Source organism: Enterococcus sp. DIV2453a (genome assembly GCF_050533535.1).
GTDB lineage: Bacteria > Bacillota > Bacilli > Lactobacillales > Enterococcaceae > Enterococcus > Enterococcus faecalis.
Genome location: NZ_CP172899.1, coordinates 2005758 through 2063428 on the forward strand (window position 1 = coordinate 2005758; position 57671 = coordinate 2063428).

A 57671-nucleotide genomic window follows, 5' to 3' on the forward strand; every position below is an offset into this window, starting at 1 on the left:
ATTTACAAAAATAACGTAAAAACCGAACATTCGGTCATTTAACGTTCGTGTTTACAAACACCATTGTTAATTTACACTATTTACCGACACTTGTCAAAGGCGTTTTAACGAAAATTAATCTTTTACCCTTCTTGAACGTTTGGTAAAATGGCCTGCAATAAAATAGCAACAATTGAGGCAGTTGCCACGGGTGAACTAAATAAATATTGTAAAAATTGTGGTAGAGTTTCCAAAAACTCTTTTGGTAACAATGTCAACGCTAACGTCATAATAATTGGAACGGCAATTACATACATCTCTTTTTCATGAATTGTTACATCACTCATAACTTTCATTCCACTTACAGAAATGATGCCACAAACAACCACAAAAACGCCGCCGATAACTGGTGCCGGAATAGCCGAAATCAAGGTGGAAAGTTTTCCAGATAAGCCAAATAAGACAAACCACGCACCTGCAGCCACAAAAACCTTGCGACTAGCAACTCCAGTGATTGAAATAATCCCAGCATTTGTAGAGTAACTAGTTACTGGCGTGCTGCCAATGAATGAAGAAACTAAGCAACCTAAGCCTTCACCAATTACGCCGCGATTAATTTTTTCTTCGGTCAAAGGTTCAGCGACAACATGACTCACAGCAAACCAAGTGCCTGTTGTTTCCGCCATTAAAACCAGATAAATAACTAACATCGTGGCAATGGCTGACCAATCAAATTGGAAAGAAAAGTTAACTAATGGTAACTGAGGCAAACTAAACCAAGCCGCTTCACTAACGGCCGATAAATCAAGTACCCCTAATAATTGTGCCGCGATGCTCCCAAATAATAATGCCAAAATGACAGAAGAAACGCGGAAAATCCGCCCTTTTTTCAAAGCAGAACCTAAGAGCGCAAAGAAGATCAACGTCCCCGCTGCTATAAATGCTAATAAAATATTTTGTCCTAATTCCCCTTTTGCGTGGTAAATATTATCCGATAAAGCGACTGGCATTAACGAAAGACCCACCACAAAAATAATTGTTCCTCCCACAATTGGTGGAACAAATTTAGTGATTAAACGATTAAAGATACCAGTAAATCCTAATATAATAACAACAATTGCCCCCACTAAACTAGCACCTAAAACTGCGCCCCAGCCATTTCCTTGTTGGTTATTGGCAAAATAAATTCCTGCAATTGCCCCGATTGGAATAAATGAAGGGCCTTGCGCAACTGGTAATCTCATACAAAAATGAGATTGAATAATCGTGGCAAGTCCTGCTGCTATGAATGTTGCTTGGATTAAAGAAGACGTTTGTGCTGTGCTAATCCCAATAATTGAAGCAATGATCACAGGTACGACGTACACGTCCATTGCTAAGACATGCTGAATCCCTAACATAGTGGCCTGCCCAAAAGATACTGAATCTTCTGGCCCCACTGTTAAATGAAGATTATTTTGTTTCTTTTCACTCATTTTTTATACTCCTTTAGTTGCTGACATTAAATTTTTATCATGTACTTTTTCACCTTGTACCCAGACTTCTCGAATATTTTCTGGTCGTGCTAAATATAAGATTTTTTGGAAAATATCAAGCAATGATTCCCCTGGATTTTTAGGGATTCGTGCTTGTGACAAGCTTGTATTAATAATTTGAACATCCCAAGCATACCCTTTTTCTAATTTTCCAATTGGCAAACTTAGCGCTTGACCACCACCAGCAGTAGCTAAATAAAACGCTTCATTTACGGTAATCCGTGCTGTTTTAACACCTCGTACTTCTGGTTTTTTTGTAGCATCGACGCCATCTTCTAACATTCTAGAAGAAATAACCGCTTGCTTTAAATTGTCAAAAAGACTTGGTGAAAAACCACCTGAAAGATCACTACCTAAACCAACTTCTACTTGATGTTGATGTACTAATTTTGCAATCGGTGTTACTGCATTGCCAAAATAAGCATTAGAGATTGGGCAGTGCGCCACAGCCGTCCCTGTTTCATGGAATAAATTCATATCTGCTTCTTCTAAAAAGCCTGCATGTGCCATCACTGCTTTTTCTGTTAATAAACCAAAATCATTCAATGCTTGAGCATCATTTTTTCCAAAACGTTCTTGAACAAATTGATGTTCCCAATCACTCTCACTACAATGACTTTGAACATGGACTTGATATTTCGCTGCTAATTCTCCTAATCCTTTAAGTGCTTCTTCTGTACAACTAGGAATGAAACGCGGAGTTACAACGGGATACACGCCTTGTTTTGTTTGCTGCGCTAATGCTTGAATTTCTTGAATAAACCGTTCCGTTTCTTCTAATGCTTGTTGCGTTGTTTGATCACGATAGTATTCAGGATTCTCATTAAGATCATCCATTACAACTTTGCCAATTAAGCCACGCTGCCCTTTTTCCGCACAAATCTCTGCCAAACGACGGCTAGCTTCATAATGAATGGTTGCAAAATAAAGGGCTGTTGTTGTCCCATTAGCTAACAATTGGGTTACCAATTCATCATAGACTTGTTGGGCAAATGCTAAATCTGCAAACTTGGACTCCAAAGGAAACGTGTACGTATTCAGCCATTCATACAATGGAATATCCAAGGCGGTCCCTGATTGTGCCCACTGAGGTGCATGGACATGTAAATCAACAAAGCCAGGTAAAAGATAAGAATCTTGGGGCAATTCTTGAAAACGTTGTGCCTCTTTTTGTTCTGCTAGCACAGTTTCATACGCTTCAGCATCTGGTTCAATTATTTCCTGAATTACTCCGGCCTCATCTATACAAAAAAGTGTCTCTTCATAAACTTTAATCTCTTGCAAATTTTTACTAGAAAAACCTGTTCCTTTTATTACAAAATGAAACATTTAATACTCCTCCTTACTATCACATGAAGATTATACATAAACTTTCGCTTAATAACTATAAAAATGTGATTTTTTTTAAAAAAATCCGTGTTCAAACAAGCAAAAACCGAACATTCTAAGAATAGTTTATTTTTTCTTTGGATAAACAAGAAAACTTTCTATTCTTAAGATTCTTCGGTATACTTGAAGAGAATCGTTAGAACTTTAGGAGGTCCTGAGATGATACAGATCGAACAAATTAGAACAGGTGTTATTCAAGAAAACTGTTATCTTGTTTATAATGAAGAAGCATTATTAATTATTGATCCAGGTGCAGAAGGAGCAAAACTAATTCAAGAAATTACCCGTTTAGGGAAGAAACCAGCCGCTATTTTATTAACACATACTCACTATGATCATATTGGTGCGGTAGAAGAATTGCGCCATCATTATCAAATCCCTGTTTATGTTAGTCCATTAGAACAAGCGTGGCTTTCCAATCCTATTTTGAATCTTTCAGGATTAGGCAGACATGATGATATAGCAAATATTATTGTTCAACCCGCCGAACATGAATTTAAACTAACCGATTATGAAATTGGCGGCATGAAATTTTCCGTAGTCCCAACACCTGGTCATTCAATTGGTAGCGTCAGCTTTGTCTTTGATGATTTTGTTATTGTTGGGGATGCATTGTTTAAAGGTAGTATTGGTCGTACTGATTTACACACTGGTGATATGCAACAATTATTACACAGCATTACGACCTATCTATTCACTTTACCAGAAGAATTTCCTGTTTATCCAGGCCATGGTGATGCCACGACCATTCAACATGAAAAAGCCACAAACCCATTTTTTAATTAGAGATTTATTCACTATTTAAAGAAACTTAGGAGGAGTAGCAATGACTGAAGCAACGACACTTTATATTATTCGTCACGGAAAAACGATGTTTAATACGATTGGCCGTACCCAAGGCTGGTCAGATACCCCCTTAACCAAACAAGGAGAAGAAGGCATTTATCATTTAGGCTTAGGTCTTAGAGACATAGACTTTAAGGAAGCCTATAGTAGTGATAGTGGTCGTGCCATGCAAACCGCTCAGATTATTTTACAAGAACATCAAAACCACCAAAAGATTCCTTACCTAACCGATAAACGGATTCGTGAGTGGTGTTTTGGTTCTTTAGATGGTGGCTATGATGGTGAACTTTGGGGTGTGGTGCCACGCATTTTAGCTTTTAAAAGTTATGAGGACATGATGACCACGAAGATTACCTATCGTGAGCTAGCAAATGCTATTATTGAAGCCGATACGGCTGACTGGGCGGAGCCTTATGAAGTTATCCGTGATCGTGTTTGGTCTGGTTTCGAAGATATCGCTCATCATCGAGAAAAAAATGGTGGCGGCAAAGTCATGGTGGTTTCCCATGGACTAACAATTTCCTTTTTACTTTCCTTAATTGATGCAAGTTTGCCTATGCAGATGGCGCTGGAGAATGGTAGCGTGACGACCTTAACTTACGAAAAAGGAACATTTACCATTCAAGGAATTAATGATATTTCTTATATTGAAAAGGGAAAAAAGATCGCTGAAAAGCGCCGTTGATAGTAAAAAAAGAGAAGGTTATCTGTCATTTTGACAGATAACCTTCTCTTTTTATTTATTCTTTTAAACGTTCTACATTTTTTCTTGAAATTTGAATTTTTTCTAAGGTTTCCTTATAGTTTTTTGCTGCATAAGCAAAAAATAAAACATCGACTACATACAATTGTGCCACCAAGGAAACAGTAGCCGCACTTCTCAATGGCACGTCTTCCCCACTAGAGGTTTGGAGGACGATATCACTTTTTTCACCAATCACTGATTTTTCATCTTGTGTGATACTAATAATAGGAATCCCTTGCTGCTTCGCTAAATCAGCTAAAGTACTTGCTTCTTTATTCGTTCCAGAATTAGAAATAACAATAAAAACACTAGGCTTTTCTGTTGAGCCTAACATGGAAGCAAATAAATGATGATCCAATGTTGTAAATACCGTTCGGCCTAATCGCGTAAATTTTTGATAAATATCTTGAGCAACCAACGAAGAGGCACCCAACCCATAGACAAAAATTACTTCTGTTTTTTCCAACAAATCAACGGATTCATTCACTGCGACATCCTCTAATGTCTGACCGCTTCGCTCAACCACATGAACAAAGCGCGCCTGTAACTTTTGTTTAATGTCAGCTGTTGATTCCCCTTTAGTAACTTCAGTATACATTTGCTGCTTCATTTGGCCAAGATTTGCAGATAATAAAAGTTTCAACTCTGTGAAGCCATTCACATCCATAGAATGACAAAAGCGAATAATTGCCGCTGGACTTGATCCTGCTTGTTTCGCTAGCTCTTGCGCATTCATTGAAATAACTGTTTCTGTATTTTTTAAAATATATTCTGCGATTTTTCGTTCTGATTTTGGTAATTGTTGTAGACGATCTTGGATAGATAAGACAATATTTTGTTGCATAAACACCCCTCCTGATACACCATTTCCTACGCAATTAAATTTTAACAAAGAAAAAGGGAGAAGCCAAGTTCTCCTTTTTTCTATTTATTATTTAGTTGTTTGCATATCTTTAGGAATCCCAAAGAATAACGTTGCTACAAAACCACCTGCGTAAGCAGCCAATAAACCTAATACATATGCAAGCCATTGGTTGTTGGCAATTAATGGAATTAAAGCCACCCCACTTGGTCCAATAGCAATCGCACCAACATTACCGAAGGCACCAATCACCGCACCACCAATACCACCGCCGATACAAGCAGTAATGAATGGACGTCCTAATGGTAAAGTAACTCCGTAGATTAATGGTTCACCAATACCTAAAATCCCAACTGGCAAGGCACCTTTAATCATTTCAACTAATTTTTTATCTGATTTACAACGAATCCATAATGCTAAAGCTGCACCGACTTGTCCCGCACCAGCCATGGCCAGAATTGGTAATAACAAAGTCATCCCTGTTTGATTAATCATTTCAATGTGGATTGGCGTCAAAATTTGATGTAAACCAAACATTACCATTGGCAAGAAGGTTAAACCAAGAGTAAAGCCAGCAACCATGCCACCTTTTTCTAAGACAACATTGATAATACCAACTAAGCCATTAGAAATAGCTCCGGCTACAGGCATGATTAAGAAAATAGTTGCTAAGCCAATCACTAAAAGTGAAATGGTTGGCGTTACGATAATATCAATTGATTCTGGGACAATTTTATGCAATTGTTTTTCTAACAATGATAATAACCATACGGCAAAAATAACACCGATAATTCCGCCTTGTCCTGCAGATAATGTTCCCCCAGTGAAAATATTACTGATTGGAGCATCCGGATTCATTCCTGTTAACATTGTGACTGCCCCAATAACACCACCCAACGCTGGCGTTGCACCAAAAACGCTGGCACTGTTAATCCCAGTGTAAAGAGCTAAATAAGCAAAAATCCCATTTTTAATGATATTTAAGACATCAATATATTGTTGCCATGAAGCTGAAATATCACCAGCAACAACTAAGTTAGACATAACAGCTGCAATCCCGCCAATAATACCAGCCCCAACAAAGGCAGGAATCATCGGAACAAAGATACTAGAAATGGCTTTTAACACTTTTTTAAATGGTGAAGTGTTATTTTGTTTCGCTTTTTGTTGTGCTTTCATTTGAGCGGCTTTTTCTTCTACTAAATCTTTTCCAGATTTGCCTGCTGAAGCATCAGTTGTGGTGCCATGATTAAATGGTTCTCCCAATTTGACACCTGCTTGATCTACCATTTCTTGTGCAACCTTGTTAACAGTCCCTGGACCAACAACTACTTGTAACGTATCATCTTCTACGACGCCCATAACGCCATCAATTTTTTTCAATCCTTCAATATCTACTTTGTCATAATCGCGGATATCCATACGAACACGAGTCATACAATGAATGACTTTGTCCACGTTTTCTTGACCACCAACTTCTTTATAAATCTCATCAGCAATGCGTTTAATTCTTTCTTCTGCCATGTTAAAACACCCTCCTAATTCCTTAATTTAATGTATTCTTGATAAATTGATTCCCGTCAATTAATTTTTGTGTTGCTTCTTCTTTAGTACTATCAGTTAAAATCATTACAATTGCTAACTTCACATTTTCTTCTGCTTCTACAAATTTTAGTTCGGCAACTTCATAACTACAACCCGTTGCTTCCATAATAATCCGTTTGGAACGCTCCACTAATTTTTCATTGGTTGGTTTTACATCAACCATTAAGTTATTGTAGACTTTCCCAATACCAATCATGGAAATAGTTGATAACATATTTAAAATTAATTTTTGAGCTGTCCCAGATTTCAAGCGAGTCGAACCTGTTAAAAATTCAGGTCCTGCATCTACTTCAATCGGCATTTGCGCATATTTACTAATTTCGGCATTTTTATTACATGCCACAGTTGCGGTAGCTGCTCCCACCGTTGTAGCATATTCTAAACCGCCAATTACATAAGGCGTCCGACCACTGGCTGCAATCCCAACAACAATGTCATTTGCTGATAATTTTAGATCAACTAAATCTTGACGACCTAGTTCTTTTGAATCTTCAGCACCTTCTACTGCGACAGTCATTGCTTTTTGACCACCAGCGATGAGGCCTTGAACCATCTCTGGCTCGACGCCAAAAGTTGGTACGCATTCGGCTGCATCTAAGACACCTAACCGACCACTCGTACCAGCGCCCATGTAGATCAAGCGGCCGCCTTGATTGAAGCTTTTGATGATGGCTTCTACCACTGGTTCAATGGCTGCTAATTCTTGACCCACTGCCATTGCAACTTTTTGGTCTTCTTGATTCATTTTTTGTAACGCTTCTTTGACACTCATCTCATCTAAGCCCATTGTATTTTCATTTCTACGTTCAGTTGTTAAGTTTTCTAAATTCATTCTCTATCGTTCCTTCCGTGACTAGCGTAAATTGATTGCCTGCCTTGATTAACGGCAATATCGTTTGATCTTTTTCAATAATTCGTGTAATCGTATTGACTTTTTCATCTTTCGGCAAGTCCACAAGTGTGACTTGAATTTCTCCCATATAGCGACCATATTTTTCATTATCAATCGTTACGGTTCCCACTGGACGTGCTTCAGTCTGCTCTGACTCAATCGTTGCAATTTCATCTTTTCTGAACATTACACTCGTTCTTGATAATTCACTTCGCAAAACATCTCTTGCAGCATCTAAACGATTGGTATGACTCCCAAGTATTCGCTTCAAATAGCGGCTCTTGCTAGGTGCTACTTCTAACAGAAATTGATTGGTTTGGTGATAATACCCAAATTGAGCCATGGTTCGCTCACTAATTGTAGGATCACCAATATAAACAGCATCGACATAAGGATCAGCCATCAAACCAACGGCAGCGGCGAAAGGATTTTGCCCACGATGTTTTTCTAATGTTGGTAAACCAGCAAAAATTGGGCCTCTTGTTTGCCCATCTCCTGGCACAAAAGTAAAAACTTGTAAGCCTAATTCTTTAAGCCAGCGGTTCTTTTCATTAAAAAATGTTGTTCCAATGCCGGTTTCAGGTCTTGGATAATAATTATGCCAAGCTTCTAAGCGAGAAAAGTCCGCTTGATGAGCCTTTAACTCAGCCACTTCTTCCAGTGTAATGGTACTAGCATTCAATCCTATATCAATCTTATGTGAAGCATGAGCCATTTGTTCTATCGTAATGCCGTAGTCCATCCGAAGGCCAGTTACGCCCAACTCGATTAAAGGCTCTAATTCATCGAAAGAAAAACCCGCTCTTTTTAACGCTTCACCTGAAATATCTACCATAATTTTCATTTTTTCTGCCTTAGCAATTGCCCCTAAATCAGTCAAGCGTTGGCGGTAAAGGGAAGTATCATCTTCTGGAATGTGTAAAGAAGTGAAAATACCATCAAATCCAAGCGCTTTCATCTTTTTGATATAAATAATTGTATCGTTTGTAATCTCTTCACCAAGAAAAACTGAAATACCATACATCTTTTTAGCTCCTCTCTAATACGCTTTCATTATAACTTGTTTGAAATAAAATTTCAACTATTTTTCTAAATATTTTTTAATTCCAAAATAAAATTTTATTTCTGTTCAAAAAAAACGAGCGTGGAACAAAAATCACTTTGGATTTTTGCTCCACGCTCAAAAACTGATAAACGGCGGGAACAGAAGCAACACTCCGCGTTGCTCCGATCTCAACAACTTCTAAGTGCTAAAGCTCTAAGAGTTGAAGGTCCTTCGGAAATAAGCCGAAATTGTTGAGAATCACAAAGAACGTAGTGATTCGATGATGAACAATACCTACTTGGTCTCCAAAAATCAAAGATCAATTTTCGGAAATTTCTTCTTATTTCTCGGAGCTAAACGGTTCTGTCCCGACCTCGTCTAATGCATTAATTGGCTGTGGCAGAGCCAACTGGTGTACCAGCTGTAACCACGCCAGTTTTCTCTAACGAAAATTGTGCTACTTTATCCATGTTGGTAATAATGACAACCATTTCAGTTCCTTTACCAGCTGCTTTAATTGCCTCTAAATCAGCAATTGCGACCACCGTATCTGCAGTCACTTGGTCGCCTTCTTTCACTTTAATAGTGAACGGTGCCCCGTTTAACTCTACCGTATCGATACCCATGTGTAATAAAATTTCAAGACCGTTTGTCATTTTTAAACCAATGGCATGTTTTGTTTGGAAAACGCTTAAAACTTCTCCTTCAATAGGTGCATAAATTTCACCATTTTCTGGAACTACTGCATAGCCATCTCCCATCATTTTTTGTGAAAAAACAGGATCATTCACTTCACTAATTGGGATAACGGTTCCATTGGCAACGGCATACATTGTATTATTTTCGACAACTTCATTCTTTTTCTTCAAAAATCCAAACATTTCTCTTCCCCCATTTTTTAAAGTATCACTAGTATAGAAAAAAGTTTCATGAATTACAAGTGGCACCTTTGTATAATTCTAAAATTTATTTTAAAATAAGAATTTGCATTGGCATTTACTTTGTCAGCGGGTATACTTATACTTGATGTATTTTGCATTTATTTCAGAAAGGAATGGTGACATGCTTTTTGCTAACCTATGGAAAGCAATTATTCTTGGTATTATCGAAGGAATTACCGAGTGGCTTCCAATTAGTAGTACCGGACATTTAATTTTAGTGGATGAGTTTATTAAACTCGATCTAAGTAAAGATTTTATGGAAATGTTCAACGTCGTTATCCAATTGGGAGCGATTATGGCGGTTGTTATTTTATACTTCCACAAATTGAATCCTTTCTCACCAAAGAAAAATGGCGAAGAGAAAAAAGATACTTGGATTCTTTGGTCTAAAGTCTTAGTCGCTTGTTTACCAGCGGCAGTTATTGGTCTAAAATTTGATGATTATTTAGATGCACATTTTTATAACTTTTTAACAGTATCGATTATGTTAATTGTTTATGGGATTGCTTTTATTATCATTGAAAAACGAAATAAAAATGTTGCACCGAAGTGTACTAATCTAAAAGACTTCACTTATAAAGCCGCTTTAATCGTTGGTGCTTTCCAAGTACTGGCATTAATTCCAGGAACTTCACGTTCAGGAGCGACCATTTTAGGGGCAATCTTAATTGGGGCCTCACGTTTTGTTGCAACAGAGTTTTCATTTTTCTTAGGAATTCCAGTAATGTTTGGAGCAAGTTTTTTAAAAATCTTTAAATTCTTGGCCAAAGGAAATACGTTTGGGTCAGAAGAAATCATTATTTTATTAACTGGCTCTATTGTTGCCTTCGTTGTTTCCATCATTGCGATTAAATTCTTATTGAATTACTTGAAGAAAAACGATTTTACAGTTTTCGGTTGGTATCGTGTAATTTTAGGTGCGATTTTAATTGGCTACTGGTTATTCTCATAAAAATAAAACCGTTGCTTTCAACAGTGAAAGCAACGGTTTTATTTTTTTAAATCGCCAAACGTTATTCGCTCAATCCCCTGTTCTTCAAACCACTGACGAACACAAGGATCACAAATCGTTGCTAATTCTTTACAGCGTAAAGTGGTATAAGAAGAATTGTCTAACACAAATTGATCCAAATACCCAACATCAAAATGCATCTCAGCAATTGCCGATTCCGGCATCCGTAATAAACCAAAGTCATCTTTTAAAAAATTCTCCACTGATACGCCTTCGTGAATATAAGATAACGCCCCAGACTCTAACAAATGTGTCACCTGGAAATAACCTTGTTGCGGTGGATATTCTTTTTCCCCACTATATTTCAGGGTTGTATGAAGTCCGTACTCTTCTGCTAATTCTAAAAATACTTGATCAACCACTTCATCCCCAATCGAGTGGCAATCAAAATGTTCAGGATAATGTCCAGTTAGTTCCTTAAAGCGCGTCAATTGCGCAATCGTTTCAAGTCGTACTTCTTCATATACGAAGGTTACTTGCTTTTGTTGACGATAATAAGAAGAGCGATGAAAATTGCCTTGTTCATCTACCAGTGAAGGAATCATACATGGGTCTGCACAAGGTTTCCCTAATAAAAAATTCGTATGCTGACCTACAAATAAGCTTGGATAATTTTTTGCTAACGCAACGGCGTGTTCTGCTGTTGGTAAATTGGGCATCAAAAGTGTCGACGTCGTTAAACCATCGACATAACTTTTGATAATGCCATGATTAATCGCTTCTGACATCCCAAAATCATCAGCATCAATAATTACTTTAACCAACAGCTCCCCCTCTTTTCTTTACGTATTTTTGATGACAATTCCGACAATAATATTAACAGCTGATTCACAATCATTAATCGTGCGCTCAAGCTGATCATAAACATCTTTCCACTTGATAACTTTTAATAAATCTTTTTCGTTAGTCATCAAATCTTTCATGGCGCTACTGTATAATTTATCGCCTTGAGATTCAATCGTATTCACTTCATCAATCAATGAAACTAACGTTTTGGAATTCTTAAATTTTGCAAATTCCTTCGTTGCTGATTTAACGCCTTCTGTCGCTTTAACAATATAAGCAGTTAATTCTAGCGCGGGCGCAATCATTTCTTCGACAACTAAATGATCAAGTAAATAAGACAAACTATTAATGCTATCGATAATGTTATCTAAGTGATCCGTAATATCGACAATATCTTCTCGATCAATCGGCGTAATAAAGGAAATATAGAGTTCATTTAAAATTTTGCGAACAATTTCATCATTCTCTTTTTCCAATTGATGAATCACTTCTGATTTTTTTACTAAGTTTTCTAATGAATAATTGTCTACAATTTCTTGCAAAACCTTTGCCGCTTCATAAGCATTTGTTGCTAACTGGTTTAATTCTCCAAAATAATCAAATTGTTTTTTACGTGCCATGTTTTTCTCTCCTTAAAAAATTGCAATAAATAATTTTGACATCACATAAGCGATCAGCCCACATCCTGGGAAAGTTAAAATCCATGCTATCAGCATTTCTTTCACGATACGCCAGTCAACACTTGAGATTCGCTTAGAAGCACCTACTCCCATAATCGCTGTTGTTTTTGTATGAGTAGTTGAAACTGGAATCCCAAAAGCCGATGCTAAAAATAAACAAATAGCCGTGCTTAAATCTGCAGTGAAGCCTTGATAGCGTTCAAGTTTTACCATATCCATCCCGACTGATTTAATGATTCTCATGCCGCCCACAGAAGTTCCAATGCCCATTGTAATGGAACACAGAACCATAACCCATAACGGAATCACAAAACCGCCACCTGTTTTTTCGACTAAATTATTATAAAAAAGCACTAACATGAACACGCCCATAAATTTTTGCCCATCTTGCGCACCATGTAAAAAAGCATTAGCTCCTGCACCAAAGGCTTGTCCAACTGTAAAAAATTTGTTGGCTTTTCTTCTAGGCACAGCCGAGAAAGCTTTCACAACAAGTTTGGCAATCAAATAACCGCCGCCAAAGCCCATAACGGTAGAAACAACTAGACCAACAAGCACTTTGATCCATTCCGAGCCATTGACTGCACCCAAACCACCTAATGCCATTGCCGAACCAGTCAAGCCGGCAATTAACGCATGGCTTTCACTTGTGGGAATACCAAAATACCACGCAGCAACTGCCCAAACCACAATTGAAAAAAGCGAAGCAGCCAAAGCCACCTGTGAAGCGTTTCCATTTGCGTCAAAACTAACAATGTTGCTAATCGTTTCAGCTACTTGGGCATTAAAAAAGGTCATGACTAATGCACCTAAAAAGTTCATCACAACAGCCATCCAAATTGCGACATTCGGTTTTAACACCCGAGTCGAGACAGCGGTTGCAATTGCGTTCGGCGCATCCGTCCAACCGTTAACAAAAATTACACCCATTACCAAAGTAATCGTTACCAATAATGCAATACTCACAAAGACACCACCATTTTTCATTTATCTATTTTATCATAGCATGTTTTAAAAAAAATGTATGCTTTTTTCTTAAGGCTCTGGCAAATTTTCTTATTTTTTTCTTGAAATTGTCTGTTAAGGAAAAAAACTTGTCGTCTTTTATTGCAATGGAACAATGGATTAGGTATAATGATTACTGTTGAATTACATTGGCTGACCAGTGTAAAACCTAAATCATCGGAGGTGAAACAAATGCCAAATATCGAATCTGCAATCAAACGCGTACGTACAAGTGCTAACGCGAATGCGAAAAATTCATCTCAAACAAACGCAATGCGTACAGCAATCAAGAAATTTGAAGAAGCTGTAGCTGCTGGAGCTGATAACGTCGATGCTTTATACAACGAAGCTGTTAAAGCTGTTGATATGGCTGCAACTAAAGGTTTAATCCATAAAAACAAAGCTAACCGCGATAAAATTCGTTTAAGCAAATTAGCTAAATAATGTGAGATAGAAGTTAGCATTCATGTTAGCTTCTTTTTTCATCAAAAAATGTCCAAGTCTGTTTTCACAAAGACTCGGACATTTTTTTATAAAGGTGAATCAATCCACGGTAAATCTGTTGTGAGATGTTGACTAAATAATTTAGTCTCTTCTCGCAAAGCTAAACGTTGTTGTCTTCTCGTTTCATAATTGGAACAAATCAACTTTTCTTCTGCAGTTTCTGGGACGACTGCCGCTAATTGGAAGTCACTTTCGGGATTCATATGAGACGGAATGGCTACAAAAGTTGTAAAACAAGTCGCCGCTAAATAACGCTCTCCAGTTGTTAAATCTTCTCCTACAACTTTAACAAATACTTCCATCGATTTATGATGCACACCAGAAACAAACGTTTCAACACACACTGAGTGATTTTCTTTTAAAGGTTTTAAAAAATTCAAGTTATCTAAAGATGCTGTAACTGCCCCTCTCCGACAATGTCGTGAAACGGAAATGGATGCGGCGTCATCAATTAAAGACATTAATTTCCCACCAAATAGTGCACCAAAGGGATTTAAATCAAAGGGAAATACACGATGTGTTTGAATCACTCGTGATTCTCGACAAAATTTTTCTTTCGTCATTAACGATTCCTCTACTTTCATTTATAAACTTTTCCACGCTTTACTTTAGCTTACTTTACCATTTGATGCAATCCTTACTTTTTAGGAAACATTTAAAAAATAACAAATTTGCAAGTCCCATTTATTCATTTTTAGGAAAGTTGCTGTATAATAATAACGGTTAAAGAACTTTTAAGGAGATGGATACACATGAAAATTGCAATTGCTGGTGCCGGCGCTATGGGCAGCCGTTTAGGAATTATGTTGCATCAAGGCGGAAATGATGTAACTTTAATCGATCAATGGCCCGCGCACATTGAAGCCATTCGTGAACATGGTTTAATCGCTGATTTTAATGGAGAAGAAGTTGTCGCAAAACTACCAATCTTCTCACCAGAAGAAATTGACCATCAAAACGAACAAGTAGATTTAATTATTGCTTTAACCAAAGCACAACAATTAGATGCAATGTTTAAAGCGATCCAACCAATGATTACTGAAAAAACGTATGTACTATGTTTATTAAATGGCTTAGGTCATGAAGATGTACTAGAAAAATATGTGCCAAAAGAAAACATCTTGGTTGGCATTACCATGTGGACAGCTGGTTTAGAAGGACCGGGACGTGTTAAACTTTTAGGTGATGGCGAAATTGAATTAGAAAATATTGATCCTTCTGGTAAAGAATTTGCTTTAGAAGTCGTTGATGTCTTCCAACAAGCTGGTTTAAATCCAAGCTATAGTAGCAATGTTCGCTACTCTATTTGGCGGAAAGCCTGTGTCAATGGCACGCTAAATGGTTTGTGTACAATCCTTGATTGTAATATTGCCGAATTTGGTGCATTACCTGTTAGTGAATCCCTTGTTAAAACATTAATCAGTGAATTTGCAGCAGTCGCAGAAAAAGAAGCCATTCATTTAGATCAAGCAGAAGTCTATACACATATTGCTCAAACTTATGATCCAAACGGTATTGGCTTGCACTATCCGTCTATGTATCAAGATTTAATTAAAAATCATCGTCTCACAGAAATTGATTACATTAATGGTGCCGTTTGGCGCAAAGGACAAAAATACAACGTAGCAACACCTTTCTGTGCCATGTTGACACAGCTTGTTCACGGAAAAGAAGAACTATTAGGAGCTAAATAAAAAGAAAGTGCCAGAGACAATCGTTGTATGACGTTTGCCTCTGGCACTTTCTTATTTTGCTTGTGCAGTCAATTTTAAAATAAATAATTGGAATAGTAATTCTTTATCCATTTGGCCCGTTTTCATGCGGTAATCATTTTCAACTAATTCATCATAAAGTCTTTCTAATCGAGACAATTCAAATCGTCGGACTTGTTGTAACGCTAACTTGACTCGATAAGGATGAACCTTTAATGTATCAGCGATATTCGCTTGTTGATAGCCCATCTTAGCCAAAATTTTGGTTTGCAGAAAAAGGCGAATCTGATTCAATAAGATTGCATTTAACTTAATGGTTTCTTCTCCTTGTAAAAGTAAATCTTCATACAATTGAACAGCTTTTTCACTGTTTCCAGAAAGTACTTCGTTGGTTAAATCAAAAACATTATGTTCCAAAGACTTAGGGACTAATTCTTGAACCGCACCTCGTGTAATTGTCTTCGTTTCAAGGGCATATAAATACAGCTTCTGTAATTCTCCCATAATTTTTGATAAGTTCAAGTCTGTCAATTGAAGTAATAAATCAAAAGCATCGGAGCGAATAGTGTACCCTTCGCTCTCAATCGTTTGAGAAATGTACTGACGAATAGCCTTTTCATCCATTGGATTGACGTCAACTACTGTGGCATTTTTTTTCAATGCTTTGGTAATTTTTTTGCGTTCATCTAATTTTTCATAAGAGGCCATAAAAACAAGAACAGTTGTTGGTGATGGACTTTCCAAATAATTCAATAAAAGATTGACATCATGTTCCACACCGTTTGTTTTTCTTTCGGCAGTTAAAAAGTAAGGATTTTCCACAAAGACAAGGCGATAATCACCAAAAAACGGAATTGTTTCCGCTTCAGCAATCGCAGCACTTAAAGGTGTTTCCTCCATATCAAATGAGAAAAAGTTAAATTGATCATCCTCTTCCGTCAACAATTCTTTCATCAATGTTGTTTTAAATAATTCAGTTAAATAAAGTTCTGTTCCTATTAATAAATACACTGGAGCGATTTTTTGCTCTCGCACTTCTTTCAAAGCTTTTTGTAACTCCATTGGCTCGCTCCTTTTCTCGTTTCTCTTGTTTATCCTATCATGTTACTTCTGGAAATACTAGTCTTGTTCTTTAACAAATTTGGCTTTAGAAAGCCCTTGCCAAGGTAACCATTGATAATAAATCATTCCTTGAAGATCGGTCCGATAATAATTTATTTTTTGCTCCTCCAGCGTCGCTAATGTCTCCTGATGAGGATGTTTAAAACGATTATTCAGTCCAGCTGAAATCAATGCTTCTCGCGGATTAAGCTGTTTGATAAATCTTTTAGTAGACGACGTTTTACTACCATGATGACCGACTTTCAAGATGTCGATTTTCAACTGGGGATAGCGAGCCAACACTTGTTCTTCTCCTTCGGCTTCCAAGTCACCAGTAAATAAAAAATGCCGTCCGCCTAATTGTGTGGAAAACACTATCGAGTCATTATTGCCCCCAATACTGCTCTTATTGGGCGATAAAATTTGAAGAGAAATGGGCCCATTAATTCGCTTGGGCGCTAAAATTGGCCGACAGTCTGTTCCGCTTTTTTGGAGTTGTTTCAAGACTTGGCGAAACGAAAAATTGGCTTCAGCTGCTCCTTTAGGGAAATAAAGAACAGAAATTGGAACCTTCTGCGCAATGGCTAATAAATCGCCAAAATGGTCTTCATGTGCGTGTGTGATGATCACTTCATCTAAACGTTTGACTCCTTGACTTTTGAGAAAAGGAATCACTGAATATTCCGCTCCTGATCGACTATTTTTCCGTTGCCGCCAAGCTTCTTTGTCAAAAGACAACCGACCACCTGTATCGATCAGTGTATTTTTTCTGTGAAAAGGCGCTTGGATAAACAAACTATCCCCTTGGCCTACATCGATCATTGCAACAATGCCAATTGGCGAAAGGTATTTACTATTTATCAAAACAATTAGTAGTCCGATTGAGAAAAAAATTTTTTTAGACTTGTCTGCTAAATAAATCATTGAAAGTCCGATTAGTAATAACAAACTAATTTGTATCCAAGAATTTAAATAGCCGATGGTCAGCTTCGGATTTAAGTGAACTAGCACCCACTCAAATAAGCCATTCATTGTTAAAAATAGTGGTTCGAGCAAGGCTGCTAAATAACGTGCTGGCATAATAATCACTAGAAAAAAGCTCAACGTCAAAAGCGGTAACAAGAACCGTTCAAAAATTGGTAACAAGAGAAATGTTAAGAAACTTCCTAACAAGGGCCATTCATAAAATGATTGGACTAAAATAGGTAAGGAAGCCACAGCCAATAGGAAAGAGCCTAAACAATTTTTAATGAAAGGCGAAGAATAACCAACCAATGTTTGCTCTAAAAACAGCAGAACAAAGGAAAGTAAATAACTAAATTGACCGCCGACTGAAAAAAAGAGAGTTGGCTGAACAATCAAGTGCACTAAGAGAGTTAAACTCCAACAATCGAGGGCCGGAACCTGCCAATTAAACCGTCGATTGAACGTATTGAGGTTTGTTTGTAAAAGCGCCCGCATGACACTGACTGAGAATCCTGTTAAACCAGCATATATCAGTGAAAAAGCGCATTGCCACAAAAAATAACTTTCTTGCGTTCGGCGAGCAATTCTTAGCATTAGCAAGCGAAATAAACGAAGGAAAAAAGAAACATGCATCCCTGACAAACTAAAAAGATGCAAAATGCCTAATGCTGAAAATTTATCGCTTATTTCAGCAAATTCTTCATTACGAAAACCTAAGAGCAACGCATTCATATACATTGCACTAGTCTCAGCAAAATTTTTCTGAATATGTACCATCGCCCACTTCCGCCAGCCGCTAATGATTTCTTTAAACCGCCAAGAAAAAAAGGAACGCTGTTGTCCTATCTCCTCAATGAATAAAATAGCTTCGATTCCTTGATTCTTTAAAAATAGTTGATAATTGAAGCCATTTTTGTTGGTTTGACCTTGGGGCGAGTCTAAAATACCTACAGCGGTTGCCTGAATGGTTGTGGTTAGTTGTTGCCATTGCTGTTTTTCTTTCACACTTTTTAATTGATAAAATACCATCACTTTCTGCCTTTTGCCTTTTACGATCCAATTGGCAGGAAATTTTACTTGATCACCATCGACTTGTATTTCATCTGGCAATATCGTTAGCTGTCCTGACAAGCGGACTTCTTTAGGCAACAAAGAGACTGGCTTTAACCACTGGAAAATCAATATGCCCCCTACTATTAAAAAACTGCACAAAAAACCTCCCAATATAACAGGAAAACTTTTTGTACAGACAATACGGATAACAGTGATAGAAAGAAGAAGAGCTCCTAATAGACTAGGTGCGAAAAAACACCACAGCCCACAACTAGTCAGCAGAGCTATGAAGAACCAATTATTCCTCAGCTGAGGAAGGATTGTCCTCAAGTGTGGCAAATTCTTCTCCCCATTGTAATTCGGCAAAATATTTTGGTACTAAAGTCACTTTTTCAACCGTGGCGCCTACTTGTTCAATTAAATTTAGGGCATACTTATCATTACGGTAATCCTTTAAATAATAAATCTTTTTAATCCCTGCTTGTAAAATCATCTTTGTACATTGCAGGCAAGGGAAATGTGTCACATAAATTTCTGCCCCTTCTGTAGGGACGCCAAACTTCGCACATTGTAAAATTGCATTCATTTCTGCGTGGATTGTTCGAACGCAATGATTATCAACAACATAGCATCCTTCATCAATACAATGCGTTCCGCCACTGACTGAACCATTATAACCTCCTGCAATAATTCGTTTGTCGCGAACAATGGTTGCTCCGACAGTTAACCGTGTGCAAGTACTTCTTAATGATAATAAGACGCTTTGTCCCATAAAATATTGGTCCCATGGAATTCGTTCCATAATAAACCTCCTTTATTTTTAATGACTCCTGTGTTCGATTTGCCAAATCATTTAATCTTATTACAAATAGTATGTTATCCGCATCCCATAGTCAAGAATTCTCAGGAATTTTCTGTTAAAAGTTAGCCAGTCACTGTCAACATGTCTTTTAAACGTTCTACTGTTTTCTCTCCAATACCGGGAACATTTTTCAGTTCCTCGACGGTTTTAAACGGTCCTTGTTCGTCACGAAAACGAATAATCTCTTGTGCTTTTTTCGCACCGATTCCTGAAATCGTTTGTAGCTCTGCTTCTGTTGCCGTATTAAGGTTGATCTTTTCCTCCTGATTTTGCTGAGCAGATGCTGATTCCTGCAGCGTTTCTAATGACTGTGCCACTGGTTCTCCTTTTTTGGGCACGTAAATAATCATTTGATCTTTTACTTTTTGAGCGTAATTGACCTGGGCAGTATCAGCTTCCTCGCTCACGCCTCCAGCTAAAGCTAAAGCATCCCAAATCCGCTGCTGATTTTTTAGTTGGTAGATTCCTGGTACTTTCACTGCGCCTTTAATATCAACATAGATCATTGTTTCTGCCCTTTCTTTTGTGGCATCTGTGGTGGCCTCTGCCGTAGTGGTCAGACTTGTCTCCTCCCACATTGTGGTGTCTACTCGTGGCTCCTTATTAACCATCAAATAAATGCCCACTAATAGAGTTATCAAAATAACTATAGACGCGCCACTACCTAGCAATAGCCACTTTTTGGGTAACTGTTTCAACCAATCCATCGTTTGTCCTCCCTTCAAAATATAATTACGCATTTTTTAACAAAAAAAATGCGCCTGGACCAAAAATCACTAGTAATTTTTGGTCCAGGCGTACTTTTATTTTAATTTCTCTAGATAGTTCAAGGCATCTTGAACCGTTTTTACTGGGACAATTTTCATTTTTGTCCCAATTTTTTTCGCAGCTTCTTGTGCTTCTTGATAATTCGATTTGATTTTTGGCTCAACTTTTTTCATTTCTGAAGTTATTTCATCATCGGGTGCAAAGAAAATTTCTGCGCCGTTCTCACTGGCAGTTACAACTTTTTTGTCAATGCCTCCGATTCTACCAACGATTCCTTGACTGTTCATCGTACCTGTTCCAGCAATTTCATGACCTTTACGTAAATCTTTATGACTTAATTGTTCATAGGTCTGCAAAGTAAACATTAAACCAGCCGATGGCCCACCAATATCACCCGCTTCAATAGATACTGGGATAGAAGAATCAATTTCTGTATGATCGGTCAAACCAATACCAATCCCCGCTTTTTTATCTGTTGGCAATTCAATTAATTTGCCAGTCGCTTCTTTTGCTTTGCCATCTTGAGTAAATTGAACAGTGACTTTTTGATTCACTTTTTGTGCTTTAATGTAGTTCATTAATTCTTCACTGCTTTTAAAAGATTTGCCATCCACGCCTGTCACGGTATCGCCAACTTCAATTTTTCCTTTAAAACTTGAGTTGTCTTCCATCGCTAACACATAGACGCCTTTAAATTTCATCTCATATGGAACCTTCGCTAATTTTAAGGCTTGCTCAATTGCGGCGTTTTTTGAGGAATCCATATAGTATTGTTGAATTCGATTATATTCGCTATTACTACTATCTCCCATTAATTCTTTTTTAGACATAACTTCTTGAAAATCCGAAAAGTTTGCTTTTATGGCAGAAAAAATAGTGGCCGAACGAATGCCCACCGTTGTTAAATAAAAAGCACCAGACTGCGTATCTTTTTTCCCATCAACAGTTACAAACTCTTTTAAATTTTCTGTCGTTCCTGGTCCTTCAATATAATAAGGAATTGGGACGATAAACAAACCAATTAGCAGCAATGCCAATACCATTGGAATGAGTGATTTAAACGAAAATTTTTCTGTTTTTTTATTCATTATTTTAGCTCCAGTCATTCTTCTTTTGTTTTAACGCATGATAAATATTGGGAGGAAGATAGTCAGACACATCGCCTCCAAAACGTAAAACTTCTTTTAGTAAACTGGAGCTTACATGTGCATATGGTTCTTCTGCTAATAGAAAAACCGTTTCAATTTCTGGCGCCAGATGTTGATTCATTTTAGCAATGTCTTTCTCGTACTCGTAGTCTTTGACGTTTCTAATGCCACGAATCAAAAAATTAGCCCCTAATGATTTTGCACTTTCCACAGTTAACTGGGTTTCTTGCATAATAACACGCACATTTGGCATTTCTTTAGTTGCTTCTTCAATTAAATATTTTTTCTCTTCTGGCGTAAATAATGTTTGCTTACTTGTATTTATAAAAACGCCAATGATGACTTCGTCAAATAACTTCGCACTGCGTTCAATCAAATTTAAATGACCATTTGTCATCGGATCAAAACTTCCGGGAAATAGAGCAATTTTACGCATCTTACGCCTCCTGACGATAAATCGTTACTTGAGTGATTCCGTAAACGGTTTCTCTTGTTTTTTCTAGTGTACCAATCGTTTCCGGTAATTTGACAGTTTTATCTGTTTCACAAACGATAACGGCTTCGTTTGTTAATAACTGCCGTTCTAACATCTTTTCTAATTGTGAAACAATTTCTTGTTTGGCATAGGGCGGATCCAATAAGACCAAATCAAACTGTAGCTTCTCTTCATAAAACTGTTCTAAGGCACGATTAGCATCCATTTTTCTAACTTCAAATTTTTCTGGTTCTTTTGTAATCGCAATATTTTCTTTAATTACTTTTAGTGCAGCAAAATTCTTTTCAATACAAATACTTTTGTCCATTCCACGAGAAACGGCTTCAATCGCTAACCCGCCACTTCCTGAATATAAATCCAGCGCCATTCCACCGTCGAAATATGGACCAATCATATTAAAAATAGATTCTTTTACTTTATCTGTTGTGGGCCTAGTATTGTCGCCATCTAACGCTTTCAAGCGTCGTCCACCATATTCTCCAGAAATAACACGCATTGTTTCGACTCCTTTATCAATCATTCTTTTATAATTCATTATAACAAAAAGAGTGAAAAATGTTTGAAATTTCTCATAACATTTCTCACTCTTTTACATCAGACATTCTCTGCTAAGCGAATCTCTGTAGATAATTCCTCTACTACATAGCCATCGTCTTCTTGTTCTTGATAAGCCGCTTTGGTACCAATTTTTTCAGCAAAATTCATTTCGACATCTGGTCGATACGATTTATCGACACTACGAACAAAATGTAACTGATTAATTTTTTCCATGTTACTTTCAATATTTTCTTCATTCATGTAAATCACCACATATTTCATTTTTCGTGAAACATAGTGAATCAGTCCATATCGGCGTAACTGTTTTAACGGTTTTAATGTGTATACCCAAACAATTAGGCAACGACGCTCTTGAAGCGTAAATTCTTTTTCTTCTTTAGCTTGCATGGCAGCTTCCTCCACAACCTGAATGTTTCTTTCCTCGTTCAAAGAAAGGATTTCCAGCATCTACTTTAATATCTTCAGAAATTAGTTGCGCAATCTTTAAACCAATTGTATCTAGCAACGTTTGAACGTTTGTCTCAGCAAAACGATAATTTGCAACGATTTCATTTAAATCAAGCGCCCGCTTCGCTTTACGTAGGGCTCGTTGTTTCTCCCGAAAATCGGGTGCATGAATTCCATAAGCTTCTACTCGTTCAAAAGCTGACTTAGCTTCTAAAAATGCTTTTTGTAACTGAGCAACTTCCCTTGAAGCATACATGGCTTTTTTTGTTTCTTTATAGTTTTGAACAGCATCACTTTCTAAAAGTGCTGAAATTAAGCATTCTGTTTGATCTTCAATTGCAAATAAATGTTCTGTTACAATCATAACTTTTCACTACTCTCCGTGATTTGCCTATTTTCTGGTCGTTTCTCTAATAAGACTAACACACCTTCATTGGAAAAGGCAACGCCCAATTCTGTCGTTTCTGACTCAGCAAAATAGCTATCATATTGCGGGTCCGAAAACCATGACAAAATAGTAAAGGTACTATCATAAACAGGTTCTTGGAAAATACCTGCTGGTTCTCTCAACGAAAGTTTGCTCGTTTTAACTAATAAAGAAAATTCGTCCTTAGTCAAATGAAAGGGATGAATGGCTGTATGTTCCTCTCTCGTTTGTAACAATTCTGCTTGTCGATTTGCCGACAAAATTGTTGATGTATGGTTAGCCAGCGTTTGATACAATGTTTGGGCATCTTTTTGACTTTGTGTGGAAACTGAAAAAGCAGCTTGATTTTCTTGCTGTTTAACCAGATTCATGACATAAATCGCTTGGTTACTTTGAACAGGATCGAAGGTCATTGACTGCGTTATATCAACTGGCAAAGGAGAACCTTCATTTAATTGATACGGCATTTCCGTGAGCAACGTTTCTTTATTGACATAATTAACTGCCATTAAACCGCCCGTCCGCTGATTAAAAAATAACACCGCAAAACTGCCATTATCAAAAGCAACCAGTGGTCGATAGTTCATATCTTCTTCCATCAGCTCGACATCGTAAGCTTCATGATGAAAATTAAATGCAAAATTCGAATAAATCGTCATTAAATCAGACAAGTCAGCAAGCTTCATATCTATTTTAAACGGTTCTATCATTTTGTCATTGTTAAAGGCCTTAATTGCGATGACTTTATTTTCTCGAACGTTGACTTCTAAGTAATCATTCATCGTCAAACCGAACGTCCATAATTCATACGTACGACCTGTTTTAATTTTTTCTTTAGGATTGCCAAACTGGCGGATAAAGGTTTCCACATCTTTCCCTATGTATGCTGCGTAGCCAGAAGCTGGCAATTCTTCATGAGGAACAGCGGTGTGAGCGCTGGATAAGCGCCCACTTTGAGCTGTTTCGGTTGGTTTTTCAGCAGGGAAAAAAACTGGCTCTAAATATCCGATGAGTAGAACTGTTAAAAAAACAGCAGTAAAGGCCCAAAATCGCTTCATTTTTTCCCCTCTCATCTTATTTTTCTTTCACTTCTAATAACAAATCACCTGAGCTGATTGCTTCGCCTTCTTCAACATAAATGTGATCTACCGTGCCCGCAAAACGTGCTTCGATAGTCGTTTCCATTTTCATGGCTTCTGTAATCAGCAACGGCTGACCTTTTTCTACTTTATCGCCACGTTTGACCAATACTTGTAGAACAGAACCAGACATCGTTGCGCCGATTTGTTCTTTATTAGTTGGTTCCGCCTTTTGTTTTACTTGAACAGCAGACTTAATGGAGGCATCTTTAACTAAAACCTCACGACGTTGCCCATTCAAATTGAAGAACAAGACACGGTTTCCGTCAATATCAGGTTCGCCAATTTCATCTAAACGAATAATTAACGTTTTTCCTCGTTCAATTTGAACTTCCAATGTCTCTCCTTGACGAATACCATTAAAGAATGTTGGCGTATCTAATAAGGTTATATCTCCAAAGGTTTCGTATTTTTGACGATACTCTAAAAATACTTGTGGATACATTAAATAACTTAAAACTTCTTCCAATTTAGGTTGATACCCAATTTTTTCGGCTAATTCTTCTTGTACTTTTGCAAAATCAACAGGTGCTGCTAAGTCACCTGGCCGCTCTGTGAAGGCTGGTCGACCTTTTAGAATAATTCGTTGGAGCTCTTTCGGGAACCCACCAACTGGTTGACCTAAATCACCTTGGAAAAAAGTCACAACGGATTCAGGAAAACTTAGTTCTTCGCCACGCGCATAAACATCTTGTTCTGTCAGATGATTTTGAACCATGAAGAGTGCCATGTCTCCCACGACTTTTGAAGATGGTGTCACTTTTACAATATCACCAAACATCAAATTCACTGTGTGATACATTTTTTTGATTTCATCCCAACGGTGCCCTAAGCCTACCGCTTTTGCTTGCTGCTGCAGATTAGAGTATTGACCACCAGGCATTTCATGCATATAGACTTCTGTTTGCGGGGCATTTAACCCATTTTCAAATGGTTGATAATACATGCGCACATCTTCCCAATAATGATTGATTTTCTGTGCATTATCAATGTTAATAGTTGGCGTCCGTTCACCATTGACTAAAGCATAATATAGACTGTTCATACTTGGCTGGCTAGTTGCGCCACTCATCGCACTCATTGCGACGTCAACAATATCAACGCCTGCTTTAGTGGCTGCTGAATAAGTGATGATCCCATTGCCACTAGTATCGTGGGTATGGAGATGGATTGGTAAATCCGTGGCTGCCTTTAATTCACTAATTAAACGATAAGCAGCTTGTGGTTTCAATAAGCCAGCCATATCTTTAATCGCAATGATTTGTGCACCTAAATTTTCCAATTCTTTAGCCATATCAAGGTAATATTGAACATTATATTTTGCTCGGGCTGGATCATTGATGTCCCCAGTATAACAAATTGCTGCTTCCGCAATTTTTCCGGTATCCCGAACGACTTGAATACTTTTTTCCATTTGAGGAATCCAGTTTAAGCTATCAAAAATTCGGAAAACATCGACTCCTTGGCGAGCGGATTCTTTAATAAATTCTTCAATAACATTATCAGGATAATTTTGATAGCCTACCGCATTAGATCCTCTGAACAGCATTTGTAAAAGTGTGTTTGGCATCAACTGACGAATTTTTCTTAAACGTTGCCATGGGTCTTCGGTTAAGAAGCGATAGGCAACATCGAACGTAGCGCCACCCCACATTTCACTAGAAAACAGCTCAGGCAGGGCTGCATCAGTTAGACCAGCAATTGCTTTAAAATCTTGTGTTCTCACACGAGTAGCTAATAAACTTTGGTGCGCATCACGGAACGTGGTATCTGTCATTAACACACTTTCTTGATTCTTAACCCAATCGATGACGGCGGTTGCTCCTTGAGCGTCTAGAATATTTTTAGCTGTGATCACTTTTTCTGGAACTTCAACATCTGTCGGCACGCGCGGAGCTTCAAAATATTTTTTCTCCGTTCGTTCAATGCCAGGGAACCCATTGACCGTTACTTCTCCAATGTATTTCATCGTTTTATTGCCACGATCGCGCATACGAGGAAATTCAAATAATTCAGGTGTATTATCAATAAAGGTTGTTTTGGCTTCCCCAGATTGAAACGCTGGATAGCTCACAACATTTTGTAAAAACGGAATATTTGTTTTCACGCCACGAATCCGAAATTCTTTTAAGCAGCGTTGCATTTTACTGATTGCCTGTTCAAAAGAGAAACCATGCGTACAGACTTTAACCAATAAAGAATCAAAGTAAGGCGTCACAGCGTAGCCAGAATAAGCATTCCCTACATCTAAACGCACACCAAACCCACCTGGTGAACGATACGTATCAATTTTCCCTGTATCTGGCATAAACTGGTTCAGGGGATCTTCAGTCGTAATCCGACATTGAATAGCCGCGCCTTTTAATGTCAATTCGTTTTGTTTTGGCAAATGCATATCTTTATGCAAATCAAGCCCTTGCGCAATTTGTAATTGAGAGATCACAATATCAATATCTGTAATCATTTCTGTGATAGTATGTTCTACCTGAACACGCGGATTCACTTCAATAAAATAAAACTGATCCCCTTCTACTAAAAACTCAACCGTTCCCGCATTCACGTAGCCGACATGCGCCATTAACTGCACAGCAGCCGAACAAATGGCTGCTCGTTGTTCTTCATTCATTGATACACACGGTGCGACTTCTACCACTTTTTGGTGGCGCCGTTGAACGGAACAATCACGTTCAAATAAATGCAAGACATTCCCATGATGATCGCCTAAAATTTGTACTTCGATATGTTTAGGATTAGAAATATACTTTTCAACATAAACCTCGTCAGAACCAAAGGCTGCTTTCGCTTCACTTTTTGCTCTTTCGTAACCTTCTCGTGCTTCCTTGGCATCGTGGGCAACCCGCATCCCGCGACCGCCGCCACCTAAAGCAGCTTTAATCATGATAGGAAAGCCATGCGTTTCACCAAAGGCTACGACCTCTTCCACCGTTGCTACTGGCCCATCTGAGCCTGGAATCGAAGCAATCCCCGCAGCTACAGCTGCTTCTTTCGCTTTAATTTTATCGCCAAAAATATCTAAATGGTGTGTTTTAGGTCCAACAAAAATGATTTCTTCTTCTTCACAACGTTCGGCGAAGTGCAAGTTCTCAGATAAAAAGCCATAACCAGGATGAATGGCATCTGCTCCCGATTTTTTGGCAATTTGGATAATATTTTCAATGTCTAAATAGGCTTCAATTGGTTTTTTCCCTTTACCAACTAAATACGCTTCATCTGCTTTGAAACGATGAACAGAATACTCATCTTCTGCAGCATAAATCGCTACTGTACGGATATCTAATTCTGTACAAGCTCTAAAAATTCGAATCGCAATTTCGCCACGATTGGCAACTAATACCTTTTTCATAACGTCACTCCTACCATCAATTTCCTTCAAATTTATCGGTTCTGTTCTAAAGATAAATAGTACTCATTTTCTAATTTCTGACGTGTTTCATCTGCACTGATATTCAGGACAAAGGCCACAGCAATCGAAATAATCAGCAAACTATTCCCACCTTGACTCAAGAACGGGAAAGTAATTCCTGTTAATGGAATAATCCCAGTAATCCCACCAACATTAATAAAGACTTGAATTAATAACATTGTACCAATTCCAATACACATTAGTGAATTAAAAGGTTTCTTCGAGCGTACACCAACTAAAATAATTCGCGCAATCATAAACATCAACAATCCTAAAATCGCTAGACCGCCGATAATGCCTAACTCTTCTAAAGTAATCGCAAAGATAAAGTCCGTATGTGCTTCTGGTAAAAAGCCTTTTTTCTGAACACTATTCCCTAGACCTTTGCCAAACCAGCCGCCATTACTGATTGCATAATAAGAATTAGCTAACTGATGGCCTAAGTTCCGTTCATCTAAAAATGGATTTTTAAAAACAGCAAAACGATTATAAATATATTGGTAACGCGCTGGGAAAATTTTTCCTTTAGACATAATTAATAACTGAATAGCCGTGATACTACCTAAAATGCCCAAGCCACCGACCAAGTAGGTATACATATAATTAATCCCACTTGCTAAAACCATCACGATGGTAATTAATGTTAGAATGGCCGCATTCCCGAAGTCAGGCTGGATTGCAACTAGAGCAATTAATACAAAAACGAGCATCAACGGGCGCCCGGCAGCTTGTTTAAATTGATCCATGCCTCCATTAATTGTCTTTTGTCGCCGTGCTAAAATATAAGACAGATACCAGACAACCATAATTTTTAAATACTCAGCTGGTTGCATCGAAAATCCACCAATCTCAATCCAACCACGTGCGCCATTAATTTCTTTCCCGATACCAGGAATCCGAACGGCTAAAACCATAACCGTAATTACTGCAATGGCAAACATGATAAAACTTCGATTCTGGAAAACGGATGTTTTCATCTTATAAATAAAAAACATTGCAACTAACCCTACTACCCAAAAGGCAACCTGGTTAATAACGAATGACGTAGGTGAAAAACCTTTCATTACTTGTAATGCGGATGTGGAACTATATACCATAATCAATCCCACGATACTTAAAATTAAATATGGAATAAAAATACTATAGTCTAGCAAATGCCGTTTCTTTACTTTGTTTGGCAAAGCTTAACCCTCCTTGCCAATCTCGTTTTTTTCTTGTGTTTCTTCATAAACATCTGTATATAATTGATTCAATTCGCGTTCTAAATCACTTAGTAAGCGATGTCCTTCATCATTAGTTAAAATCCCCAAACGGGTCGCATAGGTCACTTGTCTTGAAAAACCATACATTTGTGTATCCACCACTTCTTCAAATGCTTTACATTGAGAAATGCACAAACTGTTTTTTTGATTACGAATAAGCATTTTAATGCGTTCTGCATCGTCTTCTAATAATTGAATGGCAAATTTCTTTGAAATTCCTTCGTCCATTTGTACAGAACCTCCCTATCTTAATTAAATAATTATAACATAATTCTCAGTTAGATACATGATGATTTCAGAAAATTTCCTTTAAGAAATTTTCTAAAACCAAGCGATATATTAAGTAAGAAATCTCTTTATATAACAAGCTTATTTTATCAATACAACAACAAATACATTAAAAGAATTTTTTCTTATTTTCTGCTTTTAATTTTAAATAAAATAACAAACTATATCATTTTTCCGTCTCTTGATATTCTTTAATTACTTCTAAAAAGGCGGTGCCATATTTATCTAATTTATTTTGGCCGACCCCTTTTATTTGCAATAATTGAATCGTTGTTTGCGGTAATTTTTCACACATTTCTTTAAGTGTACTATCGGAAAAGACTACATATGGCGGCACGCCTGCCTCTTGAGCCATGTCCATACGTAATTCGCGTAATCGTTCAAACAAGGCATCATCCACTGCTACTTTTCGAACTTTTTGGTCTTCTTTTCGGAAGACTTTCCGTTCCCCTAAAAGCACCTGAACACCTTCTGTCGAGACTGATAACAACGGAAATTGCCCATCAGAAGGAATTAAATAACGTTCTGCTGTCAAATAATCAATCAGCTGTGTGACTTCTTTTTGCGTGCGACCTTTCATTAGTCCGTATGTTGGCAAACGATCAAAATGCCATTGATCAATTTTTTGATCTTTTGAGCCAGTCAAGACTTTACCAACTAAGCCCTTACCGAAACGTTCTCCCATACGTTTTACACAAGACAAGACTTTTTGGGCATCGACCGTAATATCGACTAATTCTCGATTATCCAGACAATTCGAGCAGCGACCGCAGTCCGTCCCTTCTTCACCAAAATAGCGTAAAATATATTTTTGTAAACACATTTGTGCATTCGCATATTGTGACATTTCCCGTAATTTCAAGTACTCTTTCTGCTTATAATCAATGGTCATTTCAGATTGTTCAATAAAGTATTGTTGAATTTGCAAGTCTTGTGGAGCAAACATTAACACAGCATCACTAGGCAGACCGTCACGACCAGCTCGGCCGGCTTCTTGATAATAAGATTCAATATTCCCTGGTACTTGTGCGTGAATGACAAAACGAACATTACTCTTATTAATCCCCATACCAAAGGCATTTGTTGCTACCATCACTTGCACTTGATCATACAAGAATGCTTCTTGATTTTCACTACGTAACTGTTCACTCATGCCCCCATGATACATCCCAGCCGCAATTTTTTTATTCTCTAATAAATGATAAATTCGTTCAACTTCCTTCCGCGTGCTTGCATAAATAATACCTGATTGCCCAGTATTCATCTTTAAATATTCCAAAAGAAAAACGTCTCTGTTTTGATCTTTCACGACTTGAAAAGATAGATTTTCTCGAGCGAATCCTGTTTTGATTTCATTTTCTGATGGAATTCTTAATTGCTTGACAATATCCTCCGCTACTTGTGGCGTTGCTGTAGCTGTTAGTGCAATCACGGTTGGTTGTTGTTGAAATTGATCGATAATCTCTGCTAAACGCAAATAGCTTGGACGAAAATCATGCCCCCATTGTGAAATACAGTGTGCCTCATCTACTGCCAATAAATCAATCGGTACATGTGTCAGCATCTGTTGAAAATCATAAGATTCTAATCGCTCTGGCGCAACATACAATAGCTTGACTTCTTTGTTAACTGCTAATTGAATACGATGATTCATTTCTTGATAGGAAATGGTACTATTGATATATGTAGCTGGAATCCCCATTAAATTCAGGGCATCTACTTGATCTTTCATTAAAGAAATTAATGGTGAAATCACCAATGTTAAATTATCCAGAAGTAAGGCTGGCAACTGATAACAAATCGATTTGCCTCCACCTGTTGGCATAATGCCTAAGACATTTTCTTGTCGCAATACATGACGAATAATCGTTTCTTGTCCTGGCCGAAAATCATCATAGCCAAATGTATCTTTTAATAATTCTTGTAATGCACTCATTTATTGCGCTCCAATCTTTGTTCTACAAGTCATTTTAACACGCTAATCTAACAGGAACAAGGTGTGTTAAACCAAGACACAATCGTGAAACACCAGTTAACGTGAAACATCAAAAAGAATGAAAAATTGTGAAAGCTTGCTATCAAAAGCTTTCAAAAATAGCGGCATTTGCTTGTTGTGGATAACGAGTAGTTATCCACACATAAAAAAATAACCTTATCTTAAAATACGCATTAATCCGTTTTTTTCATAAAAAAAACCAACTATTTTCGTAGTAAAACGAGCATAGTTGGTTTAAATGTTTATTTGTCGAAAAATTATTCAGCTTTTTTCTTTTTCTTGCTTGCTTTTTCGCGTTCGTTTTTGTTAAGAATTTGTTTTCTTAAACGGATGCTTTCTGGTGTTACTTCACAGTATTCATCTTCATTCAAGAATTCTAATGATTCTTCTAACGTTAATTTTTTCGGTTTTTTGATGACTGATGTTTGGTCTTTCGTTGCCGAACGAACGTTAGTCATTTGTTTAGCTTTTGTGATGTTCACAGTTAAATCGTTGTCGCGGTTGTTTTCCCCAACAATCATTCCTTCGTAAACTTCTGTCGTTGGTTCAACGAAAACTGTACCACGTTCTTCAATACTCATGATTGAGTAAGTCGTTGCTTTACCAGTATCGATTGAAACTAGCGCTCCTTGATGACGGCCACCAATCGTTCCTTGAATCATTGGTAAGTATTGATCGAAGGTGTGGTTCATAATACCATAACCACGAGTCATTGATAAGAATTCTGTTGAATAACCAATTAAGCCACGAGCTGGTGCCAAGAAGATTAAACGCATTTGTCCGTTACCGGCATTAATCATATCTTGCATTTCGCCTTTACGTAAACTTAGGGATTCAATCACGCTACCCATGTATTCTTCAGGTGTGTCAATTTGAACACGTTCAAATGGTTCACATTTAACTCCATCAATTTCACGTTCAATAACTTCTGGACGAGAAACTTGTAATTCATAGCCTTCACGACGCATGTTTTCAATTAAAATTGATAAATGCAATTCGCCACGGCCTGATACAGTCCAAGAATCTGGGCCAATTGGATCAACACGTAAAGATACGTCTGTTTGTAATTCAGCCATTAAACGTTCTTCGATTTTACGAGCGGTGATGTATTTTCCTTCACGTCCCGCAAATGGAGAATTGTTAACTAAGAAAGTCATTTGTAAGGTTGGCTCATCAATGTGTAGAATTGGTAATGCTTCTTGATTGTGAACATCTACAACTGTTTCCCCAACGAAAATGTCTTCCATTCCGGAAACGGCAATTAAATCGCCCGCTTTTGCTTCATCAATTTCCACACGTTGTAGGCCAAAGAAACCTAAAATTTTCGTTACACGGAAATTTTTCACGCTGCCATCTAATTTCATCAACGCAACTTGGTCGCCGACTTTCATTGTGCCACGGAACACACGGCCAATCCCAATACGTCCAACGTAATCGTTGTAGTCTAGTAATGAGACTTGGAATTGAAGTGGTTCGTCTGAATTATCAACTGGAGCTGGCACATGTTCAATAATTTTATCAAAAATTGGGGCCATTGTTGGCTCTTGATCTGCTGGATCATCTGATTCACTTGAAGTTCCGTTTAAAGCAGAAGCATAAACAACTGGGAAATCTAATTGATCGTCGTCTGCGCCTAATTCGATGAATAACTCTAAAACTTCATCTACTACGTGTTCAGGACGAGCAGAAGGTTTGTCAATTTTGTTAACAACCACGATTGGTGTTACTTTTTGTTCTAATGCTTTTTTCAATACGAAACGTGTTTGAGGCATTGTTCCTTCATACGCATCGACAACTAAAACAACACCGTCTACCATTTTCATGATACGTTCTACTTCACCACCGAAGTCCGCGTGTCCTGGTGTATCTAGAATGTTGATACGTGTACCGTTATAATCTACTGCTGTATTTTTTGCTAAGATAGTAATTCCACGTTCACTTTCAAGTGCATTGGAATCCATTGCACGTTCTTGTAATTGTGTGTGCCCATCTAAAGTGTCAGATTGTTTTAAAAGTTCATCTACTAAGGTTGTTTTACCATGGTCAACGTGGGCGATAATTGCCACGTTACGAATATCATCTCTGTATTTCAATTTAATTGCTCCTTATCTATATACGCTTATGTTACTTAAGTCCATAAAAGCCGACTGCTTATTATAGCAAACTTTTTTCATTAAAAAAAGGCTTTCGCCTGCAAAAATAATGAAAGTTTTAGAAATTATTCGGCTTTTTCTGAAAACAAGGACATTTTTTTACAAATTTTTCTCTTTTAAAAGAGGAAGAGCCTTACCTTCCAGCAACGCTCTTCTTGGATTATTCCGATTCATTTAAATATCGGGTAAATACTTCATCATAGGTTTCAGGAGTTGCTGCAATAAAGTATTCACGACCCGCAAAAGTTAATGGTTTTCCTGTAACACCAGAGTATTTAAACCCAAATTCTTCCAAAAGTACTAAGCCTGCTGCATAATCCCAAGGACTTAGATTAGATAAATAGCCATGATGGTTGCCTTTTAACATGGCAATAATTTCCAAACCTGCACAACCGCTAATACGCACGCCCATGCTTGCTTGTCCGATTTCCGTTGCGTGATGAATATTTTTTCCATGCATGTAAGCATTCATGCCCCATAATCCATCTGCCAAGGCTTTCATAGTAGGCGCTTTTAATAATTGATTATTCCGATAAACGCCAAGCCCTTTGCCGCCCCAATAAAGTTCTTCTCGCATCACATCATAGATAAAACCTAATTTACCAATGCCGTCTTCATAAACAGCTAACATAATACAAAAATTTTCTCTTTCCATCACGAAATTCATTGTGCCATCAATCGGATCGATGATCCACACGCGACCAGCAAAACTTTTTAAAGTATTGTAGCCTTTTTCTTCCCCTAAAATTTGATCTTCGGGAAAATTTGTTTGAATTTTATTCATTAAAAATTCTTGGGTTTGTTCATCCATATTTGTCACTAAATCGGTGCGGCCATTTTTCTGTTGAACGGTTAACTCTGATTCCAAGTTCATTCGAATCACATCGGCTGCTTCAAAAAGCCAACTTTGAATTGTTTGAACAAATTTTTGCGTTTCAGTCATCTAATCATCCCCCAGCTTTAATTTACCGCTTCCCTGTTTTTTAGCTTGTTGAAGCGTACGATATAACGAATATCCTGAAGCATTTTCAAATTCACGACCTAAGCGTTTTTCTTCGCCGATACTTTTAACGACCGTTTTAAATTGTTGATAGGTTGTTAAAAATTTGTCAACAGGCAAGCCTGTTTCGTTGGCTTGCTCAACTGCTGTCCACATATTAGTGACAATCACCATTTCTTCTGTCGTCCAATCTAAATCTAATGGATATTGATAGTCTTTCATGTCTTCACCTCATCTTCTCTAGTTTAGCATATTTTCATAAAAAAACATCTTATTTACGTCGATTTTTTAATGCATTAAAGAGAGGATATTCTGCTGTTCCTTTGCGATACAAACTTTGTTGCGAAGCATAAATACCGCTATTTCCTGAGCACATAAAACTGATTAAGCAGACCATGAAAAAATAGACTGCCGCTTCACTACCAAATAGTTCAATGCCCATAATGAAACAAGCAATTGGCGTGTTCGTGGCGCCAGAAAAAACACCAATAAATCCTAAACCTGCTAAAAAAGGAATTGACAGATGTAACAAAGGGGCCAAAGAACTCCCTAACGTAGCCCCAATTTCAAACAATGGCGTCACTTCTCCTCCTTGGAATCCGGCACCCAAGGATAACACCGTAAAGAATAATTTCCCAACAAAATCAAAAGGCTGCGCATTGCCTGCAAAAGCATCTTCTAGTAAAGGTAAACTCAAGCCTAAATAACGTTGGTTGTTTAAGACGAGCACAAACAGAACGACAATGGACGCCCCAAGAAACGCACGAAGGTAGACATTAGCAAACCAATTTGCGTAGGTCTTTTTTAAAAAGACAATGGAACGACTAAAAACCCAACCTGCTAAGCCAAAACAAATCGATGCCAAAAATAATTTTACGAATAGATCAACCGACCAAGTCGGAATTTTGCCCATCGGATAATGCGTATGCGTTACACCAAAACTTTCAGTCACAAAATTAGCAAATAAGCCTGCAAAAAAACTTGGGAAAAGTGCCTCTGCACGAACTTTTCCAATCGCCAAAACTTCTAATCCGAAAACCGTTCCCGCTAATGGTGTGCCAAAAACAGAACTAAAACCTGCACTAATTCCGCTAATAATAATTACTTGTCGTTCCAAAGCGGACAGTTTAAAGACTTTTCCTACAGCATTTGCGATTGCGCCCCCCATTTGCACCGCCGTCCCTTCACGACCAACAGAACCACCAAATAAGTGCGTAGTAATCGTGCCAAACAATGTTAAAGGAATTAAGCGCAAGGGAATATCTTCTTCCCCGCCATTGCCTTGTTCAATCACTAAGTTATTTCCTCGGCTAGCATTTTTCCCAAAACGCGTATAGAAATACGTAAAAACAACACCGCTAATGGGGAGAATAAAGAGTAACCAAGGATTTGCTAAACGAACATCTGTTACATAGGTGAGACTCTTTAAGAAAAAGGCGGATAACGCCCCCATAAATAAACCAATAATTGCGGTAATGAGCAACCATTTTGCCATATAACCGCCGATTGATAGTAGTTGCTTTGTTTCTTTTTTCACTTTACATGCTCCTTTACAATTTTCTTATCGCCAATCCTAGCGTACAGAAAAAGCCTACCAAAGGGTACACTTCTCCCGTTTGGTAGGCGTCATTAATTTATTCGTCCGATAAATAGTTCGTGGTGAACACCATCACCATGTTGCTATTAAACTATTAAAAATAATACCACGCAACTCTGGAAAGTGCAATAAAAAATCAATTGCGTTCCGTTTTTATCCACGTTCTATTCCCTTTAATAAACCGATAATAAGCCATTACCACACTAACGAATAAAATTAAGTACATGTAGGAAATAGTAAAAGGTAAACTAATTAACCCCACTTTTGCCGGTACTTCTAATTGAAAATTTTTCAACTCGCGATAATAGTTGATTGTAAAAAAAATGCCGAAAACGAGTGAAATACTGACAGCCAAAGCAAAACTAATACCTAGAGATAACGAAAAACCTAACCTATACAAGTGTTGCAGTTGAAGCCCAGTTAAAACAAAAACGAGGATTCCTGCGACGAGATTAATAAAGGGTTGCGCTAAAAAATAATAGATGCCGCACTTCTGCCTTAGCGTTAATGACTTTGATTTAATCACCCTGGGTAAATACGCTAGACAATCTAAATTCCCTTGAACCCAACGGCTTCGTTGCCGAATAAAACGTTTCACACCTCTCAGTGCTTCTTGAGCCATAAAGGCCTCGTCAATATAAGCAATCGATAACTCTTTCAGCATTAATTTAATGGTTAACTCATAGTCATCCAATAAAGCATTTCCCCAAGGCTGATAGCCTAAGTGTTCGGTAATCATTGATAACCGAAAAAACTGACCATTGCCACCAAGTCCAATGGTTTTTGTTGCTCGACGCGCCTTTTGAATAAAATTATTAATCGTAAAAAACTCAACATCTTGTGCAATAAACATAAAACTTGTAACATCTTTCATTTTGATTCTTGTTTGCGCAGCACAGACTGTTGTATCTGCGAAAACAGCAGTTAGTTCATTGATAATATTCTCACTAAAAAAACCATCTGCATCCACTACTCCCACCAATATTTGATTTCGTGAGTAGTCTTTTTTTTCTGCATCTGCTAATACAATTTGGAAAGCATGGTTCAAAGCGGCGCCTTTGCCTTGTTGCGCATTAGGAAATTGACGAGACAGAACTTGGATTGGACCAGCAATACTGTCCATCATTGCTTTGGTTTGGTCCGTTGATCCATCATCAATCGCGATTATTTTTTTCTTAATTGGTAAAGCAACCAGTTTTTTTAATGTTTCTCCGATGACTTTCTCCTCGTTTACACACGGTACAAGAAAGTAGCAGAAAAATTCTTCTGCTACTTCGACTTCTCTTCTTGTTTTTTTTCTTGTTCGAAAACTGAGAAATAAACTTGTAAATAAATAGGTTAAGAAAATGAACATAATTACTTTGTATAACTGATACAAATAAATCATGTAATTTGTCCTCTTTTCAAAAAATAACGATATAGAATGTAGGCAGTGACAATTGAAACTAGAATAACACCAATTAAATCAGTCACGAAAAGGGCGCCCGTTGAAATTACCCCAAGTTTCGGTAAAGCGGATTGACTCATTAGATACTCCTTTCTCTCTATTTGTTTTTTACCAACACACCACCACGATAACCATGACACATCCCCCATAATAATATCTTGGCGGATTATAGTACACAGGTGGATTATAGTTAGTGATGGGTGGCACATAGGGCCAAACTGTTGGTGGCGGTGGATTATAAACTGGTATTCTGCGATTTTCTCGAACAATTGCAATTGTTTGCCCCGCATGATTTTGCATCAGACTGACACGTGTTGGCGTAGTATTTCGTGAATAACCAGCTGGCGCTTGAACTTCTCTAATTTCATACACTCGGTTTACGGATAGTCCACTGATAGTAACTGTACCATCTCCCCCAGTTGTCACTCTTTGTGTATAGCCGTTAGTTGTATCTTTCCATTCAAAAACAGCGCCTGCTAAACGTACTTTTGTTTCAACATCTTGTTTAATAATTTTAATAGCACCATAGTTTGCTTTATTGTTTAACACTAACGTATACGTTTTTGCGCCTTGGCCTCGTAAGTCAATCCGATGGACCCTACTATCCAACGCATACCCAGTTGGCGCTTGAATCTCGGTGATTTCATAAATACGATCTGACGATAATCCTGGAATCAGTACTTCACCATTTCCATTTGCTGTAAATGTTGCCGTATAGTTATTGGTGGTATCGCGAAATCTAAATTTCGCTCCTGCTAAACGTTGTTTTGTATCCGTATCTTGCTTAATAATTTTGATAGCGCCCTGTTGTGATGTATTATTCAAGACTAGTGTATAGGTTTTACCACCTTGTCCACGTAAATCAACTTTATGAACACGTCTATCTATAGTATAGCCGTTTGGTGCTTTAATTTCTGTGATCTCATAGATACGATCACTGGCTAATCCAGGAATCAGTACTTCACCGTTTCTATCCGCTGTAAACGTTGCTGTGTAATTGTTGGTCGTGTCTCGGAATTTAAATTGTGCGCCTGCTAAACGTTGTTTCGTATATCCATCTTGCTTAATAATTTTGATGGCACTTTTTTGTGCTTGATTATTTAAGACTAATGTATAGGTTTTACCACCTTGTCCACGTAAATCAACTTTATGAACACGTCTATCTATGATATAGCCATTCGGCGCTTTGATTTCTGTGATCTCATAGATACGATCACCGGCTAATCCAGTAATCAGTACTTCACCGTTCCTATTCGCTGTAAACGTTGCAGTATAATTATTGGTTGTGTCTCGGAATTTAAATTGTGCACCTGCTAAACGTTGTTTCGTATATCCATCTTGCTTAACAATTTTGATGGCGCCTTTTTGTGCTTGATTATTTTTGGTAAACGTGTAGGTTTTGCCAGCATAATTCGAAGGTAAAAGAACTCTATGCACCGTTTTGTCAAGTATATAACCATTTGGTGCTTTTATTTCTGTAATTTCATAAATCCGGTTGACGGAAAAATTATATAAAGTTGCTTCACCATTAGCATTAGCAGTTACTACGCCTGTATTCCCGTTCACTGTGTCACGCCATCTAAATTGTGCACCTGCTAAACGTTGTTTTGAATAACTATCTTGTTTAATTAATTTTAAATTGCCACGTAGCGCAACATTTTCAATGGTATAATAACCAATCTTGTCAGCAAAATTAGTCGTTAGGGTAACTCGGTAAGTCTTGTTATTTAAGATATAGCCGTTTGGTGCTTTAATTTCCGTAATTTCGTATACACGATTGACTGGCAAATCTGTTATCAGTGCTTGTCCATTTTTGTCGGCTACAACTGTTCCTTCTTTTCCCGTCACCGTATCACGCCATTTGAACTCTGCACCTGCTAGACGTTTTCTTGAATCTTTGTCTACTTTGATTATTGCTAGACTACCTTTTTGCGCTGTATTTTCAATGATTACTGTCACTACTTTATTTGCCTGTGCAGTTGTTAAAGTGACTTTATGCACGGTTTTGTCTAGTACATAACCTGTGGGTGCTTTCGTTTCTGTGATTTCATACGTACGATTGACGGATAAGTTGGGAATTGTGACCGTTCCATCGGTTCCAACTGTCACTGTTCCTGTTTTTCCTGTCACCGTATCTTTCCACTGAAATTCTGCGCCTGTTAAACGTTTTTTACTGTCTTTGTCTTGTTTAACAATTTTGATAGACCCTTTTTGCGCTATATTGTCAACAGTTACAGTCACTACTTTATTGGCTTGTGCAGTTGTTAAAGTGACTTTATGCACGGTTTTGTCTAGTACATAACCTGTGGGTGCTTTCGTTTCTGTGATTTCATACTTACGATTGACTGCTAAATTGGGAATTGTGATGGTTCCATCGATTCCAACTGTCACTGTTCCTGTTTTTCCTGTCACCGTATCTTTCCACTGAAATTCTGCGCCTGTTAAACGTTTTTTACTGTCTTTATCTTGTTTAACAATTTTGATGGAACCAATTTGTACTTGCTGCTTATTCTTCACCCGATATGTTAAAGTGTAGTCGGCTTTTCCAGCAAATGAAATAGGATGTTTAGTATCGTCTAATTCATAGCCATTAGGCGCCTTCGTTTCAACTAAATAATATTCTCCATCAGGTGATAAATTTGAAAATAACAGCTCGCCATTTTCATTCGTGACACCTTTTTCTATTAGATTATTTTTTTGGTCATACAACGAAAATTCAGCACCCGCTAAACGCTTCGCCTCATTATTTTCATCTACTTTTTCTACTTTTAATTGATTTTCTAAACGTGTATTTTCTTTTTTCAGACGAATCGTCTGAGTTTGGCCTGATTTAATTTCAAATGATACTGGCGTTGCATCTAATTTATAGCCGGGTGGTGCTTTAACCTCAATTAATTCATATTGATCAGGTTCTAAACCAGCTAAACGGATTTGTCCAGATTGATTGGTCCTTAAATTCTCTTGAATAACTTGTTGTGTTTTTTTATTCACAAGTTTGAAAATAGCGCCTTGCAGAACTTCAGCTGTCTCTGCGTCTATTTTTTCTAAAATAACACCACCTTGACCTGTTCCTCCACTATTTTCATCCGCAGTGATATAAGCGATGTCTTCATCTTCCCAAGCATCGAATCCCTCATTAGAAATACGCATATAGGTGTAATTTGATAGTAAGGCATCACTTGGAATATTTTCATTTGGAATTGTTTCTAAATAAATATAATAGGCGTTTTTGTTAGAAAGATAACTGCCCGTAGCCGTTGGTATTCCTTCAAATTTCTCCGCTTCATAATTAAGTCCGCTTTTAGAAGCATGTTTTTGGAAAAATTGACTAGCATCGTAACTGTATTCATCATGCTCTAAATTCCGAATCATTTCACCATTTACTTCTAAAATAGGCTGCTTGGTGAGATACGCGGCAATACTGTCAACAGCTAATGTTTGGTTTGGACCTACATTATCTAAAAATTTAAAGGTTGTTTTTTCTGAACCTGAAAGTCCTGCTTGGTTATAGTTAAAATAGATGACCCAAGCAACTCTTCCTTCTGGCGTAAAACCTAAAGGAACTTTCCGAACGAGCTCAGTTTCTGGAACTTTCTCAACATATTGCCCAATGTTAATCATTGCAACTTTTTGTGAATCTCCAAAAGTAAAAGTCACTTTATCTTCAAAATTTTCTGACAAATTTTGGTTATATCGTAATTTTAATTCTAAATCAGCTGAATAGTCTACAATATTTTGCAACGCTTTAATCGTCCAAGTTCCATCATCATTTGGAGTCACTCGAAGCCCATCACTGATTTCAAAAGGTGTCATTGAATAGGAATATTTTTCGCTATCCATTCTTAATGTAATCGTCTCTCCAATTGCTAATTCGGAAATTGATAACGCCAAGGAAACAGTTGCCCAATCTTTTGTCGCAACAATTTCCGTCTTATTTTCTGGATACTCCACAGATACAGACCGAATTTGCGGTCCACTTTCATTATCTATCGCATAAGAAATAATACTTGTATTAGATCCTAAAATAATAAAAATAATTAAACAAAGCGAAAATAACTTATTAATAATTTTTTTCATTCATCACAATCCTTTCAACATCAATATGTGTCTTTTTAGACACTAATTCACTAAAAAAAATAGTCATAATTTCTTCATTCTTCAAATCCAACAACTGTGAAATCAATTTAATATCCGCTGCTTTGAAAACAACTTCTCCTTTTAATTTTTTGTAAATCGTTGAAGCGGATACGGGCTGCCCGTATGCAGTCATTTCATTTGCCAACCATTCAACATTTTTTCCTTTCATTCTCAATTTTGAGTGAATTAAATTTGATTCCATTTTACTCTCCCCCTTTTCCACTCTTCGTGTCTAATAAGACACAGAAATTATATCATTTTGTGAAAAAAACGTCAATATCATTAAAATCAAATAACTTTTTTGTTATATTTGTTATATCTACTTTCAAAAAAACATGTTTCTTTTGCGACACTTTTTGTGCTAGAATGTTTTTACGGAGGTGGTTTTTTTGAAAGAAAATTTTTTGAAGCAAAAACGGATGGAGAAAAATCTTACATTAGAACAAGTTGGAAATTTTGTTGGTGTTGGAAAAAGTACCGTCAGGAAATGGGAAACTGGAATGATTGAAAATATGGGGAGGGATAAAATTGTCGCCTTATCTAAAGTTTTAGATGTATCACCTCTTGAAATCTTAGGTATTCCTGAAACGGAAGAAACGCCACTTGTTGTCCCGACCAATATTATGAATGTTTACAAACAATTGACAACTGAAAATCAAGAAGCAGTCTATCGATATGCTCAAAAGAAATTAACAGAACAAAATTACTTTTAATATTTATTTTAAATAGATGAATGTTAGACTTTTTAGTCAACGTCAAACAAAAAAAGCTTATCCTTCCGGATAAGCTTTTTTTAGATTGACTGTTGGCCAAAATACTGACGCCATTTGGTTTTCATGGCTGTCGTCATCGGCAACGCTGCTTCTTTGACAGCACAATATTTGTCAACAAAGGTTACAATGTAACTTTCTTTGTATTTTGGTGGTGCAATAGTTGCGCCCCACATATGTTTAATAATAATGTCTCGTTCTAAATCAGACAACTCTGTAATTTTTTCAGCATTTTTGGCTGCAATTCGTGGATGAACATAGGCATGAGAGCCTTCGTCAAACTTTGTTGTGCGCCAATCATAGTAAAACAAATCATGCAATAAACCAGCACGAGCTGTTGCACGAGCATTGCCGTTCCAACGCTTTGCTAATTTATAGCTATGATAGGAAACACTAATTGAATGTTCTAAACGAGTTGAATGCATATGTTGTGTGTATTCTGCTAATTTTTGGACTTCTTCGGTTGCTAATAAATCTTCTACATAAGAAAGATATTCTTCGTCTTCACGCCATTTTTCTGTCATATAATTGGGTGCCACCTTTTCTAATCCTTTTATAACTTGACTCGAGTATAGCACCCCAGCTATTTAATTACTATGAATTTCTCAATCTGTAACTTAACTTTAATATTTGCTTAATAAGTTTAGCGTTCAACGCAGTAAAATTTTCACAAAAACTTCTACATTTCTTCTGGTGCATGTAATCCTAGTAAACGTAAATCTTCTTTTAAAACAGTAGCTACTGCATAAACTAACGCTAAGCGTGCCTCTTTTTGAGCATCTTCATCCAAAATCCGAACATGGGCATAATATTTATTGAACGCTTGTGCTAAATGAATGCTATGTTTCGCAATAACAGATGGTTCATATTTTTCAGCAGCTTGCATCACAGTTTCAGGGAATTTTTGTAACAACTTCACGACTTCCCAGCTATCCTTGTCATTTAGTGCATAACGTTGTGTAGCGTCTGGTGTAAAGTTTGCTTTACGTAAAATACTCATCGCACGAGCATGTGTATATTGAACATATGGGCCAGTTTCGCCTTCAAAACGAACAACTTCATCTAATACAAAATCGAAATTATTTAGACGATCATTTTTAAGGTCATGGAAAATAACTGCACCTACACCAACTTGTTTCGCCACTTCTTCACGATTTGCTAAGTCTGGATTTTTCTCGTTAATTTGATTTCCTGCTAAAGTAACAGCTTCATTCAATACTTCTTCTAATAAAACAATTTTCCCTTTACGTGTGGATAATTTTTTACCGCCTTGAGTAATTAAACCAAACGGAATGTGTTCCATATCATCTGACCAGTCAAATCCTAGTTCTTTCAAGACTGCTTTTAATTGTTTGAAGTGATTGCTTTGTTCGTTGCCGACTACATAAAGTGATTTGGCAAAATCATACGTCCGTTTACGGTAAAGCGCAGCAGCTAAATCCCGTGTGATATATAAAGTCGCACCATCTGATTTACGAATAAGTGCTGGATTTAAATTATATTCTGTCAAATCAACAATTTCTGCACCTTGATTTTCTGTTAATAAATGTTTTTCTTCTAATAAAGTAACAATTTCATCCATTTTATCATTATAAAAGGCTTCGCCATTATAAGAATCAAATTCAACTTCTAACATGGAATAGATTTTATCAAATTCTTTTAGAGACTCGCTACGGAACCATTTCCATAATTCATTGGCTTCTTGGTCTCCTTCTTCTAATTTTTTAAACCAAGCACGTGCTTCGTCTTCTAATTCTGGTTTTTCTTCTGCTTCTTCATGAAATTGCACATATAAGCGCAATAATTCATTAATTGGTTGTTGGCGGACTGCTTCTTCAGAACCCCATTTTTTATAAGCTACAATTAACTTACCAAACTGTGTACCCCAGTCACCTAAGTGGTTAATCCGAATTGGCTGATACCCAATTTTTTCTAAAATAAAGGCAATTGAATTCCCGATTACCGTAGAACGTAAGTGCCCCATAGAAATTGGTTTAGCAATGTTTGGTGAAGACATATCAATAGGAACATTGCCATTATTGCCAAAGGTACTGTTTCCGTAGTTGTTTTTTTCTTTGACTACTGCGCCAATGACAGCTTGACTGACTGCTTCTTTATTCATGAAAAAGTTTAAATAAGGTCCCACCACTTCAATTTTTTCAAAATTTGTCCCATCAATTTTTTCTGCTAATTCTGCTGCAATTTGTTGTGGTGCTTTACGATAAATTTTAGCTAATGAAAAGGCTGGAAAAGCAACATCTCCATGATCAACAGATTTAGGATTTTCCAATAATTGTTCGATTTGATCCATCGTTAATTCTTCATTTAAAACATCATGTAACGCTTTTGCTACGATTTCTTTGTTGTTCATAAGAACCCTCCTGATTAATTTGTAAGTATAAAAAAACAAAAACGTCTCTGACAAAACAAAATGATTTGTTTTGTCAGAGACGAGAATTTACCCGCGGTACCACTCTAATTGTCTATACTACTTGGATAGACCTGCTTCATCGATAACGGTGATTGCCGTCTGCTTTCAGCAGAATTCTAAAAGTGCGCTTCCTCATTCCGATCACTCTTGGCTCCCACCTTCCCAAGATCGCTAAGCTGACGTTGAAATAAGTACTCTCTTTATCATCGAATGTCATTGTTAAACTGGCTTCATTATAGCAAATTTTTGTCTAGCTGGCTAGCCTTCTTCACTAATTGTCATAAAACTAACGCCAGGTTCTGCATTTAAGTTATACGAAGCAAAGTGATTCTTTTCAGCTTCGATAAAGGCGGCAGCGCCAATCATCGCCGCGTTATCCCCACAAAGTTTTAATGGCGGAATAAGTAATGTCACTTCTGGTAATTGTTCACTGATTGCATGTCTCATTGCTTCTCGTAATCCTTGATTCGCAGCAACGCCCCCAGCAATTAGCAATTGTTTAACAGGATATTCTTGACAAGCACGAATGGTTTTAGTCACTAATACTTCTACCACACTCGCCTGAAAACTTGCGGCTAAATCCTTTGTAGACAGTACTTCACCACGTTGCTCTGCATTATGAACCGTGTTAATAAACGCACTTTTCAAACCACTAAAGCTAAAGTCATAGTTATCCTCTTTTAGCATCGCCCGTGGAAATTGATAGGTATCTGTGCCTTCATGGGCCAAAGCATCAATCTCTTTGCCACTAGGATAAGGCAACCCTAACACACGTCCGACTTTATCATACGCTTCACCAGCTGCATCATCACGTGTTTCACCAACAATTTCGAAAGAGCCATCTTCTTTCATGTAGACCAATTCCGTATGTCCTCCACTAACGAGTAAGGCCATCAATGGAAATTCGAGCGGTGCCACAAAACGGGCAGCATAAATGTGCCCAGCCATATGATTGACTGGAATAAGTGGTAATTGGTGCGCCCAAGCAAATGCTTTTGCTGCAGAAAGTCCTATTAATAAAGCACCAACTAACCCAGGCCCATAGGTCACAGCAACGCCACTAAGCTCTTCTGGTGTGACTTTTGCTTCTGTTAATGCTTCTTCAATACAGATCGTCACTTGTTCAACATGATGACGGCTCGCAACTTCCGGAACGACTCCACCAAAACGTTGATGGCTCTTAATTTGCGAAGCTACGATATTGGAAAGAATTTTGTCGCCATCTTCAATGACAGCCACACTTGTTTCATCACAGCTACTTTCCACAGCTAATAATAATTTACGTTCTTTTGTAAAAATTGTCATTGGGCTTCCTTCCTTAATTTCGCACACATTACAAAGGCATTTTCTTGAGGTTCTTTATAATAATTTTTTCGAACAGCTACTTTCCGAAAACCTGTTTTCTCATAAAGTTTTTGAGCTAATGTATTCGATTCTCTGACCTCTAAGAAAATTTGTGTAATGTCACGACTTTTAACATATTCTTTAAAAGCTTTCATTAATTGACAACCAATTCCTTGGTGTTGTTTCTGACCATTCACAACAACGTGACTAATTTCTGCTTCATCTAAAATAAAATGATAGGCAATATAACCTAACCACTGGCCATTTTCAACTAAAAAAAGATATTCGCTATTTTCCTGAGCAAAATCTTCCGCGAATTGTGTTTCTGTCCAAGGGGAGCCAGTTGTATAAGAAGAATTACTAAAACGCCATAATTCTTCACCAATATTTGCTATAGATATTTCTTTTTTTGTTACTAACATTTTTTCTTCACTCTTCTTTTAAATCAATTATCATTTCTAGTGCGTCTTCATTATTTTCGTCATAATAGCCTTTTTTCACCGTTTGTGAGGCAAAGCCAATTTTTCGATATAAACGTTGGGCTTTAACATTACTCATTCGTACTTCTAGCGATAAGGTTTCACAACGATTTTTCTTGGCAAAAATTCGCGTTTCTTCTATTAAAGAACGACCTAAACCTAAGCCTTGGTATGCTGTGTGAACAGCGACATTCGTAATGTGTGCATCCGTTCCTTGAATCCGACAGCCAATAAAGCCAACTGTTTTTCCGTTAATTGCCGCTAACAAATAGAGATGCGGCGCTTTTGAGCCAAGTTCTGCCATGAAAGCAGACATCGTCCAAGGAAGTTCCCCAGCATAAACTTCGCGTTCAATTGCAAGTAAATCCTTAATATCTTGGTAGGTAATTTCACGCAATTGAAATTCTTGCTGGTTCATTGCAATGGTTTTAGTTATATACCGTTGCCTTCTTTTTGTAAAGTATTTTGTCACAAAATTAAAGTTTTTCCACATAGCTTTCTCCATTAGGCGTGTGTGTCTTCAACCAATTTTCTTCCGCTTCTACTTTTTTCAAATACGCAGGTAAGAACCCATGAACATTTTCAACAGGTTCAGCCACACTACCTAACGCAGCCAAAACTGCGGCATTAGGAATTTGCCATTGCGGGACATCACAAATTTCTCCATGAGGAATGATTTGAGCTATTTCTTCAGTGAATTTTTCAACATCTTCACCAACAAAAAAAAGATTTGGTTCATTTTTTAGTTGTTCTAATAACTCCCGCAGGGAAATATGTTGGTCCGGTAACTCATTTTGCCACATGCCATTGACAAACCGATAAGCACCAGCATAGACGTTTTTACGACGCGCATCAAAAAGAGGCACAACTAAACCGGTTTGTCCAACACAATTGGCAGCTAACGTTTGTAGACTGGAAATGCCTACTAGCTCTTTCTTTAAAGTATAGGCCAATGTTTTGGCAGTCGTCACGCCTAAACGTAAACCAGTGTATGATCCAGGTCCTTCTGCTACGACAAAACGATCAATTGCCGTTGGCGCCAAGTTCAATTGACTCATCAAATAGTCAATTGCCAGCATTAATGTTAAGCTATGATTTCTTTTAACCGTTGCTGTATAACTTCCCAGAATTTTTTGATTTTCACACACAGCAATACTCAATGTTTGGTTAGATGTATCTATTGCTAAAATTCGCACACGAATCCCTTTCCTTCTACAATTTAGTCGCTTCATTGTAGCACACTTTCCTTTTTCTAAAAAGGGAAAACGAGGTTTCTTTTTACAGAAACCTCGTTTCGTTCATTTTCTCTTTTTATTTAATGGTTGCTTCTAAGTAATCAATTAATGGTTTACTGATATCTGTTGCAGAACCATTTTCTCCTGAATTTTCAACCATAATCATTGTTAAGAATTTATTGTTACTACGATCTAACGTTAGAAGGAAACTGTTTTCTTTGCCATCTGTATCTTGTTTATCTTTTATTTCAGCTGTTCCTGTTTTGGCAGCCAATGAGAAGTTCGGATTGTACATATTATAAACATAACCTGAAGGATCTTCCACACTACCTAAAAGATCTGTGGCAATTGTATTCGCTGCGTTGGCGCTGATTACATTGTCTTTTTTCTTCGTTTCTTTGTCTAAAACTAGTTTTGGATAGACTAATGTCCCATTATTTTGGAAAACACTATACATGGTAGCTTGCTGGATTGGCGAAATTAACAATTGGCCTTGGCCGTAGCCCGTATCTGCCAAAAGAATTTCAGAATTAAATTTATCTTCATTTGAAATTTGAGCAGGCGTCATGGCAATTGGTAAATCTAGTTCCTCACCGAAAATGAATTTATTAAGACCCGCTCTAAATTTGTCTTCCCCCATACGTAATGTTTGTTGGGCAAAATAAATATTATCTGAATTAACTAAAGCGGTACGCAGATTGACTGGACTTGCTTCTTTTACACGTGTTGCAAAATAGCCGCCCCAAGATTTATCTTTTTGCCATTTCAAGCCATTAATTTCTAGCTCTTCATCTGGCTTCAATGTCCCTGCATCTAAACCAATGGCACCGGTAATTGTTTTAAAGGTAGAGCCTGGTGCATAGCCTGTCGCAAAACGTGCTGTGAATGGTAAATCTTTGTTGTTATTGTAAGCATCATATTCTTTTTGAGAAATACCATTGGCCATTTTATTAGGATCATACGAAGGTGAACTAACCGTTGCTAATAAATCGCCTTTTTGAGGATCGGTAATGACCGCACTACCAGGGCGTTTGTCAAATATAGCGAAGGCTTGTTGTTGTACGCCACTGTCAATCGTTAATTTAATCGTTTGACCATCTTTTTTCTCTTTGGTTTGTAAAGCTTTTTTGACATTCTCTTTGTCATCTAAAATAACTAGTGAGCCACCATCTTGCCCTCTTAATTCTTTATCAAACGCTCGTTCTAAGCCAGTTTTACCAATTACGCCCGTACTACTTAACTCTGGATTTTTTTTAATATCTTCTGCAGTAATGGTGCCTGTATACCCGATTAATTGCGCAGCTGCTTCCCCCAGCGGATAATAACGTGACTCTGTATCTTTTGTCGCAGCCCCTGTTGGTAATTCTGTCACTGGTTCAGAAGCGACTGTGATTGGTACAAAGGAGTCTGCTTGGACCCACCCTTGGCTTAACTTTTGATTGATTTCATCAACAGAAACGCCGAACTTATCACTAAAAGCTTTGATATTGGCTGTTTTTTCTGCGCCAGAACCGAGTTTGCCAGGCACTACGCCCACTTCGTCAAACACTTTGTTAATTGCTAGCCCACTACCATTACGATCGACAATTTCTCCACGTTTGGCATTATCTACTTGAATCGAAATTTTATCATTTCCTGACATATCTGGAAAAATTAAAGACGGCTTCCAAGCGATTTGGTAGGTATCGCCTTTTTTGGCGATACTTGATTGATAAGACAAATCTTTCATTTCGCCTAAAGGGGTACTCATCGATAATTTATAGGTAAATGTGTATTGATTGTCTTTCGCTTTTTTGACTTGAACATCACTAGCTTTGACTCCTTCTGCTTGAATCCCTGAATAAATTGCTTGGTATTTTTCAACAACAGATTTAGTATCATAGCCATTTTTCTTTAAGCTAGCTTCTTGAACAACGGACGGTAACTTATCAAATTTCTGTTTTGTCAATACGTTTAAAAATGTAGTAGCTGTTTTCTTCGCTTCGGCTAATTCTTGTTTGGCTTGCCATTGACTATAAGCATAATACCCGCCACCGGCAGCAGCGATTAGAACCAAGGCAGAAACACCAAGAATAAGTGGTTTTTTTGAAGATTTTTTATTACGATTGCTTCGTTCCATTCAATAATCCCCTAACTATATAATATGTCTTTTCTTCTATTATACGTAACTTTTTTTAAAATGCTTGTGTTTCACCTATACTTTTTTTAATTTCTTAATAAAGTTTGATCAATTTTTTCCATTTCATCAGGCTTTCGTTGGATTTCTCTGCATTCATTGTGTGGTATACTAGCTGTAACAATTAGTTTTTTATTAGGAGGAATGAACATGGGACTTATTAAAGCAGCAACAAGTTCAGTTGGCGGTGGCTTGGCCGATCAATGGCTAGAGGTTATTGAACCTGATAATATGGGGGACACAACCGTCATGACAAAAGGTGTTTTTGTGCGTAAAGATGATAAACGTGGTTCTAATCGTAAAGGAACGGACGATGTTTTAACAGATGGTTCTGTTGTACATGTCTATCCCAACATGATGATGCTTCTTGTCGATGGGGGCAAAATCATCGATTACACTGCTGAAGAAGGCTATTATACAGTCAAAAATGATTCTGCGCCTTCAATGTTTAACGGTTCTTTAAAAGATGCGATTGCAGAGACCTTCAGTCGTTTCAAATTTGGTGGCGTAACTCCACAAAAACAACAAGTTTTTTATATTAACTTGCAAGAAATTAAAGGCATTAAATTTGGAACACCTGCGCCATTAAACTATTTTGATAATTTTTATAATGCCGAACTTTTCTTACGTGCACACGGAAATTACTCAATTAAAATTACAGATCCTTTACTATTTTATACTAATGCGATTCCTAAAAATCAAACGCAAGTAGATATTAATGATATTAATGAACAATATTTGGCAGAGTTCATTACAGCATTGCAAGCAGCAATCAATCAAATGTCTGCTGATGGGCAACGTATTTCTTATGTTCCCTCAAAAAGTGTTGAATTAAGCAAATATATGCAAACTGCACTTGATGAGGATTGGCGCACCAATCGCGGCATGGAAATTGTTTCTGTAGCAGTTGCGAGCATTTCTTATACAGATGATTCAACAAAATTAATCAACATGCGAAATGAAGGAGCTATGCTCAGCGATCCAGGTGTTCGCGAAGGCTATGTTCAAGGTTCCTTGGCTCGTGGTATGGAGGCTGCTGGTAAAAATGAAGGTGGCGCTATGAGCGGCTTTATGGGCGTTGGTATGGGCATGAATGCGAATGGCAACTACTTTGCGCAAGCGTCTCAAACAAACCAACAACAAATGCAAGAAAAACAAAACCAGCAAAACGCACAAGGGTCTACAGACACTTGGACTTGCCCACAATGTGGGACTGAAAACACTGGGAAGTTTTGTTCAAACTGTGGTACACCAAAACCAACAAACGAGAAACCAAAATTAGAAATGAAATGTAGTGAATGTAGCGAAATTGTTGACTTAAGTAATGGTATTCCTAAGTTCTGTCCACATTGTGGTAAACCATTCCAAGGGGTTCCTTTATAAGCAAGTAGTGAACAATTAAAGAAAAGGGTCAGGCACAAGTCTACCCTTTTTCTTTGAATCAGATTCCTGTTATTTACTCACTCTATTAGAAAGGACGGTTGCAATGGAAACAACATTTACCCATAAATGCCCCAACTGTGGCGGCCCGCTCTTATTTAATCCCAAAGATCAAAAATTTCATTGTGAATATTGTTTAAATATTTACACGGAAGAAGAAGTGACTCGTTATGAGCAACAGCAACATGAGGCGCATTTAGAGAATCCCTCAACAACGACTGCCGAGGAAAATTTGACTTTCACGGCGGAAGAAGAATCCTCCGCTACGCAACAAACAGAGACCACTGAGAATGAAGCAGCTGCAGATGCAGGCACAATGGAAATTTTTAATTGTCCAAGCTGTGGCGCTCAAATTGTCACCGATGCAACAACGGCTGCCACATACTGTTATTATTGCCATAATCCTGTTGTCTTGGCTGGTCGATTAAGTGGCGAATTTTTACCAGAAAACGTCTTACCCTTTACAATTGAAAAAGACGAAGCGATTGAAAAATTTCTCGCTTGGACCAAGAAAAAATGGTTCATTCCCCGAGATTTTTTCAGCAAAAATCAAATCGATAAATTAACTGGGGTTTACTTCCCCTATTGGGTCGTTGATGCAGAAGTCGATGGACAACTCCAAGCTACTGGCACAAGTATTCGCATTTGGCGCGTAGGTGATATTGAATACACCGAAACAAAACGTTTCAATGTGGGACGTTCAGGAAAATTATCGTTTAAAGAATTAGTTAAAAATGCCTTGTCAAAAAACGTCCAACAAAAAATGGTGGAAGGCGTTCAACCATTTTTAATTGATCAAGCAGTGCCTTTCAAAAGCCAATACCTAGCAGGTTTTCAAGCAGAAAAACGCGATATTGAATATGAAGCAATCAAAAAACACGTCCAACAAGAATTACAAGATTATTCGGAATCATTGTTACGGGACTCTGCTTCTGGTTATACTACATTGACAAATGTTCGCACGGATATTTCTCTAGACCAAGAAAATAATCACTATATGCTTTTGCCAATTTGGTTAGTCACCTATCGCAGTCAGGAACAATCAAAAAAAGTTTATTATTATGCCATGAATGGACAAACAGGTAAAGTAAGCGGTGTGCTTCCAATTAGTTACACTCGTTTAGGACTAGCAACGTTAGGCATTTTCGCTGGACTCTTAGCACTCTTTTTATTAGGAGGTTATTTCCTATGAAAAAACGACTTTTACCTATTTTTTTCCTAATACTTCTTACCTTTGGCCTTGCCCTACCCGTTTCGGCGGCTGAAAATTCAATTGATGATGGTGCACAATTACTGACACCTGATCAAATCAACCAACTAAAGCAAGAGATACAACCTTTAGAAGAAAAAACAAAAGCCTCTGTCTTTATTGTGACCACAAATAATAATACCTATGGCGATGAACAAGAATATGCAGATCATTATCTTTTAAATAAAGTTGGCAAGGACCAAAATGCGATTCTTTTTCTCATTGATATGGACTTACGGAAAGTCTACATCTCTACTTCTGGAAACATGATTGATTATATGACGGATGCACGAATTAATGACACCTTAGATAAAGTAATGGATGGGATGAGTCAAGGAAATTATTTCGCGGCTGCTCAAACCTTTGTTCAGGAAACTCAAGCATTTGTTAATAAAGGGGTTCCTGGGGGGCACTATCGTGTGGACAGCGCAACAGGTAAAATCACTCGTTATAAAGTCATTACCCCGCTGGAAATGGTAATTGCTTTTGCTGCTGCTCTGATACTCAGTTTGGTCTTCTTAGGCATTAATATTTCTAAATATCAATTAAAATTTTCAAGTTATCAATATCCCTTTAGGGAAAAAACAACTTTAAACTTAACCTCCCGTACAGATCAGTTAACCAACTCTTTCATCACTACGCGTCGTATTCCTAAAAACAATGGCGGCAGTGGCGGAATGGGCGGTGGTGGCAGCACCACCCACTCAACTGGCGGCGGCACATTCGGTGGCGGCGGTCGAAGTTTTTAGATTTTTCACAGAAATACCAACTCCTATAAAGAGTGATGAAAACCAACCGATTGAACCAAAGCTATCTGATTCACAAAAAAACTCATCTAGCGCTATTGAAGACGTAATGGCTGAGTTAAGAAATTTAAAACTGTTAGTTGATGAAGGAGTTCTAACAGAAGAAGAATTTCAACAAAAGAAACGGCAATTGCTTCAATTAGATTAATAAAAAAATCCTGAAAAGACTCGTCATCTTTTCAGGATTTTTTTCTTCTTGGTATTTTCCCATAATTCTTGATAAGGTATTTCATGGATATCACGGAAATAGGCTACTTCAAACTTTTCAAAATCAGTTGACTGGCAGTTGCCTGTTAAAACACCAATTCCTGCTTTGCCATGACAAGTTCCCATGAAAACATCCACGAGCGAATCCCCCACCATAATTACTTCTGTCGACTTCAATTGACATGACTGACAAAAGGCTTGGAGCATGTCCGCATCTGGTTTCGGTAAGTAACGATCTCCTGTCGCAATAAAATCAAACATTTCTGTTAAACCAAGATATTCCATAATCAACATAGTCGCTGGCAAAGTATCTGAAGTTGCTAATCCAATTTTATAGTTCTTCCGTTTTAGCTCAAGAAATAACTGTTTTAAATCACCAATTGGTTCAATCTTTTTCAGATTTTTTCGTAAATAATCATAAAAAAATTGCTCCAGCCATCGACTGCTGATTCCCTGTTCGACTAATTCCTCAAATTGCGCCAATTCCTGATAAAGTTCCTGATAAAGGACTTCATCAAGTAAATGTTTTTGCAAAAAACGTTGCTCCTGAATAGCTAATATCTTTTTTATTTCTGCTGAATGATGAGGGGCTAACATACTTAGTGTTTCAAAACAAGCTTGCAAACCTGCTTGCCAAAGAGTATCAAAACGAATACACGTACCATCTTTATCAAATAAAATTCCTCGTTTTTCCATGAAAGAACACCTCAAAACGTTTGCTTTGCTTCCTATTTGTTTCTTCAAGTATACTAATCATTTATTTGATTTTGATATTCTTTTTGTATCATTTGTGTAAAAAAATATAAAAAAGCAACGAATTTAGAAAAATTCGTTGCTTTTTTTTAATCAATCACTTTTTTTACTTTGAATTCTTTTGTTTCAGCAGACGGTTCTGTTTGATCAGCTAATTCAAATAAAATATGGGTACCATTTTCTTCATCTTCAACGATAATCAGTTTTCCTGGAATCTTTCGAGTATCTTTCGCAATTTGGGCTTCTTTAATTAATTCTTTTTGATCTCTTTTTGAAGCAAGGGCATTTCCTAAATTAAAAAAGACAGTTTCTTCCATAATTAACCACTCACTTTCTCTACTTTTCTTAAGTCAATTATAGCATATCGCTAGAAAAAGTGGCAGCTTGTGTCCTTTTACTTTCATTTAAGCATCAATAATCAAAGAATAAGCATAAGGACTTTCATAAATTCCTGAAGTATAATAATTGAGCCTCTTTTTAAATAGCGGGCCGTCAATTACCAACGTATGGTACTCCCCGTTTTCTCCGCAAATATCTAATTGATGCTCTTTAAGGTACGTGATAAATGTTTCATTTAACGGTTCTCCTAAAAATTTTATTGGAATACCTGCCTCTTTGCTGACCGTTTTGATAATTGCTGTGTACCCTTTTGCCAAGAATTCTTTGACAAGTGCTTCGCGATTCTCCTGCCAAAGAGGTAATTGTGGCTCAAGCCCAGCACTTAATGCAACTTGGCGATCCCAAGCACCATTTTGTTCAATATCTATATCGCCAAAACAAACCGTTTCTGCACCCAATTTTTTAGTTTCATGCAGTGCCTCAACCACTTTTTCTGTGTAATTTGTTTCGTTGTTATGTGATATAACAAGTGGTAAATCTAACGCTTCGGCTGCTGATTCTAAGACGGAGATTGGTATCCCGTGAAACCAAGAACGATTAATTTCATCACTTAATGTTGTCACTAACGCAACTGGCTGATTTCCTGCTTGTACCAATCGATCCATCGCCAATAAACAATCTTTACCAGAGCTATAACTTAAACAAAATTTTTTCATAAACGTTCCCTCTTTTCTCTATGACTATACCTCAAAATAATACATCCGTATACATATTTATTATTTAAGTATAACTAATACTGAATAGTTATTTGAATCAAAACATGGTATAAAATAGAGGTAAAGCAAGCTTTATTCACTTCTTTATATCTCTTTTCAACGGATGATCAGCTGGCGGAAACCAGCTGATCTTTTTTTCAAAAAACACAGCTATCTTTTGCAGTTTTCTTTTCCTCATGTTATAAAGAGAGGGTAGGAAGCATTTATTCACTTCTTTACAAATCTATCTTAATCTTAGACAGTCGGCGGAAAACGGCTGTCTATTTATCTGGAAAAATTATGAACTCGTCAGCTAGTGGTCAGTTGACGAGTTTTATGTTATAATAATTAGAACACGAAAAATATTTTTAAACGAACCATTCAATTGTTTTGATGATTTTATTCAAAACTGGCGTGTCTAGAGAGACACAAGGATGTATTAGAGGTAGGGAATACATCGCTTAAATGAAAAATACTTGAATACTAGAAATAGTCTGATCCAACTTTAAAATAATAATATTGATTCGTTAGATAGCCTTCTCTTTAAAGAGAAGGCTATTGTCAATTAAAGAGTAAAACCACCGTATTCTTGTCAGTATACGGTGGTTTTACTTCTTCATATATTACATATAATCAACAAATTTGCTTCTGAACTTAACATGTAAATGAGCCCCTACGATAAATATTACTAATGTTGTTAGCCAAAAAACAATAAGCTGGGGCTTATCTTCAAAAAACCATCTTTTATAGAAAAATGTATCTCGAAATCCATTAATAATATATGCGTAAGGATTCAACATAAGAATTTTTGATAACCAAGACGGTAAATTCTTTGTACTCAAATCCCAAAAGACCCCTGACATATACATTAATACTTGGATAATAGAATTCAAGAAAATTTGATAATCCCTAATTAATGCAGCAATCGTTGAATTAATTAGACTAAAACTATATAAAAAGATAATCATCGCTACAATATAGTAAGGTAGCTGAATCCAATAAATAGAAATCTTTTCGCCTGTCGAGATTGAGACAATTGCTGCTAACGTAGTGAATGCAAAATAACTTGGTAACTCAGAAAATATTTTAACCATTGGCAAAATACTTATTGGAAACTTCATTCTAGAGACCATGCCAACTTGCATATAAACAGAACTAGAAGCTTGTTTCGTTACTGTACTTAAAAAAATCCATGTACTTAATCCTATCATCAACCAAGCGATATAGGATACTCCTCCTTTTACGGTTCGAGCACCACCAAGGGCAATCCCAAAAGCAAAATAATAGACACCTAACTGAATTAAAGGACTTAAAATTTGCCATAAATTTCCTAAGATGTGGCTTTGATATAATGCTTTATTACTGTATTTAGCAATTCGTTGTGCAACGCCTAAGTATGAAAACTGTTCAGCTAAAATTAATTTTACCTCGCGCATTATTCAGTCACCTCTTTCAATTTCAACACTTGTCCAGGATAAATAGGTACCTCAATGATTTCTGGGTTCAAAGTTTGAAGTTGTTCTATAGTGAGTCCGTGATTTTCAGCAATCAAACTGACTGAATCTCCAACTTCCACTGTATATGTCGACACAGCTTGTTCACTATTATTATTTTCTGGTACGTTCGTTGAACTAGACTGTACTTCCTCCTGCTGGATAGATTCTTTTGTTGAAGTTGGTTTAGTTTTAGACGTTTTCACAGCGCTTGAATCCTTACCTGCTACTTTCTCAGGAACAAATATACGTTGAATTGTTTCTGCTGGATGAATAAAAGCTGTTGTTAATGAAATACCTTTTACAAAGGTAAGACTTACATAAAAAATCATACAAAGTAGCAAAATTAACAAGCTCTTCGTACCAAGAGTCATTTTATCTCCAATT

Annotated in this window: 55 protein-coding genes, 1 riboswitch and 1 other annotated feature (1 of these 57 only partly in view); of the genes, 10 read left to right on the plus strand and 45 right to left on the minus strand. The window is 37.3% G+C overall.

The features are described from left to right. Positions 1-122: 122 nt before the first annotated feature. Together IGK03_RS09770 and guaD are read right to left on the minus strand one after the other, a co-directional pair. The gene (locus IGK03_RS09770; protein WP_430602268.1) at positions 123-1454 is read right to left on the minus strand and encodes a nucleobase:cation symporter-2 family protein; all 1332 of its coding nucleotides are present in this window, start codon (positions 1452-1454) and stop codon (positions 123-125) included. 3 nt (positions 1455-1457) lie between these two features. Further along, positions 1458-2843: a guanine deaminase gene (guaD, locus tag IGK03_RS09775; RefSeq protein ID WP_096397894.1), complete on the minus strand. Its 1386-nt coding sequence runs from the start codon at positions 2841-2843 to the stop codon at positions 1458-1460. A 219-nt stretch (positions 2844-3062) separates the two neighbouring features. On the opposite strand from guaD, the gene IGK03_RS09780 reads away from it, so the two are divergent. Together IGK03_RS09780 and IGK03_RS09785 are read left to right on the plus strand one after the other, a co-directional pair. Then, complete coding sequence (locus IGK03_RS09780; protein WP_064687304.1) at positions 3063-3689, plus strand: MBL fold metallo-hydrolase; 627 nt, start codon at positions 3063-3065, stop codon at positions 3687-3689. Positions 3690-3729: 40 nt separating this feature from the next. After that, positions 3730-4434, plus strand: coding sequence for a histidine phosphatase family protein (locus tag IGK03_RS09785; RefSeq protein ID WP_002364444.1), 705 nt, complete (start codon positions 3730-3732; stop codon positions 4432-4434). 55 nt (positions 4435-4489) lie between these two features. On the opposite strand, the gene IGK03_RS09790 is transcribed toward IGK03_RS09785, so the two are convergent. The 5 genes from IGK03_RS09790 to IGK03_RS09810 all read right to left on the minus strand — a co-directional run bounded on the left by IGK03_RS09790 (position 4490) and on the right by IGK03_RS09810 (position 9845). After that, positions 4490-5338: a MurR/RpiR family transcriptional regulator gene (locus IGK03_RS09790; protein WP_049096093.1), complete on the minus strand. Its 849-nt coding sequence runs from the start codon at positions 5336-5338 to the stop codon at positions 4490-4492. A gap of 87 nt (positions 5339-5425) precedes the next feature. Next, on the minus strand, positions 5426-6880 hold the full coding sequence (locus tag IGK03_RS09795) for a PTS transporter subunit EIIC (protein WP_049096094.1): 1455 nt from the start codon (positions 6878-6880) through the stop codon (positions 5426-5428). A 22-nt stretch (positions 6881-6902) separates the two neighbouring features. Continuing rightward, the gene (gene murQ / locus IGK03_RS09800; RefSeq protein ID WP_002356712.1) at positions 6903-7793 is read right to left on the minus strand and encodes an N-acetylmuramic acid 6-phosphate etherase; all 891 of its coding nucleotides are present in this window, start codon (positions 7791-7793) and stop codon (positions 6903-6905) included. Continuing rightward, entirely contained in the window at positions 7768-8877 is a 1110-nt protein-coding gene (locus IGK03_RS09805) for a DUF871 domain-containing protein (protein ID WP_430602272.1), read from the minus strand. The genes murQ and IGK03_RS09805 overlap by 26 nt, the downstream gene beginning before the upstream one ends. 407 nt (positions 8878-9284) lie before the next feature. Continuing rightward, entirely contained in the window at positions 9285-9845 is a 561-nt protein-coding gene (locus IGK03_RS09810) for a PTS sugar transporter subunit IIA (RefSeq protein ID WP_002380597.1), read from the minus strand. A gap of 115 nt (positions 9846-9960) precedes the next feature. Between IGK03_RS09810 and IGK03_RS09815 the strand changes: the two genes are divergently transcribed. Further along, the gene (locus IGK03_RS09815; RefSeq protein ID WP_002356708.1) at positions 9961-10791 is read left to right on the plus strand and encodes an undecaprenyl-diphosphate phosphatase; all 831 of its coding nucleotides are present in this window, start codon (positions 9961-9963) and stop codon (positions 10789-10791) included. Between the two features lie 38 nt (positions 10792-10829). Here IGK03_RS09815 and IGK03_RS09820 read toward each other — a convergent pair whose 3' ends face one another. The 3 genes from IGK03_RS09820 to IGK03_RS09830 are packed head-to-tail and all read right to left on the minus strand — an operon-like array spanning position 10830 to position 13304. After that, on the minus strand, positions 10830-11615 hold the full coding sequence (locus tag IGK03_RS09820) for a ChbG/HpnK family deacetylase (RefSeq protein ID WP_430602274.1): 786 nt from the start codon (positions 11613-11615) through the stop codon (positions 10830-10832). A gap of 18 nt (positions 11616-11633) precedes the next feature. Then, positions 11634-12257 (minus strand): DUF47 domain-containing protein, encoded by a 624-nt coding sequence (locus tag IGK03_RS09825; protein ID WP_002400859.1) that lies wholly within the window; start codon positions 12255-12257, stop codon positions 11634-11636. A gap of 12 nt (positions 12258-12269) precedes the next feature. Next, complete coding sequence (locus IGK03_RS09830) at positions 12270-13304, minus strand: inorganic phosphate transporter (protein WP_002356704.1); 1035 nt, start codon at positions 13302-13304, stop codon at positions 12270-12272. A gap of 210 nt (positions 13305-13514) precedes the next feature. Here IGK03_RS09830 and rpsT point away from each other — a divergent pair, with 210 nt between their 5' ends. Beyond that, the gene (rpsT, locus tag IGK03_RS09835; RefSeq protein ID WP_002356703.1) at positions 13515-13766 is read left to right on the plus strand and encodes a 30S ribosomal protein S20; all 252 of its coding nucleotides are present in this window, start codon (positions 13515-13517) and stop codon (positions 13764-13766) included. Positions 13767-13852: 86 nt separating this feature from the next. Here the strand turns inward: rpsT and IGK03_RS09840 are convergent, their stop codons facing one another. Continuing rightward, the gene (locus IGK03_RS09840; protein ID WP_002382741.1) at positions 13853-14410 is read right to left on the minus strand and encodes an acyl-CoA thioesterase; all 558 of its coding nucleotides are present in this window, start codon (positions 14408-14410) and stop codon (positions 13853-13855) included. 168 nt (positions 14411-14578) lie between these two features. Between IGK03_RS09840 and IGK03_RS09845 the strand changes: the two genes are divergently transcribed. Then, positions 14579-15520, plus strand: a complete 942-nt coding sequence (locus IGK03_RS09845) for a 2-dehydropantoate 2-reductase (protein WP_002382740.1) — start codon at positions 14579-14581, stop codon at positions 15518-15520. Between the two features lie 51 nt (positions 15521-15571). Here the strand turns inward: IGK03_RS09845 and holA are convergent, their stop codons facing one another. From holA to IGK03_RS09955, 22 genes are all read right to left on the minus strand, one after another. After that, on the minus strand, positions 15572-16600 hold the full coding sequence (holA, locus tag IGK03_RS09850) for a DNA polymerase III subunit delta (protein WP_002362655.1): 1029 nt from the start codon (positions 16598-16600) through the stop codon (positions 15572-15574). Positions 16601-16657: 57 nt separating this feature from the next. Continuing rightward, on the minus strand, positions 16658-18922 hold the full coding sequence (locus IGK03_RS09855; RefSeq protein ID WP_162782969.1) for a DNA internalization-related competence protein ComEC/Rec2: 2265 nt from the start codon (positions 18920-18922) through the stop codon (positions 16658-16660). 34 nt (positions 18923-18956) lie between these two features. Next, complete coding sequence (locus IGK03_RS09860; protein WP_010823854.1) at positions 18957-19460, minus strand: ComE operon protein 2; 504 nt, start codon at positions 19458-19460, stop codon at positions 18957-18959. A gap of 122 nt (positions 19461-19582) precedes the next feature. Then, entirely contained in the window at positions 19583-20260 is a 678-nt protein-coding gene (locus tag IGK03_RS09865; RefSeq protein ID WP_025190568.1) for a helix-hairpin-helix domain-containing protein, read from the minus strand. A gap of 63 nt (positions 20261-20323) precedes the next feature. Next, a complete protein-coding gene (locus IGK03_RS09870) occupies positions 20324-21394 on the minus strand; it encodes a SepM family pheromone-processing serine protease (protein ID WP_002399203.1) in 1071 nt (356 codons plus the stop codon). Further along, entirely contained in the window at positions 21381-21872 is a 492-nt protein-coding gene (coaD, locus tag IGK03_RS09875) for a pantetheine-phosphate adenylyltransferase (protein WP_002356693.1), read from the minus strand. Before coaD ends, IGK03_RS09870 begins: the two co-directional genes overlap by 14 nt. Position 21873: 1 nt before the next feature. After that, the gene (gene rsmD / locus IGK03_RS09880; protein WP_002414371.1) at positions 21874-22467 is read right to left on the minus strand and encodes a 16S rRNA (guanine(966)-N(2))-methyltransferase RsmD; all 594 of its coding nucleotides are present in this window, start codon (positions 22465-22467) and stop codon (positions 21874-21876) included. 59 nt (positions 22468-22526) lie between these two features. Beyond that, entirely contained in the window at positions 22527-22877 is a 351-nt protein-coding gene (locus IGK03_RS09885; protein WP_002359714.1) for a YlbG family protein, read from the minus strand. Beyond that, entirely contained in the window at positions 22867-23301 is a 435-nt protein-coding gene (locus IGK03_RS09890; RefSeq protein WP_033625088.1) for a YlbF family regulator, read from the minus strand. The genes IGK03_RS09885 and IGK03_RS09890 overlap by 11 nt, the downstream gene beginning before the upstream one ends. Continuing rightward, positions 23298-24422, minus strand: coding sequence for a CAP-associated domain-containing protein (locus tag IGK03_RS09895; protein WP_002364455.1), 1125 nt, complete (start codon positions 24420-24422; stop codon positions 23298-23300). The genes IGK03_RS09890 and IGK03_RS09895 overlap by 4 nt, the downstream gene beginning before the upstream one ends. 16 nt (positions 24423-24438) lie before the next feature. Continuing rightward, positions 24439-27867 (minus strand): pyruvate carboxylase, encoded by a 3429-nt coding sequence (locus IGK03_RS09900; RefSeq protein ID WP_113826065.1) that lies wholly within the window; start codon positions 27865-27867, stop codon positions 24439-24441. A gap of 32 nt (positions 27868-27899) precedes the next feature. Beyond that, positions 27900-29108, minus strand: a complete 1209-nt coding sequence (locus IGK03_RS09905) for an FtsW/RodA/SpoVE family cell cycle protein (protein WP_010715381.1) — start codon at positions 29106-29108, stop codon at positions 27900-27902. A gap of 3 nt (positions 29109-29111) precedes the next feature. Further along, positions 29112-29417 carry a YlaN family protein gene (locus IGK03_RS09910; protein ID WP_002356684.1) on the minus strand — a complete coding sequence of 102 codons (306 nt, stop codon included), beginning with the start codon at positions 29415-29417 and terminating at the stop codon, positions 29112-29114. A 226-nt stretch (positions 29418-29643) separates the two neighbouring features. Then, positions 29644-31413: a DNA helicase RecQ gene (gene recQ, locus IGK03_RS09915; RefSeq protein ID WP_033625090.1), complete on the minus strand. Its 1770-nt coding sequence runs from the start codon at positions 31411-31413 to the stop codon at positions 29644-29646. Between the two features lie 317 nt (positions 31414-31730). Then, the gene (gene typA, locus IGK03_RS09920) at positions 31731-33566 is read right to left on the minus strand and encodes a translational GTPase TypA (RefSeq protein WP_002356682.1); all 1836 of its coding nucleotides are present in this window, start codon (positions 33564-33566) and stop codon (positions 31731-31733) included. A gap of 220 nt (positions 33567-33786) precedes the next feature. Beyond that, entirely contained in the window at positions 33787-34569 is a 783-nt protein-coding gene (locus IGK03_RS09925) for an inositol monophosphatase family protein (RefSeq protein WP_016616755.1), read from the minus strand. After that, positions 34570-34848 (minus strand): UPF0223 family protein, encoded by a 279-nt coding sequence (locus IGK03_RS09930; RefSeq protein WP_002356679.1) that lies wholly within the window; start codon positions 34846-34848, stop codon positions 34570-34572. Positions 34849-34897: 49 nt separating this feature from the next. Next, positions 34898-36163 carry a voltage-gated chloride channel family protein gene (locus tag IGK03_RS09935; RefSeq protein ID WP_002384204.1) on the minus strand — a complete coding sequence of 422 codons (1266 nt, stop codon included), beginning with the start codon at positions 36161-36163 and terminating at the stop codon, positions 34898-34900. Positions 36164-36239: 76 nt separating this feature from the next. After that, a riboswitch (Fluoride riboswitch) is annotated at positions 36240-36309 on the minus strand. A 50-nt stretch (positions 36310-36359) separates the two neighbouring features. Continuing rightward, positions 36360-37610, minus strand: coding sequence for a glycosyltransferase family 2 protein (locus IGK03_RS09940; RefSeq protein WP_010713202.1), 1251 nt, complete (start codon positions 37608-37610; stop codon positions 36360-36362). Further along, positions 37607-37750, minus strand: a complete 144-nt coding sequence (locus IGK03_RS09945; protein WP_002400869.1) for a hypothetical protein — start codon at positions 37748-37750, stop codon at positions 37607-37609. The genes IGK03_RS09940 and IGK03_RS09945 overlap by 4 nt, the downstream gene beginning before the upstream one ends. A gap of 28 nt (positions 37751-37778) precedes the next feature. Then, entirely contained in the window at positions 37779-41747 is a 3969-nt protein-coding gene (locus IGK03_RS09950) for an MSCRAMM family protein (protein ID WP_104877087.1), read from the minus strand. Next, on the minus strand, positions 41731-42009 hold the full coding sequence (locus tag IGK03_RS09955) for a hypothetical protein (RefSeq protein WP_010707303.1): 279 nt from the start codon (positions 42007-42009) through the stop codon (positions 41731-41733). Before IGK03_RS09955 ends, IGK03_RS09950 begins: the two co-directional genes overlap by 17 nt. 178 nt (positions 42010-42187) lie before the next feature. Here IGK03_RS09955 and IGK03_RS09960 point away from each other — a divergent pair, with 178 nt between their 5' ends. Beyond that, on the plus strand, positions 42188-42520 hold the full coding sequence (locus IGK03_RS09960; protein WP_016618386.1) for a helix-turn-helix domain-containing protein: 333 nt from the start codon (positions 42188-42190) through the stop codon (positions 42518-42520). Between the two features lie 80 nt (positions 42521-42600). On the opposite strand, the gene IGK03_RS09965 is transcribed toward IGK03_RS09960, so the two are convergent. The 7 genes from IGK03_RS09965 to IGK03_RS09995 all read right to left on the minus strand — a co-directional run bounded on the left by IGK03_RS09965 (position 42601) and on the right by IGK03_RS09995 (position 50185). Further along, on the minus strand, positions 42601-43101 hold the full coding sequence (locus tag IGK03_RS09965; RefSeq protein WP_002356666.1) for an HD domain-containing protein: 501 nt from the start codon (positions 43099-43101) through the stop codon (positions 42601-42603). A 155-nt stretch (positions 43102-43256) separates the two neighbouring features. Continuing rightward, positions 43257-44948, minus strand: coding sequence for an arginine--tRNA ligase (gene argS / locus IGK03_RS09970; protein WP_002367081.1), 1692 nt, complete (start codon positions 44946-44948; stop codon positions 43257-43259). A gap of 72 nt (positions 44949-45020) precedes the next feature. Continuing rightward, positions 45021-45224 (minus strand) — a binding site (T-box leader). Between the two features lie 42 nt (positions 45225-45266). After that, positions 45267-46313 carry a tRNA (adenosine(37)-N6)-threonylcarbamoyltransferase complex transferase subunit TsaD gene (gene tsaD, locus IGK03_RS09975; protein WP_002374298.1) on the minus strand — a complete coding sequence of 349 codons (1047 nt, stop codon included), beginning with the start codon at positions 46311-46313 and terminating at the stop codon, positions 45267-45269. Next, complete coding sequence (gene rimI, locus IGK03_RS09980; RefSeq protein ID WP_010713199.1) at positions 46310-46774, minus strand: ribosomal protein S18-alanine N-acetyltransferase; 465 nt, start codon at positions 46772-46774, stop codon at positions 46310-46312. The genes tsaD and rimI (IGK03_RS09980) overlap by 4 nt, the downstream gene beginning before the upstream one ends. Positions 46775-46781: 7 nt before the next feature. After that, positions 46782-47336 carry a ribosomal protein S18-alanine N-acetyltransferase gene (gene rimI, locus IGK03_RS09985; protein ID WP_002384199.1) on the minus strand — a complete coding sequence of 185 codons (555 nt, stop codon included), beginning with the start codon at positions 47334-47336 and terminating at the stop codon, positions 46782-46784. Next, the gene (gene tsaB, locus IGK03_RS09990) at positions 47308-48027 is read right to left on the minus strand and encodes a tRNA (adenosine(37)-N6)-threonylcarbamoyltransferase complex dimerization subunit type 1 TsaB (RefSeq protein WP_033625092.1); all 720 of its coding nucleotides are present in this window, start codon (positions 48025-48027) and stop codon (positions 47308-47310) included. The genes rimI (IGK03_RS09985) and tsaB overlap by 29 nt, the downstream gene beginning before the upstream one ends. Before the next feature lie 115 nt (positions 48028-48142). Beyond that, a complete protein-coding gene (locus tag IGK03_RS09995; RefSeq protein WP_002400876.1) occupies positions 48143-50185 on the minus strand; it encodes a penicillin-binding transpeptidase domain-containing protein in 2043 nt (680 codons plus the stop codon). A 207-nt stretch (positions 50186-50392) separates the two neighbouring features. Here IGK03_RS09995 and IGK03_RS10000 point away from each other — a divergent pair, with 207 nt between their 5' ends. From IGK03_RS10000 to IGK03_RS10015, 4 genes are all read left to right on the plus strand, one after another. Further along, positions 50393-51625 carry an SPFH domain-containing protein gene (locus IGK03_RS10000; RefSeq protein ID WP_002381543.1) on the plus strand — a complete coding sequence of 411 codons (1233 nt, stop codon included), beginning with the start codon at positions 50393-50395 and terminating at the stop codon, positions 51623-51625. Between the two features lie 103 nt (positions 51626-51728). Continuing rightward, positions 51729-52874, plus strand: a complete 1146-nt coding sequence (locus tag IGK03_RS10005) for a hypothetical protein (protein ID WP_010776016.1) — start codon at positions 51729-51731, stop codon at positions 52872-52874. Further along, on the plus strand, positions 52871-53680 hold the full coding sequence (locus IGK03_RS10010) for a TPM domain-containing protein (protein ID WP_002362631.1): 810 nt from the start codon (positions 52871-52873) through the stop codon (positions 53678-53680). The genes IGK03_RS10005 and IGK03_RS10010 overlap by 4 nt, the downstream gene beginning before the upstream one ends. Next, positions 53658-53885 carry an SHOCT domain-containing protein gene (locus tag IGK03_RS10015; RefSeq protein ID WP_016616760.1) on the plus strand — a complete coding sequence of 76 codons (228 nt, stop codon included), beginning with the start codon at positions 53658-53660 and terminating at the stop codon, positions 53883-53885. Before IGK03_RS10010 ends, IGK03_RS10015 begins: the two co-directional genes overlap by 23 nt. Before the next feature lie 23 nt (positions 53886-53908). Here the strand turns inward: IGK03_RS10015 and IGK03_RS10020 are convergent, their stop codons facing one another. From IGK03_RS10020 to IGK03_RS10040, 5 genes are all read right to left on the minus strand, one after another. Then, positions 53909-54640: an HAD family hydrolase gene (locus tag IGK03_RS10020; RefSeq protein WP_016616761.1), complete on the minus strand. Its 732-nt coding sequence runs from the start codon at positions 54638-54640 to the stop codon at positions 53909-53911. 146 nt (positions 54641-54786) lie between these two features. Continuing rightward, positions 54787-55014, minus strand: a complete 228-nt coding sequence (locus IGK03_RS10025) for a hypothetical protein (protein WP_002362220.1) — start codon at positions 55012-55014, stop codon at positions 54787-54789. A gap of 87 nt (positions 55015-55101) precedes the next feature. Further along, on the minus strand, positions 55102-55752 hold the full coding sequence (locus IGK03_RS10030; protein WP_010823866.1) for a hypothetical protein: 651 nt from the start codon (positions 55750-55752) through the stop codon (positions 55102-55104). 662 nt (positions 55753-56414) lie between these two features. Continuing rightward, positions 56415-57227: an ABC transporter permease gene (locus tag IGK03_RS10035; protein WP_010713192.1), complete on the minus strand. Its 813-nt coding sequence runs from the start codon at positions 57225-57227 to the stop codon at positions 56415-56417. Then, on the minus strand, positions 57227-57671 hold the end of the coding sequence (locus IGK03_RS10040) for an ATP-binding cassette domain-containing protein (RefSeq protein WP_025192006.1). Its footprint extends 941 nt past the window's final position; the window shows 445 of its 1386 coding nt (coding positions 942-1386); its start codon lies off the right edge, out of view — the gene reads right to left on this strand; the stop codon is at positions 57227-57229. Before IGK03_RS10040 ends, IGK03_RS10035 begins: the two co-directional genes overlap by 1 nt.

Excerpts from the sequence above, each read along its gene's own strand:
- IGK03_RS09945 (WP_002400869.1), bottom strand. The coding sequence starts at position 37,750 with ATGAGTCAATCCGCTTTACCGAAACTTGGGGTAATTTCAACGGGCGCC.
- IGK03_RS09790 (WP_049096093.1), bottom strand. The coding sequence starts at position 5,338 with ATGCAACAAAATATTGTCTTATCTATCCAAGATCGTCTACAACAATTA.
- IGK03_RS09870 (WP_002399203.1), bottom strand. The coding sequence starts at position 21,394 with ATGACTGGAGCTAAAATAATGAATAAAAAAACAGAAAAATTTTCGTTT.
- IGK03_RS09950 (WP_104877087.1), bottom strand. The coding sequence starts at position 41,747 with ATGAAAAAAATTATTAATAAGTTATTTTCGCTTTGTTTAATTATTTTT.
- IGK03_RS10020 (WP_016616761.1), bottom strand. The coding sequence starts at position 54,640 with ATGGAAAAACGAGGAATTTTATTTGATAAAGATGGTACGTGTATTCGT.
- IGK03_RS09815 (WP_002356708.1), top strand. The coding sequence starts at position 9,961 with ATGCTTTTTGCTAACCTATGGAAAGCAATTATTCTTGGTATTATCGAA.
- murQ (WP_002356712.1), bottom strand. The coding sequence starts at position 7,793 with ATGAATTTAGAAAACTTAACAACTGAACGTAGAAATGAAAATACAATG.
- IGK03_RS09860 (WP_010823854.1), bottom strand. The coding sequence starts at position 19,460 with ATGGAACGAATTCCATGGGACCAATATTTTATGGGACAAAGCGTCTTA.
- IGK03_RS09865 (WP_025190568.1), bottom strand. The coding sequence starts at position 20,260 with ATGCGTAATTATATTTTGAAGGGAGGACAAACGATGGATTGGTTGAAA.
- rpsT (WP_002356703.1), top strand. The coding sequence starts at position 13,515 with ATGCCAAATATCGAATCTGCAATCAAACGCGTACGTACAAGTGCTAAC.
- IGK03_RS09785 (WP_002364444.1), top strand. The coding sequence starts at position 3,730 with ATGACTGAAGCAACGACACTTTATATTATTCGTCACGGAAAAACGATG.
- IGK03_RS09840 (WP_002382741.1), bottom strand. The coding sequence starts at position 14,410 with ATGAAAGTAGAGGAATCGTTAATGACGAAAGAAAAATTTTGTCGAGAA.
- IGK03_RS09940 (WP_010713202.1), bottom strand. The coding sequence starts at position 37,610 with ATGATTTATTTGTATCAGTTATACAAAGTAATTATGTTCATTTTCTTA.
- IGK03_RS10010 (WP_002362631.1), top strand. The coding sequence starts at position 52,871 with ATGAAAAAACGACTTTTACCTATTTTTTTCCTAATACTTCTTACCTTT.
- IGK03_RS09900 (WP_113826065.1), bottom strand. The coding sequence starts at position 27,867 with ATGAAAAAGGTATTAGTTGCCAATCGTGGCGAAATTGCGATTCGAATT.
- IGK03_RS09885 (WP_002359714.1), bottom strand. The coding sequence starts at position 22,877 with ATGCAAGCTAAAGAAGAAAAAGAATTTACGCTTCAAGAGCGTCGTTGC.
- IGK03_RS09910 (WP_002356684.1), bottom strand. The coding sequence starts at position 29,417 with ATGGACGAAGGAATTTCAAAGAAATTTGCCATTCAATTATTAGAAGAC.
- IGK03_RS09830 (WP_002356704.1), bottom strand. The coding sequence starts at position 13,304 with ATGAAAAATGGTGGTGTCTTTGTGAGTATTGCATTATTGGTAACGATT.
- IGK03_RS09795 (WP_049096094.1), bottom strand. The coding sequence starts at position 6,880 with ATGGCAGAAGAAAGAATTAAACGCATTGCTGATGAGATTTATAAAGAA.
- IGK03_RS09890 (WP_033625088.1), bottom strand. The coding sequence starts at position 23,301 with ATGATTGTAACAGAACATTTATTTGCAATTGAAGATCAAACAGAATGC.
- IGK03_RS09995 (WP_002400876.1), bottom strand. The coding sequence starts at position 50,185 with ATGGAACGAAGCAATCGTAATAAAAAATCTTCAAAAAAACCACTTATT.
- IGK03_RS10000 (WP_002381543.1), top strand. The coding sequence starts at position 50,393 with ATGGGACTTATTAAAGCAGCAACAAGTTCAGTTGGCGGTGGCTTGGCC.
- IGK03_RS10025 (WP_002362220.1), bottom strand. The coding sequence starts at position 55,014 with ATGGAAGAAACTGTCTTTTTTAATTTAGGAAATGCCCTTGCTTCAAAA.
- IGK03_RS09770 (WP_430602268.1), bottom strand. The coding sequence starts at position 1,454 with ATGAGTGAAAAGAAACAAAATAATCTTCATTTAACAGTGGGGCCAGAA.
- IGK03_RS10005 (WP_010776016.1), top strand. The coding sequence starts at position 51,729 with ATGGAAACAACATTTACCCATAAATGCCCCAACTGTGGCGGCCCGCTC.
- IGK03_RS09925 (WP_016616755.1), bottom strand. The coding sequence starts at position 34,569 with ATGACTGAAACGCAAAAATTTGTTCAAACAATTCAAAGTTGGCTTTTT.
- IGK03_RS09825 (WP_002400859.1), bottom strand. The coding sequence starts at position 12,257 with ATGGCACGTAAAAAACAATTTGATTATTTTGGAGAATTAAACCAGTTA.
- IGK03_RS09805 (WP_430602272.1), bottom strand. The coding sequence starts at position 8,877 with ATGTATGGTATTTCAGTTTTTCTTGGTGAAGAGATTACAAACGATACA.
- tsaD (WP_002374298.1), bottom strand. The coding sequence starts at position 46,313 with ATGACAATTTTTACAAAAGAACGTAAATTATTATTAGCTGTGGAAAGT.
- IGK03_RS09895 (WP_002364455.1), bottom strand. The coding sequence starts at position 24,422 with ATGAAGCGATTTTGGGCCTTTACTGCTGTTTTTTTAACAGTTCTACTC.
- recQ (WP_033625090.1), bottom strand. The coding sequence starts at position 31,413 with ATGAGTGCATTACAAGAATTATTAAAAGATACATTTGGCTATGATGAT.
- coaD (WP_002356693.1), bottom strand. The coding sequence starts at position 21,872 with ATGCGTAAAATTGCTCTATTTCCCGGAAGTTTTGATCCGATGACAAAT.
- argS (WP_002367081.1), bottom strand. The coding sequence starts at position 44,948 with ATGAACAACAAAGAAATCGTAGCAAAAGCGTTACATGATGTTTTAAAT.
- holA (WP_002362655.1), bottom strand. The coding sequence starts at position 16,600 with ATGGAGTTACAAAAAGCTTTGAAAGAAGTGCGAGAGCAAAAAATCGCT.
- IGK03_RS09955 (WP_010707303.1), bottom strand. The coding sequence starts at position 42,009 with ATGGAATCAAATTTAATTCACTCAAAATTGAGAATGAAAGGAAAAAAT.
- IGK03_RS09780 (WP_064687304.1), top strand. The coding sequence starts at position 3,063 with ATGATACAGATCGAACAAATTAGAACAGGTGTTATTCAAGAAAACTGT.
- rsmD (WP_002414371.1), bottom strand. The coding sequence starts at position 22,467 with ATGAATTATAAAAGAATGATTGATAAAGGAGTCGAAACAATGCGTGTT.
- IGK03_RS09845 (WP_002382740.1), top strand. The coding sequence starts at position 14,579 with ATGAAAATTGCAATTGCTGGTGCCGGCGCTATGGGCAGCCGTTTAGGA.
- guaD (WP_096397894.1), bottom strand. The coding sequence starts at position 2,843 with ATGTTTCATTTTGTAATAAAAGGAACAGGTTTTTCTAGTAAAAATTTG.
- rimI (WP_010713199.1), bottom strand. The coding sequence starts at position 46,774 with ATGTTAGTAACAAAAAAAGAAATATCTATAGCAAATATTGGTGAAGAA.
- IGK03_RS10030 (WP_010823866.1), bottom strand. The coding sequence starts at position 55,752 with ATGAAAAAATTTTGTTTAAGTTATAGCTCTGGTAAAGATTGTTTATTG.
- IGK03_RS09930 (WP_002356679.1), bottom strand. The coding sequence starts at position 34,848 with ATGAAAGACTATCAATATCCATTAGATTTAGATTGGACGACAGAAGAA.
- rimI (WP_002384199.1), bottom strand. The coding sequence starts at position 47,336 with ATGGAGAAAGCTATGTGGAAAAACTTTAATTTTGTGACAAAATACTTT.
- IGK03_RS10035 (WP_010713192.1), bottom strand. The coding sequence starts at position 57,227 with ATGCGCGAGGTAAAATTAATTTTAGCTGAACAGTTTTCATACTTAGGC.
- IGK03_RS09965 (WP_002356666.1), bottom strand. The coding sequence starts at position 43,101 with ATGACAGAAAAATGGCGTGAAGACGAAGAATATCTTTCTTATGTAGAA.